The sequence below is a fragment of the Flavobacterium sp. genome, from assembly GCF_036759525.1.
GTDB lineage: Bacteria > Bacteroidota > Bacteroidia > Flavobacteriales > Flavobacteriaceae > Flavobacterium.
This window is the reverse complement of the sequence record NZ_DAIOUN010000008.1, coordinates 1-57,671: the sequence shown is the minus strand read 5'-3', so window position 1 is coordinate 57,671 and position 57,671 is coordinate 1. Positions and strand designations below refer to the sequence as shown.

Annotated in this window: 44 protein-coding genes and 4 tRNA genes (1 of these 48 running past the window's edge); 11 read left to right on the top strand and 37 right to left on the bottom strand. The window is 35.4% G+C overall.

Annotation, left to right across the window (positions count from 1 at the left end):
* The 25 genes from V7M80_RS07580 to V7M80_RS07460 form a co-directional block, all read right to left on the bottom strand.
* Positions 1–349, bottom strand: partial view of a DegT/DnrJ/EryC1/StrS family aminotransferase gene (locus V7M80_RS07580; RefSeq protein WP_333695180.1) — the beginning only. 788 nt of this gene lie to the left of the window's left edge; only the first 349 of its 1,137 coding nucleotides appear in the window; it begins with the start codon at positions 347–349; its stop codon lies off the left edge, out of view.
* Positions 350–967 carry an acetyltransferase gene (locus V7M80_RS07575; RefSeq protein ID WP_333695179.1) on the bottom strand — a complete coding sequence of 206 codons (618 nt, stop codon included), beginning with the start codon at positions 965–967 and terminating at the stop codon, positions 350–352.
* Complete coding sequence (locus V7M80_RS07570) at positions 957–1,559, bottom strand: sugar transferase (protein WP_333695178.1); 603 nt, start codon at positions 1,557–1,559, stop codon at positions 957–959. The genes V7M80_RS07575 and V7M80_RS07570 overlap by 11 nt, the downstream gene beginning before the upstream one ends.
* Before the next feature lie 116 nt (positions 1,560–1,675).
* Entirely contained in the window at positions 1,676–1,984 is a 309-nt protein-coding gene (locus tag V7M80_RS07565; RefSeq protein ID WP_333695177.1) for a DUF3467 domain-containing protein, read from the bottom strand.
* 5 nt (positions 1,985–1,989) lie between these two features.
* Entirely contained in the window at positions 1,990–6,291 is a 4,302-nt protein-coding gene (gene rpoC, locus V7M80_RS07560; RefSeq protein WP_333695176.1) for a DNA-directed RNA polymerase subunit beta', read from the bottom strand.
* Between the two features lie 86 nt (positions 6,292–6,377).
* Positions 6,378–10,190, bottom strand: coding sequence for a DNA-directed RNA polymerase subunit beta (rpoB, locus tag V7M80_RS07555; protein ID WP_333695175.1), 3,813 nt, complete (start codon positions 10,188–10,190; stop codon positions 6,378–6,380).
* A gap of 268 nt (positions 10,191–10,458) precedes the next feature.
* Positions 10,459–10,833 carry a 50S ribosomal protein L7/L12 gene (rplL, locus tag V7M80_RS07550; RefSeq protein ID WP_333695174.1) on the bottom strand — a complete coding sequence of 125 codons (375 nt, stop codon included), beginning with the start codon at positions 10,831–10,833 and terminating at the stop codon, positions 10,459–10,461.
* A 62-nt stretch (positions 10,834–10,895) separates the two neighbouring features.
* Entirely contained in the window at positions 10,896–11,411 is a 516-nt protein-coding gene (gene rplJ, locus V7M80_RS07545) for a 50S ribosomal protein L10 (protein ID WP_333695173.1), read from the bottom strand.
* A 22-nt stretch (positions 11,412–11,433) separates the two neighbouring features.
* Entirely contained in the window at positions 11,434–12,123 is a 690-nt protein-coding gene (gene rplA / locus V7M80_RS07540) for a 50S ribosomal protein L1 (protein WP_333695172.1), read from the bottom strand.
* Between the two features lie 14 nt (positions 12,124–12,137).
* A complete protein-coding gene (gene rplK / locus V7M80_RS07535; RefSeq protein ID WP_026710619.1) occupies positions 12,138–12,575 on the bottom strand; it encodes a 50S ribosomal protein L11 in 438 nt (145 codons plus the stop codon).
* A gap of 65 nt (positions 12,576–12,640) precedes the next feature.
* Positions 12,641–13,192 (bottom strand): transcription termination/antitermination protein NusG, encoded by a 552-nt coding sequence (nusG, locus tag V7M80_RS07530; RefSeq protein ID WP_333695171.1) that lies wholly within the window; start codon positions 13,190–13,192, stop codon positions 12,641–12,643.
* Between the two features lie 8 nt (positions 13,193–13,200).
* Entirely contained in the window at positions 13,201–13,398 is a 198-nt protein-coding gene (gene secE, locus V7M80_RS07525; protein WP_333695170.1) for a preprotein translocase subunit SecE, read from the bottom strand.
* A gap of 15 nt (positions 13,399–13,413) precedes the next feature.
* Positions 13,414–13,484: transfer RNA gene (locus V7M80_RS07520), tRNA-Trp, on the bottom strand.
* A gap of 58 nt (positions 13,485–13,542) precedes the next feature.
* The gene (gene tuf, locus V7M80_RS07515) at positions 13,543–14,730 is read right to left on the bottom strand and encodes an elongation factor Tu (RefSeq protein ID WP_333695169.1); all 1,188 of its coding nucleotides are present in this window, start codon (positions 14,728–14,730) and stop codon (positions 13,543–13,545) included.
* 54 nt (positions 14,731–14,784) lie between these two features.
* A tRNA-Thr gene (locus V7M80_RS07510) sits at positions 14,785–14,856 on the bottom strand.
* Between the two features lie 30 nt (positions 14,857–14,886).
* A tRNA-Tyr gene (locus V7M80_RS07505) sits at positions 14,887–14,967 on the bottom strand.
* Between the two features lie 79 nt (positions 14,968–15,046).
* Positions 15,047–15,120: transfer RNA gene (locus tag V7M80_RS07500), tRNA-Thr, on the bottom strand.
* Between the two features lie 91 nt (positions 15,121–15,211).
* On the bottom strand, positions 15,212–15,514 hold the full coding sequence (gene hpf / locus V7M80_RS07495) for a ribosome hibernation-promoting factor, HPF/YfiA family (protein WP_333695168.1): 303 nt from the start codon (positions 15,512–15,514) through the stop codon (positions 15,212–15,214).
* Positions 15,515–15,552: 38 nt separating this feature from the next.
* Complete coding sequence (locus V7M80_RS07490) at positions 15,553–16,443, bottom strand: tyrosine-type recombinase/integrase (protein ID WP_333695167.1); 891 nt, start codon at positions 16,441–16,443, stop codon at positions 15,553–15,555.
* A 69-nt stretch (positions 16,444–16,512) separates the two neighbouring features.
* Positions 16,513–16,707 carry a 30S ribosomal protein S21 gene (gene rpsU, locus V7M80_RS07485; RefSeq protein ID WP_333695166.1) on the bottom strand — a complete coding sequence of 65 codons (195 nt, stop codon included), beginning with the start codon at positions 16,705–16,707 and terminating at the stop codon, positions 16,513–16,515.
* A gap of 110 nt (positions 16,708–16,817) precedes the next feature.
* Positions 16,818–17,987, bottom strand: coding sequence for an acyl-CoA dehydrogenase family protein (locus tag V7M80_RS07480; RefSeq protein WP_333695165.1), 1,170 nt, complete (start codon positions 17,985–17,987; stop codon positions 16,818–16,820).
* Between the two features lie 30 nt (positions 17,988–18,017).
* Positions 18,018–18,905 carry a ComEA family DNA-binding protein gene (locus V7M80_RS07475; RefSeq protein WP_333695164.1) on the bottom strand — a complete coding sequence of 296 codons (888 nt, stop codon included), beginning with the start codon at positions 18,903–18,905 and terminating at the stop codon, positions 18,018–18,020.
* Between the two features lie 11 nt (positions 18,906–18,916).
* A complete protein-coding gene (locus tag V7M80_RS07470; RefSeq protein WP_333695163.1) occupies positions 18,917–20,413 on the bottom strand; it encodes an alanine/glycine:cation symporter family protein in 1,497 nt (498 codons plus the stop codon).
* A gap of 82 nt (positions 20,414–20,495) precedes the next feature.
* Positions 20,496–20,723 carry a PspC domain-containing protein gene (locus tag V7M80_RS07465; protein ID WP_333695162.1) on the bottom strand — a complete coding sequence of 76 codons (228 nt, stop codon included), beginning with the start codon at positions 20,721–20,723 and terminating at the stop codon, positions 20,496–20,498.
* A gap of 8 nt (positions 20,724–20,731) precedes the next feature.
* The gene (locus V7M80_RS07460; RefSeq protein ID WP_333695161.1) at positions 20,732–22,003 is read right to left on the bottom strand and encodes a DUF2851 family protein; all 1,272 of its coding nucleotides are present in this window, start codon (positions 22,001–22,003) and stop codon (positions 20,732–20,734) included.
* Positions 22,004–22,083: 80 nt separating this feature from the next.
* Here V7M80_RS07460 and V7M80_RS07455 point away from each other — a divergent pair, with 80 nt between their 5' ends.
* Entirely contained in the window at positions 22,084–23,757 is a 1,674-nt protein-coding gene (locus tag V7M80_RS07455) for a PNGase F N-terminal domain-containing protein (RefSeq protein ID WP_333695160.1), read from the top strand.
* A 31-nt stretch (positions 23,758–23,788) separates the two neighbouring features.
* Here V7M80_RS07455 and V7M80_RS07450 read toward each other — a convergent pair whose 3' ends face one another.
* The 6 genes from V7M80_RS07450 to V7M80_RS07425 all read right to left on the bottom strand — a co-directional run bounded on the left by V7M80_RS07450 (position 23,789) and on the right by V7M80_RS07425 (position 34,814).
* The gene (locus V7M80_RS07450) at positions 23,789–25,150 is read right to left on the bottom strand and encodes a pyridoxal-phosphate dependent enzyme (protein ID WP_333695159.1); all 1,362 of its coding nucleotides are present in this window, start codon (positions 25,148–25,150) and stop codon (positions 23,789–23,791) included.
* A 67-nt stretch (positions 25,151–25,217) separates the two neighbouring features.
* Positions 25,218–27,176, bottom strand: coding sequence for a putative porin (locus tag V7M80_RS07445; RefSeq protein ID WP_333695158.1), 1,959 nt, complete (start codon positions 27,174–27,176; stop codon positions 25,218–25,220).
* A 118-nt stretch (positions 27,177–27,294) separates the two neighbouring features.
* Entirely contained in the window at positions 27,295–28,131 is an 837-nt protein-coding gene (locus V7M80_RS07440; protein ID WP_333695157.1) for a DUF1735 domain-containing protein, read from the bottom strand.
* 18 nt (positions 28,132–28,149) lie between these two features.
* A complete protein-coding gene (locus V7M80_RS07435) occupies positions 28,150–29,637 on the bottom strand; it encodes a RagB/SusD family nutrient uptake outer membrane protein (RefSeq protein ID WP_333695156.1) in 1,488 nt (495 codons plus the stop codon).
* Positions 29,638–29,650: 13 nt separating this feature from the next.
* Entirely contained in the window at positions 29,651–32,695 is a 3,045-nt protein-coding gene (locus V7M80_RS07430; RefSeq protein ID WP_333695155.1) for a SusC/RagA family TonB-linked outer membrane protein, read from the bottom strand.
* Positions 32,696–32,900: 205 nt separating this feature from the next.
* Positions 32,901–34,814 carry a S8 family serine peptidase gene (locus V7M80_RS07425; RefSeq protein ID WP_333695154.1) on the bottom strand — a complete coding sequence of 638 codons (1,914 nt, stop codon included), beginning with the start codon at positions 34,812–34,814 and terminating at the stop codon, positions 32,901–32,903.
* A 133-nt stretch (positions 34,815–34,947) separates the two neighbouring features.
* Here V7M80_RS07425 and V7M80_RS07420 point away from each other — a divergent pair, with 133 nt between their 5' ends.
* Positions 34,948–35,574, top strand: a complete 627-nt coding sequence (locus V7M80_RS07420) for a ribonuclease HII (RefSeq protein WP_333695152.1) — start codon at positions 34,948–34,950, stop codon at positions 35,572–35,574.
* Here the strand turns inward: V7M80_RS07420 and lipB are convergent, their stop codons facing one another.
* On the bottom strand, positions 35,575–36,279 hold the full coding sequence (gene lipB, locus V7M80_RS07415; RefSeq protein ID WP_333695150.1) for a lipoyl(octanoyl) transferase LipB: 705 nt from the start codon (positions 36,277–36,279) through the stop codon (positions 35,575–35,577).
* A 152-nt stretch (positions 36,280–36,431) separates the two neighbouring features.
* Between lipB and lysS the strand changes: the two genes are divergently transcribed.
* The 4 genes from lysS (at position 36,432) to V7M80_RS07395 (ending at position 40,675) form a co-directional block, all read left to right on the top strand.
* Positions 36,432–38,126 (top strand): lysine--tRNA ligase, encoded by a 1,695-nt coding sequence (gene lysS / locus V7M80_RS07410; RefSeq protein ID WP_333695148.1) that lies wholly within the window; start codon positions 36,432–36,434, stop codon positions 38,124–38,126.
* A gap of 13 nt (positions 38,127–38,139) precedes the next feature.
* The gene (locus V7M80_RS07405) at positions 38,140–39,687 is read left to right on the top strand and encodes a hypothetical protein (RefSeq protein ID WP_333695147.1); all 1,548 of its coding nucleotides are present in this window, start codon (positions 38,140–38,142) and stop codon (positions 39,685–39,687) included.
* Positions 39,688–39,788: 101 nt separating this feature from the next.
* Positions 39,789–40,244 carry a Spy/CpxP family protein refolding chaperone gene (locus V7M80_RS07400; protein ID WP_333695145.1) on the top strand — a complete coding sequence of 152 codons (456 nt, stop codon included), beginning with the start codon at positions 39,789–39,791 and terminating at the stop codon, positions 40,242–40,244.
* Between the two features lie 77 nt (positions 40,245–40,321).
* Positions 40,322–40,675 carry a hypothetical protein gene (locus tag V7M80_RS07395; protein WP_333695143.1) on the top strand — a complete coding sequence of 118 codons (354 nt, stop codon included), beginning with the start codon at positions 40,322–40,324 and terminating at the stop codon, positions 40,673–40,675.
* Positions 40,676–40,704: 29 nt separating this feature from the next.
* Here the strand turns inward: V7M80_RS07395 and hemL are convergent, their stop codons facing one another.
* From hemL to V7M80_RS07375, 4 genes are all read right to left on the bottom strand, one after another.
* Positions 40,705–41,994 (bottom strand): glutamate-1-semialdehyde 2,1-aminomutase, encoded by a 1,290-nt coding sequence (gene hemL, locus V7M80_RS07390; RefSeq protein ID WP_333695141.1) that lies wholly within the window; start codon positions 41,992–41,994, stop codon positions 40,705–40,707.
* Between the two features lie 16 nt (positions 41,995–42,010).
* Entirely contained in the window at positions 42,011–42,874 is an 864-nt protein-coding gene (locus tag V7M80_RS07385) for a glucosaminidase domain-containing protein (protein WP_333695139.1), read from the bottom strand.
* Entirely contained in the window at positions 42,874–43,773 is a 900-nt protein-coding gene (locus V7M80_RS07380) for a 1-aminocyclopropane-1-carboxylate deaminase/D-cysteine desulfhydrase (protein WP_333695137.1), read from the bottom strand. The genes V7M80_RS07385 and V7M80_RS07380 overlap by 1 nt, the downstream gene beginning before the upstream one ends.
* A 61-nt stretch (positions 43,774–43,834) precedes the next feature.
* Complete coding sequence (locus V7M80_RS07375; protein ID WP_333695136.1) at positions 43,835–45,670, bottom strand: T9SS type A sorting domain-containing protein; 1,836 nt, start codon at positions 45,668–45,670, stop codon at positions 43,835–43,837.
* Positions 45,671–45,934: 264 nt separating this feature from the next.
* On the opposite strand from V7M80_RS07375, the gene V7M80_RS07370 reads away from it, so the two are divergent.
* Together V7M80_RS07370 and V7M80_RS07365 are read left to right on the top strand one after the other, a co-directional pair.
* On the top strand, positions 45,935–51,049 hold the full coding sequence (locus V7M80_RS07370) for a GEVED domain-containing protein (RefSeq protein ID WP_333695134.1): 5,115 nt from the start codon (positions 45,935–45,937) through the stop codon (positions 51,047–51,049).
* A gap of 138 nt (positions 51,050–51,187) precedes the next feature.
* On the top strand, positions 51,188–54,766 hold the full coding sequence (locus V7M80_RS07365) for a hypothetical protein (RefSeq protein WP_333695132.1): 3,579 nt from the start codon (positions 51,188–51,190) through the stop codon (positions 54,764–54,766).
* Here V7M80_RS07365 and V7M80_RS07360 read toward each other — a convergent pair.
* Positions 54,756–55,088, bottom strand: a complete 333-nt coding sequence (locus tag V7M80_RS07360; RefSeq protein WP_333695131.1) for a hypothetical protein — start codon at positions 55,086–55,088, stop codon at positions 54,756–54,758. The genes V7M80_RS07365 and V7M80_RS07360 overlap by 11 nt on opposite strands.
* Positions 55,089–55,116: 28 nt before the next feature.
* On the opposite strand from V7M80_RS07360, the gene V7M80_RS07355 reads away from it, so the two are divergent.
* From V7M80_RS07355 to V7M80_RS07345, 3 genes are all read left to right on the top strand, one after another.
* Positions 55,117–55,302, top strand: a complete 186-nt coding sequence (locus tag V7M80_RS07355) for a DUF5522 domain-containing protein (protein WP_333695130.1) — start codon at positions 55,117–55,119, stop codon at positions 55,300–55,302.
* Between the two features lie 14 nt (positions 55,303–55,316).
* The gene (locus V7M80_RS07350; RefSeq protein ID WP_333695129.1) at positions 55,317–57,314 is read left to right on the top strand and encodes a urocanate hydratase; all 1,998 of its coding nucleotides are present in this window, start codon (positions 55,317–55,319) and stop codon (positions 57,312–57,314) included.
* Positions 57,315–57,352: 38 nt separating this feature from the next.
* The coding region (locus V7M80_RS07345) for a DUF4136 domain-containing protein (protein ID WP_333695127.1) at positions 57,353–57,671 on the top strand (319 nt) is incomplete at its 3' end.

The following is a 57,671-nucleotide window of genomic DNA, read 5'->3' as shown; positions in this document are numbered from 1 at the left end:
AAGCATTAGGACACATATTCCATGTATCAATTTCACTATCAACAAATACCGGAGTAGCTCCCAAGTACAATATGGGATTAGCCGATGCAGAAAAAGTCATACTTTGACAAATTACTTCATCTCCGGCTTTTACACCCAAAAGAATAAGACCCAAATGAATAGCAGCAGTACCCGAGCTTAAGGCTGCTACAAATTTATCTGCACCTAAATACTGTTCTAAATCCGATTCGAAACCCGTAACATTGGGTCCCAAAGGTGCCACCCAATTGGTTTGAAATGCTTCGGCTATATAATTTTGTTCGGTTCCTCCCATATGAGGTGATGACAACCAAATTTTTGAAAACTCCATTTACTGAATTGAATTAAATTTTATTATTTTACCGGGATTACCTACAACCACAGCATAATCCGGAACATCTTTTAAAACTACAGCACCGGCACCAATGGTTGCCCATTTACCTACGGTAACATTTTGAATTATAGTACTACCAATCCCTACATGAGTGCCTTCTCCGATACTGACATTTCCGGCAAGAGAGACTCCTGGAGATACGTGTACAAAATCGGAAATCAAACAATCATGTTCAATTATAGAACCTGTATTTAAAATACAATGCTTACCTACCTTAACATTTGGATTTACCAATACCCCAGCCATAACTACAGTACCTTCATCTACAGTGGAATAGGAAGATATCACAGCAGAATGATGAATTGCTCTAGCGTATGAAACTTGAAGTCTTGATACAATATTTTTACGAACTCTATTATTACCTACGGAAATTATGAGTTGACTATGGGTATCTAAATTTAGAGCATTTCTATTGAAAACCGGAAATTGAAGTACATTTTCTAATTTAGGCGAATCGTCTATAAAAATTAATTCTATATCCTTTTGGTAATTAAGGATATCTGCAATCACTTTTCCGTGACCACTTGCTCCGTATAATACAATCTTAGTTTCCATTAAAAGGTTCTATTGTGGCTGCATCGGCAGCATTTATACCTTCCTTTTTTAAAACCTTTAAAACCGTTCTAAAAAGGATTTTCATATCTAAAGTAAAAGAAATATGATCAACATACCACACATCGTATTCAAATTTTTGATCCCACGAAATAGCATTTCTCCCATTTACTTGTGCCCATCCCGTAATACCCGGCTTTACTTCATGACGTCTGTTTTGAAAATCATTATACAAATGAAGATAATGTGTTAATAAAGGTCTAGGTCCAATTAAACTCATATCACCTACAAGAACATTGAACAATTGTGGAATCTCATCCAAAGACGTTTTTCTAACAAAAGAACCTATGGTTGTAAGACGTTCGGCATCGGGAAGTAATTTGCCATTCAAATCCTTTTTATCATTCATAGTTTTAAATTTCACTATGGTAAATATTTTTCCCTTTAAGCCGGGTCTTTTCTGAAGGAAAAAGGGGTTGCCTTTATAAGACAAGAATAATAAAAAAGTTAAGATAATAAAGATAGGAGTGAGAAAAATCAATCCCAAAAAAGAAAAAAGAAAATCAAAAATTCTTTTGATAATATTTCTATACATCTACCATGTATTAATTATATGGGGTAAAAATACTAATTTAAAATTAAGTTGAGGGTAAGAAAATTAGTCAATAAAAAAAAGACTCCTCAATTTGAGGAGTCTTGTATTTATTTAATTTAAGCTTGACCCGTTGGACCAAAATTTAGAGGAATCTGTGGCTGATCTGAGTCTTTAATTTCACCATGAGCCATTTCAAAGCGATGAATATTTTCTCCTAATGCCTTTAATAATCTTTTGGCATGCTGTGGAGTTAAAATAATTCTGGATTTAACTTTCGCTTTGGGAACGCCCGGCATTAAAGTAACATAATCCAAAACAAACTCTGAAGCCGAATGATTGATTATAGCTAAATTGGAATAAATTCCATCTGCTATAGTTTCATCTAACTCAATGTTTATTTGCCCTTGTGATTGGTTATCGCTCATAATGATTAATAATTGTATTCTTCTTTTGCAGCCATTAACTCATTGTAATCTTCTTTCGAACCCACAATGATATTGTCATATTCTCTCATACCGGTACCGGCAGGTATTCTGTGACCCACGATTACATTTTCTTTCAAACCTTCTAAAGAATCTACTTTACCAGCTACTGCTGCTTCGTTTAATACTTTAGTTGTTTCTTGGAAAGAAGCTGCAGATATGAAAGATTTCGTTTGTAACGAAGCTCTTGTTATACCTTGAAGCACTGGTGTTGCTGTTGCTGTAATTACATCTCTGGCAACTACCAATTGTTTATCTTCACGTTTTAACAATGAGTTTTCATCTCTCAACTGTCTTGGTGTAACCATCTGACCCGGTTTTAAATGTTCAGAATCACCGGCATCTTCAACTACTTTCATACCGAAAAGCTTATCGTTTTCGATGATAAAATCTTTTGTATGAACCAATTGCTCTTCAAGGAAAAGAGTATCTCCCGGATCTTCAACACGTACTTTACGCATCATTTGACGAATCACAACTTCAAAGTGTTTGTCATTAATTTTTACCCCTTGTAAACGGTAAACCTCTTGAATTTCATTTACCAAATACTGTTGAACAGCAGATGGACCTTGAATTCTAAGAATATCTTCTGGAGTAATTGCCCCATCAGAAAGTGACATTCCCGCTTTAACGAAGTCATTCTCTTGAACCAGAATTTGGTTGGAAAGTTTTACTAAATACTTTTTAACTTCACCAAACTTAGATTCGATAATAATTTCTCTGTTACCACGCTTTATTTTTCCAAAAGAAACCACACCATCAATTTCGGATACTACAGCAGGATTTGAAGGATTACGTGCTTCTAAAAGCTCTGTAATTCTTGGTAAACCTCCGGTAATATCTCCTGCTTTTGATGAACGACGTGGAATTTTAACTAAAATTTTACCTGCTTTAATTTTCTCGCCATCGTCTACCATTAAGTGAGCCCCTACCGGTAAGTTATAACTTCTAATTAACTCTCCGTCTTTACCGTAAATCAATAAAGTTGGAATTAATTTTTTGTTTCTTCCTTCCGAAATTACTTTCTCTTGGAAGCCGGTTTGCTCATCAATTTCAACTTGGAAAGATTGACCTTGTTCTAAATCTTCATAAGCAATTTTACCAGTAAATTCAGAAATAATAACCCCGTTATAAGGATCCCATTTACAGATAGTAGTTCCTTTATCTACAGATTGTCCGTCTTTAACGAAAATAGTAGACCCATAAGGGATATTGTGAGTATTTAATACAATACCTGTATTTTCGTCTACCAATTTCAATTCAGTTGAACGTGAAATAACAATATCGATTGAATTTCCTTCGGCATCTTCACCTTTAACGGTTTTCAAATCGTCTATTTCTAGTCTTCCTTTGAAACGTGTTACAATACTAGATTCTTCCGACATACCTCCTGCTACCCCTCCAACGTGGAACGTACGAAGTGTAAGCTGAGTACCGGGTTCACCAATAGATTGTGCTGCAATTACACCTACAGCTTCTCCTTTTTGAGTCATTTGACCGGTAGCTAAATTTCTACCGTAACATTTGGCACAAATACCTTTCTCAGCTTCACAAGTTAATGGAGAACGCACTTCTACTTTTTCTACCGGAGAAGCTTCTATAGCTTTCATGATAGACTCCGTGATTTCTTCACCACCGTGAACCAAAACTTCAAGGTTTAGCGGGTTGATAACATCTTGCAACGCTACACGCCCTAATATTCTTTCGCCTAGTGTTTCTACAACTTCTTCATTTTTCTTTAAAGCTGTTACTTCTATACCACGTAACGTACCACAATCAACAGAGTTAACAATAACATCTTGAGATACGTCATGTAATCTACGAGTCAAGTACCCTGCATCGGCCGTTTTAAGAGCGGTATCGGCAAGACCTTTACGAGCACCGTGAGTAGAAATAAAGTACTCAAGGATCGAAAGACCTTCCTTAAAGTTAGAAAGAATAGGGTTTTCAATAATTTCACCACCTCCGGCAGTTGATTTTTTGGGCTTAGCCATCAAACCACGCATACCGGTTAACTGACGAATCTGTTCTTTAGAACCCCTTGCTCCAGAATCAAGCATCATATATACCGAGTTGAAACCTTGTTGGTCTTCACGGATATTTTTCATTGCTAACTCTGTTAATTGCGCATTAGCTGAAGTCCAGATATCAATAACTTGGTTATAACGCTCGTTATTAGTAATAAGACCCATGCTATAGTTCATCGAAATTGCTTCTACTTGCTCACGAGCATCAGCGATTAATTTCTCTTTTTGTTCCGGAATTCTAATATCACCTAATGAGAATGATAGACCTCCACGGAATGCGAACTTATACCCCATATCTTTCATGTTATCCAAGAAAGCAGCAGTTGTAGGAACGTCAGTTACCGCTAAGATTTTACCAATAATATCACGTAATGATTTCTTAGTTAATACCTCATTGATATATCCAGCTGCTTCAGGTACTACTTCGTTAAATAATACTCTACCAGCAGTTGTTTGAATAATTTTATAAACTAATTCACCGTTTTCATTAAAGTCTTTTGCTCTAATTTTAACTCTAGCATTCAACTCTAATTTTCCTTCATTTAAAGCGATGTTTACCTCTTCAGCAGAATAGAAAGTTAATCCTTCACCTAAAATTTTGTGCTCAGGAGTTGATAAACGCTCTTTAGTCATGTAGTAAAGACCAAGAACCATGTCCTGAGAAGGAACTGTGATAGGCGCACCATTTGCAGGGTTTAAGATATTGTGAGAAGCTAACATTAATAATTGTGCTTCTAAAATAGCTTCTGGTCCTAATGGTAAGTGAACCGCCATCTGGTCACCATCGAAATCGGCATTAAACGCCGTACATGTCAATGGGTGTAACTGAATCGCTTTTCCTTCAATTAATTTAGGTTGGAATGCTTGAATACCTAAACGGTGTAACGTAGGAGCACGGTTAAGTAATACTGGGTGACCTTTGATTACATTTTCAAGGATATCCCATACTACAGGCTCTTTTTTGTCAATTATTTTCTTGGCCGACTTAACTGTTTTAACAATTCCTCTTTCGATTAACTTACGAATAACGAATGGTTTGTACAATTCGGCAGCCATATCTTTAGGTAAACCACATTCATACAACTTCAATTCCGGTCCTACAACAATTACCGAACGAGCAGAATAGTCTACACGTTTTCCTAATAAGTTTTGACGGAAACGACCTTGTTTTCCTTTTAAGGAATCCGAAAGTGATTTCAACGGACGGTTTGATTCTGTTTTTACAGCAGAAGCTTTACGCGTGTTGTCAAACAATGAATCAACAGCCTCTTGCAACATACGTTTTTCGTTTCGTAAGATTACTTCAGGAGCTTTAATCTCCATTAATCTTTTCAAACGGTTGTTTCGGATGATTACACGACGGTATAAATCATTCAAATCTGAAGTTGCAAAACGTCCACCATCAAGAGGAACCAAAGGACGTAATTCTGGTGGAATAACCGGAATTACTTTCAAAATCATCCATTCCGGACGATTTTCTCTGTTCTCATTAGCTTCACGGAACGACTCAACTACTTGAAGACGTTTTAAAGCTTCTGTTTTTCTTTGTTTAGATGTTTCGTTATTAGCTGCATGACGTAATTCGAATGATAATTCATCTAAATTTGTTCTGGCTAATAAATCCATAATACATTCAGCACCCATTTTGGCAATGAATTTATTTGGATCGTTATCATCTAAATATTGGTTTTCCATTGGAAGGGTATCTAGAATATTTAAATACTCTTCTTCAGTTAAGAAATCTAATTTTTCTAACGGTTCTCCGTCAACATTCTTGGCAATACCGGCTTGAATTACTACGTATCTTTCGTAGTAAATAATCATATCTAATTTCTTAGAAGGTAATCCTAAAATATAACCAATTTTGTTTGGCAAAGAACGGAAGTACCAAATATGAGCAATTGGAACTACCAAATTGATGTGCCCTACTCTGTCGCGACGAACTTTCTTTTCGGTTACTTCAACCCCACAACGGTCACACACAATTCCTTTGTAGCGAATTCTTTTGTATTTGCCACAAGCACATTCATAATCTTTTACGGGACCAAAAATTCGCTCACAAAATAAACCATCACGTTCGGGTTTGTGAGTTCTGTAATTAATGGTTTCGGGTTTTAAAACTTCTCCTCTTGACTCGGCCAACATAGATTCTGGTGAAGCCAATCCGATTGAAATTTTGTTAAACCTTTTTACGGTATTTTTATCTTTATTTCTATTATTCATGATAGTCAATAAATTTTGTTCATTTTGTTTCAAGTTTTAAGTTTCAGGTTTCAAAAAATTGAGACCTGAAACTTGAAACAACACTATTATTCTTCTAATCGGATATCGAGACCTAGACCTTTCAATTCGTGCATCAATACGTTGAAAGATTCCGGCAACCCTGGTTCTGGCATTGGTTCACCTTTTACGATAGCTTCGTAAGTTTTGGCTCTTCCAATTACATCATCCGATTTAACCGTCAAAATTTCTCTTAAAGTACTTGAAGCACCGTATGCCTCAAGAGCCCAAACCTCCATTTCACCAAAACGCTGACCACCAAATTGTGCTTTACCACCCAATGGTTGTTGTGTAATAAGTGAATACGGACCGATAGAACGTGCGTGCATTTTATCGTCAATCATGTGACCTAATTTCAACATGTAGATTACTCCAACAGTTGCAGGTTGGTGGAAACGTTCTCCGGTACCTCCATCATACAAGTAGGTGTGACCAAATCTTGGAATTCCAGCTTTATCAGTTAATTCATTAATTTGATCAATCGAAGCTCCGTCAAAAATTGGAGTGGCATATTTTTGACCCAAGTTCATACCTGCCCATCCTAATACGGTTTCATAAATCTGACCGATATTCATACGAGAAGGTACCCCAAGAGGATTCAATACAATATCCACAGGCGTTCCGTCTTCTAAGAAAGGCATATCCTCATCTCTTACGATACGAGCCACAATACCCTTATTTCCGTGACGTCCTGCCATCTTATCACCCACTTTCAATTTACGTTTCTTAGCGATGTAAACTTTAGCTAATTTTAAGATACCGGCTGGTAATTCATCTCCAACAGTGATTGTAAATTTCTCTCTTCGAAGAGCTCCTTGTAAATCGTTTAATTTGATTTTATAATTGTGAATCAAATCGTTAACCAATACATTAGTTTCGTCATCTGCAACCCATTGTCCTTTGGTTAAATGAGCAAAGTCTTCAACGGCATTAAGCATTTTAAGGGTATACTTTTTACCTTTTGGTAAAACTTCTTCCCCTAAGTCATTCATAACACCTTGTGACGTTTTGCCGTTTACGATGTTGAATAATTTATCAACTAATTTATCTTTCAACTCATTGAACTTCACTTCAAATTCCATTTCTAATGAAGCCAAATCATCTTTATCTTTTGTTCGTTTACGCTTATCTTTTACAGCTCTTGCAAACAATTTTTTATCTAATACTACACCATGTAATGATGGAGAAGCTTTTAAAGAAGCATCTTTTACATCACCGGCTTTGTCTCCAAAAATCGCACGTAATAATTTTTCCTCCGGAGTTGGATCGGATTCTCCTTTTGGAGTAATCTTTCCGATAAGAATATCGCCGGGTTTTACTTCGGCTCCAATTCTAATCATACCGTTTTCATCCAAATCTTTGGTAGCTTCTTCAGAAACGTTTGGAATATCATTCGTCAATTCTTCATTTCCTAACTTGGTATCACGAACTTCTAATGAATAATCATCAATATGAATTGAAGTGAAAATATCATCACGAACTACCTTTTCAGATATCACAATCGCATCCTCGAAGTTGTAACCTTTCCATGGCATGAATGCTACTTTAAGGTTTCTACCGATTGCTAATTCACCGTTTTGTGTTGCATATCCTTCACAAAGCACTTGGCCTTTTGTAACTCTATCCCCTTTTCTTACAATAGGTTTAAGGTTAATACAAGTACTTTGATTTGTTTTTTGGAATTTAATCAATTGGTAGGTTTTGTCATCAGGATCAAAACTCACCATTCTTTCTGCATCTGTACGATCATACTTGATGGTGATTTTCTCAGAATCAACATACTCTACTACTCCATTTCCTTCTGCATTAATTAATACTCTGGAATCAGAGGCAACTTGTCTTTCAAGACCGGTTCCAACAATTGGTGATTCAGGACGTAAAAGAGGTACGGCCTGACGCATCATGTTTGATCCCATCAAAGCACGGTTCGCATCATCATGCTCTAAGAATGGAATTAATGAAGCAGAAATCGAAGCAATCTGATTTGGAGCAACATCGGTATAATGAACCACATTGGGTTCTACTACCGGGAAGTCACCTTCTTCACGGGCAATTACTTTATCGGCAGTAATTTTTCCGCTATTGTCCATTTCAATGTTTGCCTGAGCAATCATTTTCCCTTCTTCTTCTTCTGCACTTAAATAGATAGGTTCTGATGTCAAATCTACAACTCCATTGGTTACTTTACGATAAGGTGTTTCAATGAATCCCATACCGTTAACCTTGGCATATACCCCTAAAGAGGAGATCAAACCAATGTTTGGACCCTCAGGAGTTTCAATCGGACATAAACGACCGTAATGTGTGTAGTGAACGTCACGTACCTCAAACCCGGCTCTTTCTCTTGAAAGACCACCTGGTCCTAGGGCAGACAATCTTCTTTTATGTGTAATCTCAGCCAAAGGATTGGTTTGATCCATAAATTGAGATAACTGGTTGGTACCAAAGAAAGAATTGATAACCGATGATAATGTTTTAGCATTAATCAAATCGATAGGTGTAAATACCTCGTTATCTCTAACGTTCATTCTTTCGCGGATGGTTCGGGCCATACGAGCCAAACCTACACCAAATTGTGCAGAAAGTTGTTCACCAACGGTTCTAACACGACGGTTTGATAAGTGATCAATATCATCAATCTCTGCTTTAGAGTTGATTAATTCGATCAAATATTTCACGATTGTGATGATATCCTCTTTGGTTAACACTTGTTTTTCCATTGGGATATCCAAACCTAATTTTTTGTTCATTCTGTAACGACCTACCTCACCTAAGTTGTAACGTTGATCTGAGAAGAACAATTTATCTATAATACCACGAGCGGTTTCCTCATCAGGCGGTTCAGCATTACGCAACTGACGATAGATGTGCTCAACGGCTTCTTTCTCTGAGTTGGTTGGATCTTTTTGTAACGTATTGTGGATAATAGCATAATCTGCTTGGTTGTTATCCTCTTTATGTAACAAAATAGATTTTACATTGGAATCTATGATTTCTTCCACGTTATCTTTATCGATAATGGTATCACGATCCAAGATGATTTCGTTTCTTTCAATAGAAACTACTTCACCTGTATCTTCATCTACGAAATCTTCATGCCATGTATTCAAAACACGAGCTGCTAATTTACGTCCGATGTATTTTTTTAGTCCTGTTTTAGAAACTTTAATTTCTTCGGCCAGGTCAAAGATTTCAAGAATGTCTTTATCTCTTTCGAAACCGATTGCACGGAATAAAGTAGTTACAGGTAATTTTTTCTTTCTATCAATGTACGCATACATTACGTTATTGATATCGGTAGCAAATTCTATCCATGAACCTTTAAAAGGAATAACACGGGCAGAATATAGTTTAGTTCCATTGGCATGGAAAGATTGGCCAAAGAAAACTCCCGGAGAACGATGCAATTGAGAAACGACCACTCGCTCTGCTCCATTGATTACAAATGTACCACTTGGAGTCATGTAGGGAATTGTTCCTAAATAAACATCTTGTACAATAGTTTCAAAATCTTCGTGTTCCGGATCGGTACAATACAATTTCAATCTCGCTTTAAGAGGCACACTGTAAGTTAAACCTCTTTCTATACATTCTTGTATAGAGTATCTTGGCGGATCTACGAAATAGTCTAAAAATTCGAGTACAAAGTTGTTTCTTGTATCGGTGATTGGAAAATTTTCCATGAAGGTGTTATATAGACCTTCGTTGCCTCTTTCGTCTGATTTCGTTTCTAGTTGGAAGAAATCTTTAAAAGACTTTACCTGAATATCCAAAAAGTCTGGATATTGGGGTATATTCTTGGTTGAGGCAAAATTCAATCTTTCAGTCTGATTTGTTATCATCAATGGACAAAATTTTGATTAAAAAAAAGTAATTTGTTGTGTGAATACACTGTTTAATGAATACTTTCTTTATTAAAATCGATACATCTCTTTAGCGGTTGGGTTATTCAAACACGGATGCTAATTTCTTCGTAACGATGATAAATTTTTTTCGTATATTAAACTAATATGATAATAAAACTGGATATAATTTTATTATACGAAAAATGGTTTAGGTCTTTGAGGGTTAACTCAAGACCTAAACCTAGTTCTTAAAACTTAAGTTAGCTTATTTAAGCTCAACTACAGCTCCAGCCTCTTCTAAAGATTTTTTAAGACCTTCAGCCTCGTCTTTAGAAACTGCTTCTTTTACATTTGCAGGAGCAGCATCAACTAAATCTTTAGCTTCTTTAAGACCTAAACCAGTTAATTCTTTAACCGCTTTAACAACTCCTAATTTAGAAGCACCAGCATCTTTTAATACTACAGTAAATTCAGTTTGCTCAGCACCAGCAGCACCAGCATCTCCTCCACCTGCAGCAACTACTACAGCTGCAGCAGCAGGCTCGATACCATACTCATCTTTTAATATTGTTGCTAATTCGTTAACTTCTTTAACTGTTAAGTTAACTAATTGTTCTGCGAATTGTTTCAAATCTGCCATTTTTTCTATCGATTTAAATAGTTTGTAAAATATAATTTATTAAGTGCGTTCTCGCGTTGTTCTTATCTTTCAGATAAGGTTTTAACAATACCTGCAATTTTTCCTCCACCAGATTTAAGTGCAGAAACCACATTTTTAGCAGGCGATTGTAAGATTCCGATGATTTCTCCAATAACTTCTTCTTTTGATTTAAGAGCTACAAGGGCATCCAATTGGTTATCACCAATAAATACTGCTTGATAAATGTAAGCTCCTTTTAAGATTGGTTTATCAGATTTTTTACGGAATTCTTTAATAATCTTTGCAGGAGCATTTCCGTTCTCTGCAATCAATATTGAAGTATTTCCTTTTAATATTGAAGGTAAATCTCCATAATCATTTTCTGAAGCTTGCATAGCTTTTTCCAACAAAGTGTTTTTAACCACATTCAATTGGATACCGGCTTTAAAACAAGCTCTTCTAAGATTAGAAGTTGTTTCAGCATTAAGGTTTGAGATATCTGCAATGTAGACAACATTACTATTAGCCAACTGTGCAGTTAAATCTTCAATAACTCTTGATTTTTCTTCTCTAGTCATAATTTTTCTATTTAACTACCAATTAAACTGCTTTAGGGTCTAAAGCGATTGCAGGACTCATAGTACTAGATAAGTGAATAGACTTAATATAAGTACCTTTTGCAGCCGTTGGTTTTAGTTTGATTAATGTTTGAATAATTTCGTGAGCGTTGTCAACGATTTTGTCCGCTTCAAAAGAGATTCTTCCAATACCAGCATGAACGATTCCTGTTTTATCAACTTTGAAATCAATTTTACCGGCTTTAACCTCTTGTACAGCTTTTGCAACATCCATAGTTACGGTACCTGTTTTGGGGTTTGGCATTAAACCTCTAGGTCCTAAAACACGACCTAATGGACCTAATTTACCCATAACAGCAGGCATAGTGATAATTACATCAACATCTGTCCAACCGTCTTTTATTTTTTGTAGATAATCATCTAAACCTACGTGGTCTGCACCAGCAGCTTTAGCTTCAGCTTCTTTATCAGGTGTTACCAATGCTAGAACTCTAACATCTTTACCTGTACCGTGAGGCAATGTTACTACACCTCTTACCATTTGATTTGCTTTACGCGGATCTACTCCTAAACGTACTGCAATGTCTACAGATTCATCAAATTTTGCAGAAGCAACATTCTTTAATAATGCAGAAGCATCTTTTAAGGAATACAACTTATGTTTTTCGATTTTAGCTGCAGCTTCTTTTTGCTTTTTTGTCAATTTTGCCATGTCTTTTCTTTAATTTAAAAAGGAGCAGCTCCTGTTACAGTTATACCCATAGAACGAGCCGTACCGGCAATCATGCTCATAGCAGACTCAATAGTAAATGCATTTAAATCTACCATTTTGTCTTCGGCAATTGTTCTAATTTGATCCCAAGTAACGCTAGCTACTTTTTTACGATTAGGTTGACCTGAACCTGACTTAAGCTTTGTTGCATCCAATAACTGGATAGCAGCGGGTGGAGTTTTTACAACAAAATCAAATGATTTGTCTTTGTACACCGTAATTTGTACGGGTAAAACTTTGCCGGGTTTATCTTGAGTTCTAGCATTAAATTGCTTACAAAACTCCATAATGTTAACCCCAGCAGCTCCCAAAGCAGGTCCAACCGGTGGCGAAGGATTCGCGGCACCTCCCTTAACTTGTAGTTTAACTACTTTACTAACTTCTTTAGCCATTGTGTTTTAAAAAATTTAGCACATCTCAATTGGAAGCAAGATGCGGTTTATAATAATGTAACAAATTATACTTTTTCGACTTGCATAAAACCTAATTCTAACGGTGTTTTTCTTCCGAAAATTTTAACCATTACTTCTAGTTTACGCTTTTCTTCATTAATTTTTTCAACAGTTCCATTGAATCCATTGAAAGGTCCATCAATAACTTTGATAGTTTCTCCTAATGTAAAAGGAATATTCTGGGTGTCTGTTGTTACAGCTAATTCATCTACTTTCCCCAACATTCTGTTCACCTCTGATAATCTTAATGGCACAGGGTCTCCACCTTTAACCTCACCTAGAAAACCAATTACACCCGTGATTGATTTAATAATATGTGGGATTTCACCTGTTAGATTTGCCTCAATCATCACATAACCCGGAAAATAGACTTTATCTTTAGCAATTTTCTTACCATCTCTTACTTGAACCACTTTCTCTGTTGGCACAAGTACCTGAGCAATGTAATCTGATAAATTCAGGCGATTGATTTCATTTTCAATGTAAGACTTCACCTTATTTTCTTGACCACTTACGGCTCTAACAACATACCATTTCTTTAAACTACTATCAGCCATAACAGAGATTAACCTTTTATCAAATTAAAAAATCCAGATATAACTTTTCTGAAAACTTCATCTGTTCCCCAAGTTGCTAAAGAAAAAACTATAGTAAATACTGCAACTATAATTGTGTAACGCTGTACTTCTGACCAAGGCAACCAAGTTACATTAGACTTTAGTTCTTCGAAAGCTTCTGTTATGTAATTAACAACTTTTGTCATTATTATTCGTTTTTGCACGGATGGAGAGATTCGAACTCCCATCAACGGTTTTGGAGACCGCTATTCTACCCTTGAACTACACCCGTTTGTTAAAAGCCAGCAGAATTCGAGTGAATTCTAGCTGGCCTTAAATATTTGCCTAAATTAGTCTAGAATTTCAGTAACCTGACCAGCACCTACAGTTCTACCTCCTTCACGGATTGCAAAACGCAAACCAATGTTAAGAGCGATAGGGCTTAACAAATCTACATTGATAGTTAAGTTATCACCTGGCATTACCATTTCAACTCCAGCTGGTAAAGAAATTGTACCAGTTACGTCAGTTGTTCTTACATAGAACTGTGGACGGTAGTTGTTGTGGAATGGAGTGTGACGACCACCTTCTTCTTTTTTCAAGATATAAACCTCAGCTTTAAATTTAGCGTGTGGTTTTACTGAACCTGGCTTACAAATTACCATACCTCTACGGATATCAGCTTTGTCAATACCTCTCAACAAAAGACCTACGTTATCTCCAGCCTCACCTCTATCAAGGATTTTACGGAACATCTCAACTCCTGTAATAGTAGAAGTCAATTTGTCTGCACCCATACCGATGATTTCAACTGGGTCTCCTGTATTAGCAACACCAGTTTCGATACGACCTGTAGCAACAGTTCCACGACCTGTAATTGTAAATACGTCTTCAACAGGCATCAAGAATGGTTTTGCATTGTCACGCACTGGCTCTTCAATCCAAGCATCAACAGCATCCATTAACTCCATGATTTTCTCTACCCATTTAGCATCTCCATTCAATCCTCCTAAAGCAGAACCTTGAATAACAGGACCGTTATCTCCATCATATTCATAGAATGATAACAAATCTCTGATTTCCATTTCAACCAACTCTAAAAGCTCAGCATCATCAACCATATCCACTTTGTTCATGAATACAACGATTCTTGGAATACCTACTTGACGACCTAAAAGGATGTGCTCACGAGTTTGTGGCATTGGACCATCTGTAGCAGCAACTACTAAGATAGCACCGTCCATTTGAGCAGCACCAGTAACCATGTTTTTAACGTAATCCGCGTGACCAGGACAGTCAACGTGAGCGTAGTGACGGTTAGCTGTTTCATACTCTACGTGAGAAGTATTAATAGTAATACCTCTTTCTTTCTCCTCAGGAGCGTTGTCAATTTGATCAAACGATTTTGCTTGACAGAAACCTTTTTCAGACAATACTTTAGTAATTGCCGCAGTTAAAGTAGTTTTACCGTGATCTACGTGTCCAATTGTACCTATATTTAAGTGTGGTTTGGAACGATTAAAATTTTCTTTTGCCATTTTACTTAATTTTTAATCTTAGTTATATAATAGTGTTAAAATCATTCAATTTTGAGCCAATGACGGGATTTGAACCCGTGACCTCTTCCTTACCAAGGAAGCACTCTACCCCTGAGCTACACCGGCAGGAAATTTCATTAATTGCAGTTTAAATTGTGGGGAGAGCAGGATTCGAACCTGCGAAGGTTTCCCAACGGATTTACAGTCCGTCCTCGTTGGCCGCTTGAGTATCTCCCCTCAAATTTTCAAACTTTTAATGAACTCAAATGTTGTGAAGTAAAAACTTACAAAACATTTTTGTGTTTTTTTTAAATTGAGCCGATGGAGGGACTCGAACCCACGACCTGCTGATTACAAATCAGCTGCTCTAGCCAGCTGAGCTACACCGGCATTACTCAATAAAAAAAGTCCGCTATTTCTAACGGACTGCAAATGTATAGATTTTATTTGTTAATCAAAACATTTTTTTAAAAAAATTGTTTTAAATATGAGTTCTTATTTTTTCCTTTCTTTTGAGCAACAATCGTTCCATTGCTTCACCAGATAAATCAACAGCCTCTTCAAAGGATTTACATTGTTTTTTTACAATAAAATCATCGCCTGGAACATGTATTTTAGCCTCTACTATTTTATTTTCTTTTTCACTGGTAGACTCTACTTTTAAATAGACATCTGCAACCACTACCTTATCATAATACTTTTCAAGTTTATCAAATCGCTCTTGAATGAAATCGACTAATTTTCTGTCTACATTGAAATTAACGGCATGAACATTGACCTTCATAATAAAAATTTTAAAGTTGAACATTTAAAGAGTATAGGTTACCGGTTTCTTGGATGTGCCTCTTGGTATACTTTTTTGATTTCAGCTAAACTGCTGTGCGTATATACTTGTGTAGATGCCAAACTAGAATGTCCTAACAGCTCTTTTACAGAATTTAAATCTGCCCCATTATTTAATAAGTGCGTTGCAAACGTGTGTCGCAAAATATGGGGACTTTTTTTTACCTTTTCAGATACACCACTAAAGTACAAATTTATTATCCGATATACAAACGTGTCATTTAATTTAACACCTTTTTGGGTTAAGAACAAATACTCACTTTTATAGGTATCAATCTTTTCACGTTCTTTGAGATATTCTTGTATGTTTTGGCAAACACTTTGTAACAAGGGTACTATTCGTTCTTTGTTTCTCTTACCTAAAATTTTTACAGTACAGTCATTGGTATTAACAGAACTGACTTTTAAACCAATTAACTCTGCCCTTCGCATACCCGTTGTGTAAAACAATTCTATGATGAGCTTGTCTCTTACTCCTTCAAAGCCTTCGGGATAGGTTATATAATTGAGTACTTGATCTAATTCTTTTTCGGAAAAAGGAATTTGAAGTTTTTTTGGAGTTTTTAATGACTTATGCTTAACGAGTGGATTTTCTGAAATTTGCTTTATTCGTAAAAGAAATTTAAAATAACTTTTGAGGGAAGCTATTTTACGATTAACACTTGTGGGGGAATTTCCGGATTCAATCAAGGCTACAACCCAAGATCGTATTTGACTGTAATTTACATCATCCAGAGTAGATTGATCATAATTTACAGAAATAAAACTTGAAAAATCTGCCAGATCTTTGGTGTAAGCCCTAACCGTATGGGAAGAATATTTTTTCTGCCCGGATAAATACTGTTCAAAAGCCTGTTGATTGGATTGCATAAAAAAACCGTTAGCTTCAAAGTTATTAAACTTTTAGAACTAACGGCTATATTGATTAAAAAAACTTTTCTACATTTCAACGCTGTCTTTCAAGGTTTGAATGTATTGAGCTTTCTGAATTTGAGCTCTACGAACTACAGAAGGTTTTATAAAAGCTTGACGTGCTCTTAGTTGACGAACCGTTCCGGTTTTATCAAATTTTCGCTTGTAACGTTTTAACGCTCTATCTATATTTTCTCCGTCTTTAATGGGTATAATTAACATAATCTAGACACCTCCTCTCATTTAGTGGGTGCAAAGCTAATACTATTTTTTATTTTAGAATATAAATTTTGAATAAATTTTAAAGAAAATCTTTTTGTTTTGGCTATGAATTATTCTACTGCTGGTTTATAATTTTGCTTATCTATAATCATTTTTGAAAGAATCTCTTTGAGTATCTCCGATGTTCCGCCTCCTATTGGGCCCAATCTACTGTCTCTAAACATTCGTGCTAAAGGGTACTCTTCCATATAACCATACCCCCCTAGCATTTGCAAACAACTGTAAATAGTTTCATCTGCAACTTTGGTTGATTTTAATTTAGACATAGTAGCTTCTTTCACGACATATTCCCCCCTATTTAATCTATCAATAGTAATATAATTAAAGACCTTACAATGTTCAACATCTGTAGCATGTTCAACCAGCTTATGTCTTAGGGCTTGAAATTTATCAATCGTTCTCCCAAAAGCTTCTCGTTGCGACATATATTCTATGGTATAATCAATCGCATATTCGGCTCTGGCATGTGCGTTGATACCCATTATTAATCTCTCGAGAGCAAAATGTTGCATGATATAAGGAAAGCCTTTGTTTTCCTCTCCCATTAAATTTTGAGCCGGTACAACCACATTGTCAAATGCAATTTCAGCTGTATCTGATGCCCGCCAACCCAGCTTATCTAATTTAGTTGCCTGTATTCCGGGCGTTGAAGTGTCTACTAAAAAAATACTGATTCCTTTGTTGCCCTTATCGGGAGAAGTTTTAGCAGCTACAACATAATAATCAGCGTAAACTCCATTGGTAATAAATGTTTTGGAACCATTCAGCACATAATTTTGACCTTTCTTTTCAGCAGTTGTTCGCATACCAGCAACATCACTCCCACCAAAAGGCTCTGTAATACACAAAGCTCCAATTTTATCCCCCGAAATACTGGGTGCTAAATAGTCTTGCTTTATTTTTTCATCCCCTTCTGCATTGAGATGTGTCATAGCCAAATAAGCATGTGCCCACATGGCAGCAGCAAAACCGGCAGATTTAATCTTTTGAAGTTCTTCAAGAAATACTACGGTATAAAACAAATCCAAATTTAAACCCCCATACTTCTCTGGATATGTCAGGCCAAAAAACCCCATCTCACCAAATTTTTTCCATATAAATCGATCAATAGTTCCCGATTTTTCCCATTTTTCAATGTGAGGTACAACTTCTTTCTGTAAAAAATCACGAAATGTTGCTCTGAAAAGCTGATGCTCTTCTGTGAAGTATGTTGAATTCATAAATATTTAAGATTCTAGAATTGAATTTTTTTAGAATTCCAAATATAAGGCAATAATATTTATTTTTTCAACAGAAATTCCTTTAATTTTTGTTAAATCCTCAATACTTTTAAGGTCACCATTCATACTTCTGTAGGTCACTATTTCTTTGGCTATGGCATAATTAAAATAAGGAAACTTCATTAATTCCTTTAGAGACAAGTCGTTAATTCTGTATTTTGGCACATTTGGCATTCTTACTATTTGGAAATTTGATTTTAGTTTGACTAAAACATCAGTATTTAATCCCCAAACATCATTCAATTGATCTACATGCACAAACCCTCCTAAACTCTCTTTATATTTTAGAATTCGTTCAGACAATGCCGGACCGATTCCGTAAATCTTGATAAAATCTTCTTGTGTAGCCTGATTTAAATCTATAATTTGAACGGGTTTTGTAGATGTATTTGAGTTCCCATTTTTGAAAACTGTATTTTCAAACCTCTTTTTATTTTTATCATTTACCCAATCCGGAAATTTAAAATAAGGCTGAATGGCTTGAAGCAAACTATCTGATACACCTGTAACTTCTTGAAATTCTTTGGCAGAATTCACATACCTATTTTGTTTTCGAAAGGCAAACAATTTATCTAACTCAATCTTAGACATTCCTAGTTGGTACCCTTTATAGTCTGAAATGAAATTGGGATTAAAAGGAAAGATTTTTTTGGATTTTGATTGCTCCAATTTTAAACTATCTACAACAGATTGCATTTGCATCCATTCCTTATCTTCTTTGTTTTTTGTAGAGGCAAACTGAGGATTCGTAATAACAAAGAAAAAAAGCACTTGAATGCCTATCAAAATTAAAAACAACGCAAAAATTCCTTTTCGCTGTTCTTTAGTAAACTCGAAAAGGAATTTTGGACTATACATTGGAGAAAATTTTAATTGTATTTCTTTATTTCGCCTGACTTTAATCTTTTAAAATAATCTTTTAAATCAGCTTTTACTTCACTAGATAAAAAGTAGAGTCCTAATATATTTGGGAAAGCCATTCCTAAAATCATCATATCTGAGAAATCAATCACTGCACCTAAACTTGCCGAAGAACCCAAAACAACGAATATCAAAAATAAAACTTTGTACAAATTCTCCATTTTTTTGGTGTTCCCAAAAAGGAAAGTCCACGATTTCATTCCGTAGTAAGACCACGAAATCATAGTTGAGAATGCAAAAAGAATGATTGCCACCAAAAGAACATACTTAAACCAAGGCAACACACTACTAAATGCAGCCGAAGTAAGTGCAGACCCTGTCATCCCTTGAGTATCGGCAGCGTATCCTGAAAAAATAAGTACCAAAGCGGTCATGGTACAAACAATGATGGTATCTACAAAAGGTTCCAAAAGAGCTACAATACCTTCACTAACCGGTTCATCTGTTTTTACAGCTGAATGTGCAATAGCGGCCGAACCTACTCCTGCTTCATTTGAAAAAGCGGCACGTTGGAATCCAACAACTAAAACGCCTATTACACCTCCGGTAATTCCATCTGCCGTGAATGCACCTGAAAATATTTGACTAAAGGCATCACCAATATGTTGGAAATTAACAAAAATGATAATTAAAGAAGTGAGTACATAAATACCAACCATGAAAGGAACAATCTTATCAGTAACACTAGCAATCTTTTTTATCCCCCCAATAATTACAATTCCAACAAAAAACGCTACTACCAAACCATACCAAAAACCTTTTCCCTCAAAGAAAGGGAAAACATTGGCTAACTGAGCAAATGATTGATTGGCTTGGAACATATTTCCACCTCCAAAAGAACCTCCAATGGCTAATATAGCAAATACGACTGCCAACACTTTACCCAAACCGGCAAAACCTTTTCGTCTTAATCCTTCGGAGAGGTAATACATAGGTCCGCCTGATACTTCTCCCAAATCATTTAACTTTCTGTATTTTACACCCAATGTACACTCAACAAACTTAGAGGACATTCCCAAAAAACCGGCCAATATCATCCAAAAAGTCGCACCCGCTCCTCCTAGTGATATAGCCACCGCAACTCCGGCAATGTTACCCAAACCTACTGTTCCGGAAAGTGCCGTTACTAAAGCTTGAAAATGGGAAACTTCACCTTGATCTTCGGGTTTATCATAATCACCACGAATCAATTGATAGGCATGTTTGATCCCTTTCAAATTGATAAAACCCATATAAAGAGTAAAAAAAGTGGCTCCTAAAACCAACCATAAAACTACCAATGGCATATCAAAACCAAGGTGTTCTAGAGGTTTATAAAAGAAAACACTCGCCATTAAATCTACGGCTGGCTTAATTATATCATTAATTTTTTCATCCAATCCTTTTTCCTGTGCAATTAGTAAAGTGGGTATAAATAAAGTTGAAAGAGTGAGTAACTTCCTCATAAAGTTAAATTTGTTTTATATTTTGTTCAGCAAGATGCAAAAAAAAAGTTTTAAAAAAAAACAATGCCTTATTTATATTGTCTTAAAGGTCAAAAACAGAAGATCTTTTGGTGTGAATCATGTCTTTTAATTTCAACCAAAAAGCTAGTGTCAGATAGACACCAAACCATAAACCCACCGTTACAAAAGAGATGTAAATAAAAAAAAGTCTCACATTTGAAGCTCTCATACCCAATCTATCGGCTAAACGAGACGATACATGAAACCCGTATTTTTCAAAAAAACTCCTTAATTTGTGAATTCCTTTCATAAAAAAAATTAAGTTGTAAAGTTAATTAACTTTTGTCCAATAACACAATTCAAACACTTATTTAAGGCACAATATTCCTTTTTCAATTGCAAAAGAGCCTGGGATTCCAAACTATTTTGAGCTTCAATTCCCAAATCCTTGAAACGACTTACAATGGTATTGGCTTCGGGTTTTAATGCAAAAGCCAATTGTGTGATTTGATCAATATCTGAATTTCCTTGATGCATTTGAAAAGCAAACTTTACGGGCAACACAACATTTAACAATAGCAAATCAATAAAGGAATTTGAAATCAATTTGTTTTTATTTTTTGAAACTTTATCAAATAAATAATGGGTTTTCCAATAATCGGACACAGACGTTTTGAAAGTGGAATAGAAAAACGGCAACGAATGATGAGTCATACAATAATCAAACAAAAATTGATGTTCATAGACCAATGAAGCCAACTGAACCAATCTAATAGTTGGAAAATTATCCGGCCTATGTTTAAAAAATTCAGGTTTTACGATAGCATTTGATAAATTGTATTTTTGTTTCAAATAAATCCATATTGATTTCAATTCATTCCCATATCTATCTTGGATTTCATTTTCAAGTAACCCATTAGCCCCCAAAAATAATGCTTCCAGAGATTGTAAATTGCTTTTTTCTTTTCGAATAACAGAATAAGGAATTTGAAGTAAATTTTCATAAAACAATTCTCCGTTGCTATTTAAACCGAAACCTTTTGCTAAAAAAAAGAAAAAGGTAGCTTCCCAATCGTATACACACGTTTCAAGTAATTTCTGTATCTCAAGTGATTTCTTTTCCAATCGTTCAATATACAGCCGCTCAAACCAAAAGAGTAATCGTTCATTTGACACGTTTTGCAATTGATTTTCACAGTTAATCCACGTTTTGGGTTGTAATAGATTTTCGTAGTTAAATAGCAAGTTAGTCGGTGTATATTGTTTTATTTCTAAAACAGGAATGGTATGATTCCCTTTTGTAAAAACCTCCGAATCATGATTCCAAACTACGTGAAGAATAACATTATTGTATTTGTCATCTTTTTCATGATGGTGTAAGAACCAATCGGACGAGTTGCAATGCATTTCAACATTACCAGCCCATTTTTGATTGTCTATTATCAACTTTGCATTAAAAAAATCGGGGCCGGATTTCTGAGTAAATTGACCTGTATCAATAATTACAATTGATTTTCCGCAAGTAGTTTGAAGATGAGTAAAATCAAATTTTTTATTTTGCCAAATGAAATGCAAAAAAGATTCTTTCATAATAAATTTGTATGGAGTGTATGGAACTAAATTACTAAATTTAATTTAATACTGTACTTTTGTTTCAAATAAAATGAATTATGAAAAGCAACTTCTTACTAATATTATTTTTTATAAGCATTTGGGGTAATGCCCAAAAGAAGGAATCTGCATTAAAAATTTCTTATGAAACCTTTTCCAACGGAAAACCTACAAATTCTGAACCTATTCTGGTTTTTACAGATGCCAATCAAACCATTCTCACCAATGCGTCTATTATTTCAAAAAAGGCTTCATATCCTTTTGAACTTTCCATCATTAACAGACCCCATTGGGACACCAAATCATGGTCTCAACTAAATGAAAAACAAGCCATTGAAACGGTGGATAGTATTCAAATTGAGAATCAAAAATTCACTTTTAGCGATGAACAAAAAATAATTTTGGGCTATACTTGCCATAAAGCGGTTAGTATTATTAATTCGAATACTTTAGAAGTTTGGTATACTAAAAGCTCCGGATATTGGGGTTCTCCAACGCTTTTAGGACAAGAATTAGGTTTGGTCTTAGAAATTACGCGTAACGGAAACTTTACTATAAAAGTAAAATCTATAGAAAAAATAAAACAAATGCCCCAGGAAGCATTACCTCCAAAAGTTTCTACTAAAGCTGTAAACACATTAACTTACAAAGATTTAATTTGGAAAGCTCGTTTTAAAACAATTTCAGTATTCAAAAATGAGCAAATATGCTTTTCTGAAACTTCAAAATCAAATGATAGTATTCTCAAATTTGCCAACGGAACCGTAATTATTCGAAAAATAAAATTCCCCGAAATAAAAAAAGGTTCACAACTATTTGCTGAACTTATTACACAATCCAATGGTGATGCCTATGATAGAACAGGTAGCGTATTTGTGATTCCTGAAGATAAAAAAATTTCATTTCTTGACGGTATGAAATTTGGTGTAAATGAACTTCCCAAATATGAGAATAATAATTCTAAAAAATATCAAGGTGTGGTTGCCAATTCTGATTTTACCCCATTAGTTGAAATCATGCGTTTTTTCACTCCTTTTGGTATTAATCATTACAATTACATTCAGTTAAAAGATAAGACTTGGCATGACAAAGTAAGTTACAGACAGGACTTGAGTGATTTAAATGACTATCTAAGCAATAAAGAGTTATGGGTTGGTGTATTTATAGGTAATTATGATAAAGGCGGTCACAAGGTTACGTTAGATTTTACTATTCATAATGGAGAAGAAAATGAAATCAAAACCAATCAATACATTCCTTTGTTTAATACTACGAATGTGTTAGAGATGGCCGGGCAAGAATATGGAACCCTATTTGATTCAGAAGAAGGTTTGAAAGTAGCATTTACAATTGAAAAGCCATTGAAAAACGTACGACTTAGATATATTACAACCGGACACGGGGGATGGTCTAACGGAGATGAATTTGTTCCTAAAAAAAATACGGTGCTTTTGAATAATGAGATTGTTTTTAGTTTTACCCCATGGAGAACCGATTGCGGTTCTTACAGGCTATACAATCCGGCTTCAGGGAATTTCTCGAACGGTTTGTCCTCTTCAGACTACAGCAGATCTAACTGGTGTCCGGGAACTGTTACCTATCCCATAGATATCGATTTGGGTGATTTACCTATAGGTAATCACACGATACAAATAAAAATTCCGCAAGGTAAACCGGAAGGTGGCAGTTTTAGTTCGTGGAATATTTCCGGAATTTTAATTGGTACAGAATAAAAAGAGCCACTCCTTTGGAGTGGCTCTTTTTTTAATTTATTGAACTTATAATATCGTGTTTGGTAATAATATGATATTTCCCATTTTCAAGTTCAACCAAAACAGCTTGATTTTCTTTGTTAATGAGTTTTGTGACTTCTTCTATTGGTGCATTTTGAGAAACTATAGGATAGGGCCTACCCATAACTTCACGAATAGGTTTGTTGGCAATATCCTTTGATTCAAAATAACTTTTAAACAAATCGGATTCATCTAAAGAACCTACAAATCCGGTAGTATCGATTACGGGAATTTGTGAAATATTAAACTTTTTCAAACGTTCAATGGCATGGGAAACCAATTCTTCTGTTCTAACCGTAACCAAAGGTTTAGAACTGTGCGATGCAATTAAATCCAAGGCAATTGTTTTCTCTTCATCGAGAAAACCACGCTCCCGCATCCAATCATCATTGAACATCTTCCCTACATATCTACTTCCCGAATCGTGAAACAAAACGACAACAACATCATCCGGTTTGAACTCGTTTTTAAGTTGAAGCACTCCTTTGATAGCAGCACCGGCAGAATTACCTACAAATATTCCCTCCTCAAGAGCCAATTTTCGGGTAAAAACAGCGGCATCTTTATCTGTTACCTTAGTAAAACCGTCAATCAAAGAGAAATCAACATTCTTGGGAAGGATATCTTCACCTATTCCTTCTGTGATATAGGAATAAATTTCATTCTCGTCAAATATACCGGTTTCATGGTATTTTTTAAATACGGAACCATAGGTGTCAATTCCCCACACTTTTACATTTGGGTTTTGTTCCTTTAAATATTTTGCCACACCGGATATTGTACCTCCGGTACCAACACCCACGACAAAATGCGTAATTTTACCTTCGGTTTGCTCCCAAATTTCAGGACCTGTTTGTTCATAGTGGGCAATAGCATTTGAAGGATTATCATATTGATTCACATACCAAGAATTAGGAATCTCGGTACCCAATCTTTTGGAAACAGAATAATACGATCTTGGGTCATCGGGTTCTACATCGGTTGGACAAACAATTACTTTTGCACCAACAGCTCGTAAAATATCCATTTTTTCTTTTGACTGTTTATCTGTGATAACACATATCAACTTATATCCCTTGACAATAGCTCCTAAAGCAAGACCCATTCCTGTATTTCCTGAAGTACCTTCAATTATAGTTCCTCCAGGTTTTAATCTTCCATCGGCTTCTGCATCTTCAATCATTTTTAGGGCCATTCTGTCTTTTACAGAATTACCGGGATTAAAAGTTTCAACCTTAGCCAAAACCAAACAATCCAAATCTTTTGTAATTTTATTTATTTTAACCAAAGGTGTATTTCCAATGGTTCCTAAAATATTTTCAGCATATTTCATAGAGGTATCTTAAAGTTTGTAAAGGTATTGATTAATGTAAAAGATAGCAAAATCTACTACGAGATTCTTATTGAAAGAAATTCCACTCTAAACCAAATCGAACAATAAAATCACGGTAAGGATAATCGGGAGCACTGTAATAATTAAATCCAGTAAGTGAAGAATTGAAATGCTCTGCTTTTAGATAAATACGTGTTTGTTTGATTTTAGCATTGATAAAAAAATCAATCATGGGAAAATTTCCAATTTTAGTTTGGTTTTGTGTATAAAAGGAAGCAATGAGCGGATTGTAATTGTCAGCATGATAAGCTGAAAAATAATTTACAATAAATCCGGTTTGTAAAAACAATGCTTTTTTAAAATAAAAATCAGAAAAATACAGAGAGGAGCGAAGTGTTACTTCGGGCAAATTTAAAACTGGGTCTGGTTGAGAAACCGATTGATACAAAACGGTATTATCTAATCCTAATTTCCACCAAGTAAATTCTTTTCTAAACTGAAGACTAAGATAATTAATTGTATTTTGATATTGTTTAGGGGTTACAGACAATACATTTCCGTCTGTTGAATCGTCACTAAAATATAAAAAATCGGCTATTGATTTATATTGTAGCGATACATCTACCCAAGGCGATTTTATTTGACCTTCTATTGAATTTATTTTTTCATTATTAAATTGATTAAACCAATTGTAAGTAGCATAATCACTTTGAAATAATGTAAACAAATTGTCTGGAAGTTTTGAAATATGTTGTAGAGATAGTGACAAATCTAATTTATTAAACTTATAATTCAAATCTGCCGAAAATTCTGAAACCTCTTGTTGGGATAAGGATGAAAAGAATTTAACACGAGTTGCAAATGAATTCTTTTGTAAAGCATAACTCCCACCTAAAACGGTAATATTTTCATTTATTGCGTTGGGAATGAATTCTGATTCAGATACTATAACTCTATTGTAAAAATAATTGTAATTAAAATTTTGAATATAAGTATTAAAAACGCCCATTTTAGAATCGTAACCAATTCCTAAATTGGTATCGAATTTTGAATATCGTGTTTTTGTTTTATTATTTTGAGTCACAAAAGATTCACCAAAACGATTAAAGTTTACATTACCTTGAGGCGTAGTTATTGAAGTAGAAACAGTGGGTTGACTAAATTCAAAGAATTTGTGTTCAAAATTAATTTGATTGATTAAGTAGAATTTATTTTCTGACGTAGGATTTCCAAGCCAATAAGATTGATTTAGAAAATAGCGATTTCCTTTAAGTAGTGTTGTAGCATTTTCTAAGTACACTTGCAATCTTGCACGCGATTCAAACTCGGGGTCACCACTTTCAAAGTCTTCTTTAAAAATAATTCCACCATTTTCACCGTTTAAAATATCTTGTGCTACAAAATGAGCCTTCAAAAAATACCTTTTGGAGGGTGAACTGTAATTAGTAGTAAACCTAAAATTTCCGGTACTTGAAAGTTGATTAATGAACTTTCCCACCGATCTGAGTCCTTTATAAGCTAGAGAGAAGTTAAAATTCTCAGAAGTATTAAGGGTTATAAAGGCATCTAAAGATTGTCCTTGTTCCATAACCGTTTTAAAATAAAGTTCGGTTAAAGGTGTAGGAACATGATAATAAAGAATATCCTGAGCAGAGGAATAATTAAAATGTTTACCTACAAAACCCATTTGGGGAAAAGCACTTGACTTTTTAAGACCATAAAATAAAGTAGTATAAGTTTGACCTTCATTAGCAAAAGGCAACAAACCAAAAATATCTTTTCTTAGATAATTGTATCTGTACTCTTTTTGAATGGTTAAACTGGTATCAACAATAACAGTATCTCTTTCAATAGAAAATATTTTGTACTGATTGATATTAGCTTTTAACGCTTTGTCTTGCGTGACATCTTTAAAAGCTGTAGAATCGGACATAGGAACATTTGAACCTCCGAGTACTCTCTCTTGTCTTATTTGAGCAAATAAGAAAGAAGATACCAATAAAAAAAGAAGTGTTATTTTACTCATCCCTATAAAATGTAGGCAAATATAACTGATTCATTAAAATTAAAAGTAAAAGAAAACTAAAAATAAAAAAAGAGTCCTGAATTCAGGACTCTTTCTATAAACAAAATGAATTGTTAAATTATAGTGGAGTGTATACTGAAACACCTTCTTCACCATAAGTTGGAGCGAACCAAGATATAGTTATTACTCCAGTCGCAGGATTGTAGGTATTTACACCACCAGATAACATTTCAAGAGGACCATAAGGTTCAATTTGATTTGTCCAAGAAACTTGACCACAATTTACAGTAAAATTAAGTCTGTTTTGAGTTAAATTACAAGTTCCATAAGCTGTACAGTATGGACCTACTGAGTATAAACCTCCTGAGAAATCATTTACATAATAATTATTAACTCCAGTTCCAGCAAAAATCTGTACACTATTAATAGTGTGAGGATTAAAACTTGGTAAGAAATCATGATAAGCATAAGTAGTAGTCACAGAGTATAGACCTGCTAAACTAGTAGGACAAGATCTAAAAATGTTAACAACTAACTTCTTTTTACCAGCCATAGCATATCCATCAGTAGGTGTCAAATCTAATGTAAGAACATAAGTAACTCCATCAGGAATATTAGCAAAAACACCAGAAATTGAGAAAGTGTCTGTATATTCACCAGCTGAAATTACGAGTGATGAACTATTAATAGTATAAGTATTAGCTGGAGCAGTAGTTTCTTCTGCATTTACAGTAACAGCATATGTTCTATCTACATTAGAACGTGTAGTTACACCAACTTTAACTTCTGCACTACCACCTTCAGTTGAAACCGGTACACTTGCTGTAGAATTGAAAAAGAAATATACAGTATCCCCTCCATCTACATCATAAGTAGTAGTTTCTTCTCCACAACTTACTAAAGTAGCAGCAGCAAAAAGGAAAACTAAACTTAAATTTTTAAATATATTTTTCATAATTACGAATTAATATTATTAATAATTTGGATTTTGTTGAGCTCTGATAACTGAGTTAACTCTAGTCTCAATAATTGGAATTGGAAGAGTAAATCTATAATCAGTTACTGGAAGAGTACAAGCACCGTTGAAGTCACAATCTCTAAAATATCTATCGATAGATTGGTTAGCTAATGCACCTAAACGTTTGATATCAATATAACGGTGACCTTCAAAACATAACTCTATTCTTCTTTCCTTTAAAATATCTGCCCAAGCTTCAGTTGCGTTAGCATATACAGGAAGCGTAGTTGCAGGTTGACCAGTTACAATTCTAGCATCACGAACTTGTTTTAAAACAGAAGCTACAGAATTTGAAGCACCATTTAAATTTCCTGCGTTTGCTAAAGCTTCAGCTTTAATAAAATACATTTCAGAAACACGGAATACTTTAACATCATTTAAAAGTGGTGCACCCGCTTTACCAGGATATTTACCAATAATTAATACATCATCAAAACGGTAATCAGGTGTAGTTGCAGGATCAGCAGCAATAACAGATGTAGATCCAACAAAAGCAGTTCTTCTGATATCACCAGGAGTCGCATTAATTAAATTGAATAGGTTTCTACCCATATCTAAGAAAGGACCACCTTGGTAGTTAGGCTGATTGAAGAACCAAATTGAGTTGATTGTTCTCTTACCTACAGGTCTGTCTAACGTGAAGATGTTCTCGCCTTGTGCTAAATCCCTAAACATAGTCAAATATGGACTACTAGCTGTTGTACCTGCAGCTGTTAAAGGAACTGCATCTATCAAAGCTTGTGCGTTTGTTAATGCTGTAGTATAGTCACCTCTGTAAGCAGCCATACGGGCACGGAAAGCTTTAATGAAATTTTGAGTTACAAACTTGTAATTTGTAGGATTTCCTAAGTTAGCTTCAGCAAAAGCCAAATCTTCCTCAATAAATTGGTATAATTCCCCATTAGTAGCACGTGGTAAAAGATCTGTTGTAGTTGGTACAAAATCCATTTTAATTACACCAAGTGCACTATTATCTTTCAAATTTGTTGAAAAATGAGTCATCAAGAAAAAGTGTGAGAAAGCTCTTAAAGCTCTTGTCTCAGCCAAAATTTGATTGAATTCAGCTTCTTGACCAGGTTGTACTGTTACACCTTGAGCACCTCTAATTAAGCGGTTTGCATAGTTGATTAATCTGTACTGAGTTACCCACATATTGTTTGGAGCTGCAGAGTTATCCTGTAAAATGTGACGGTAATCATCAAGATTTTGACCCCCATTAGCATATCCAATACCAACTTCATCTGTGAATACAGTTGAGAATGCTATAGACTCTTCATAGTCCATTTGATTGTAAACTGCTCTTAAAGCTAAAGTCATATCCGCCACAGTACGGTAGGCAGCAGCATCATTGAACTCTCCATCTTGGATGATTTCAATGGCATCATTACAAGAAAACGAAATTCCTGCGATAATGGCTAAAACATAAATTTTTAAATTTTTCATATTTCAATTTTTTTTAAAATTCTAAATCAAATCCAAAAGAAACAATTTTAGGAGTTGGATAACCACCAAAAGTGCTTCCAGCATTACTCTCTGGATCAAAACCTCTCCATTTTGACCAAGTTAACATATTCTCAGCTTGACCATAAATACGTAAACTAGTTAAGAAAGTTTTATCTAAGAATTTTGAAGGCACATTATAACCTATAGAAGCAAAACGCAAACGCACATATGAAGCATCACGCAACCAACGATCTGATAATCCGTCAAGAGCTAAATTTGTAGCAGTTAAAGATGGAACATCAGTAACTGGATTATCTGGAGTCCAATAATTAGCCATGTCAATAGATTGAGGGAAGTTTGCAATTCCGTTAGCATCAATCAAACCAGCCAAGTCAAAGTCATATCTCCACACATCCTTAACAAATGAAAACTGAGTTGTCATGAAGAAACCTTTGTAAGTCAAATCAAATCCAAAACCACCTTGATAAACTGGAATTGGAGATTTTCCAGTTGAAACACGGTCAGCTGATGTTGGGTTTTCAGTTACCAAACCATTTCTATCTAAGAACAATAAGTTACCATTAGCAGGGTTAACACCTACATAACGAATGTTGAAATATTGGTTAACAGGACCTCCAATCTCATTGATTTGTAAGTCACCTACATTTACGAAACCATCTTCATTTGGTATTTCAGTAAATTTGTTTTTGTTGTATGAACCATTGAAATTCAATGTAAAGGTCAAGTCATTAGTTTTGAATAAATCATAAGCCAACAATACCTCAACCCCTCTATTTTGTAATTCTCCAATATTACCTGCTAATGAAGTTATACCATTAACAGCAGACACTGGTATAGATTGATACAAATCAGAAGTTACTTTTTCATAGATATCTAAAGATCCTCTAAAACGTTTTTTAATTACAAAATCAACCCCTACGTTTGCTTGAGCTACAGTTTCCCAACGAGCATCTGTATTAGCAACAGAAGAAGGGAACAAACTCAAAAGGTTACCATAACCGCTTCCAGTACCATATAAGTTGCGAATAATTGAAGCACCTGAATAAATACTTCCACCTAAAATATTTTGGTTACCTGCTGTTCCATAAGAAGCTCTTAATTTTAACTCATCAAAAATAGAACCACTCATGAAAGCTTCTTTATTTAAATTCCAACGTCCTGATACAGACCAAAATGTTCCCCATTTGTAATCGTCTGTAAATCTGTATGTAGCATCACGTCTTACAGAGGCTCCAAAACCGTATTTTGAATCGTAATCGTAATCAACTGTTCCAAAATAAGAAAACAAACCTGCTTTTTGTTTTAAAGCTCCAACAGTTGGTCTATATAAAGTAGGAGTTGCAGGGTTAAAAGGAATGTAACCTGTACCGGCACCTGGAGCAGATGTTCTAGGATCTAAACCAGTTTGAGTATAAGTCATTACTTTTCTATGAGCTTTGAAATACTCTGTCATTAACGAAGCATCAAAAGTATGCTTATCTTTAAATACTTTATTGTAGTTTAAACGTGTATTGGCATTAAAAGAGAAATCTCTATCATTAGTTTCTGTAACCAAACCTCCAAACTGTGCTCCAGGAGGAGTTGCAGCGATTGCCAAATACGATTGAGGATTACGAGCAAATAAACGCGTATTCTCAGTCATATCCATACCTGCTTGAGTTGAAAAAGTTAAATCTTTAGTTATCTTATAGGCACCACTTGCTTGTGCTAATAACTTCAACTCATTAAATTCACTTGTAATATTACCTGGTCTTAAATAGTCCATCAACATGTAAGGAACAATAGCAAAACTTGGCCCACCAAATTGATTGAATAATTGTTGACCGTTAACATAAACTGCAGGATCTAAATATGGCACAGACGAAAGCATACCTTGTAATGGATTTTGCAATACGTTACCATCAATATCAGTTCTTGTCTCTTGATCTAGCTGATTTCGTTTAGAAAAGTTAGCGTTAATATTCGCCGAATAATTGAATTTATCATTATCTGACTTTCCAGAGAAATTATTTCTGAAAGTAAAACGCTTAATCTGAGTACCAGGCACAATACCTTCTTGCTCAAAATAACCTAAAGACACATAAGAGTTTAAGTTTTTACTACCACTTGTTAAGCTTAAGTTGTGATCTTGAGAAACTCCAGTTTGAAAGAAAATCTTTTCCCAATCTGTATCAATTTCCCAAGCAGCAATTTCTGCATCAGACAAAGTTGAACCTAAACCAGACCCAAAATCTTTTTGTAATTGTAATGTCTGTTTAGAATTCATGATTCTATAATCATGATCTTGTAACGATGTAAAACCAGTTACTACAGAATATCTCACATTCAACTTAGAATCAAAAGTACCTCTTTTTGTTTTTACCACGATAACCCCGTTCGCACCACGGTTACCATAGATAGAAGTTGCAGCTGCATCTTTAAGTACAGAAACCGATTCAATATCGTTCGGGTTGATACTTCTAAAGTTAACTTGGTTAGCCGGAACACCATCGATTACAAACAAAGGCTGAATATTCCCGTTAACCGAACCCACACCACGAAGAATGATGGTTGTATTAGCAGAACCTGGTGAACCAGAACCTGTAGCAATGTTCAAACCAGGAACCTGAGCCTGTAAAGTTTGAACGAAAGAAGCATTTGGTCTTCCCTCAATAGTCTTAGCCGAAACTGTAGTAGAAGCAATATTAGATTTTGCTTTTGCAGTAGTTCTATACGCTTCAACAACTACTTCACCTAACGTAGTAACGTCCTGCTCCATAGTAATGTTAACGGTATTAGAAGATCCTACTGTTACAGTTTGAGTCTTTAACCCAATGTAAGAGAACTCTAAAACATCTCCTTGTTTTGCTGAGATAGAATATTTTCCATCAAAGTCAGATTGCGTTCCTGTTGTTGTTCCTTTAACAATAACAGTCACACCGGGTAAAGGCTGACCTCCCTCCGAAATGGTTCCCGAAACAGTCTTTTGCTGAGCAAAAGAAAGCTGTACAAACAACGCCAAGAGCAGCGTGAAAATCCATCTAAAATTTGTTTTCATATTAAAAATTTGAGTTAGTTATTGGGCAAATATATTAATTTTTTATTAAAAAAAAACATTCAACAGATTAAATTAACCCGTTAAATAGTTAAAAAACGTATGAATTAGGCGATTTTTTTCTCTTAAAATTATATCAATAAAAAAACGGAAAGAAAAAAATCCTTTCCGTCATTTTATGACCGTTAAATAAAAAAGAGCTTTGAAACTACTTTTTTACAATTTTTTTAGTGACAAAACTATCTCCAGATTTAATACGAACTAAATAAACCCCTGAAACTAATGACGTAGAATCAATTGAATATTCACCAGAAAATAGACTGGAACTGTCAATTAAAACCTGTTTTACAATTCTTCCTTGAATATCAAAAATCGAAATTTCGTCTACCGATAATGAAGTATTTGTATTAATAGAGAACGAATCACCAACCGGATTTGGACTAATTGCAAAATCACTAGCATCTAACGAAGTTAGACTTAAATTTTCATCAATTCCGGTTACTATTATTGTATAGTCTTGCGAACCTCCCGTTAAATTACCTTTATGAGAAACCGTAATGGTATACTGTCCTGTTGGATTCTGAATTTCAATTTTCTCAATATTATCAACATTGTTATCCCCTTGTACTGCTGCTTCAGTTGGAGTTGCACCTAAACGCCATGGAAAAAAGGTTTCACTGTTTTTTGTAATTCGTATATCTAAATTATTTACCAAAACCGGAGTAGTCAAATCAACAACACTACCATTTGCAGCACCAGCTCGGTCCGTCCAACAAATGGTAGCCACCAAAGGCTGATTACCCAAGGCAGTCACTACTTTAGTGTAAGTTTGACCTTGTGTTAAAGTTCTCTCATTTATAATTGAAAGACCTGAACCCCTATTTGTAATAGTTTGAGCTGCACGTTCTGCATTGAAAAGCCCCCATCCAAACATGGGATCCGGACCATCCCATGGTCCTGCTTCGTCGGCAGTATGTAACACCAACCCTCTTAATGTGGCCGACCTCATAAAGGCCCCACTATTAAGATTACTATAATGCTGTTGCAACAACAAAATGCCACCTGTAACAACCGGTGCTGCCATAGAAGTACCACTTGAAATACCATGTGCAGAGGTGTTTGCATTTGAAGTAGAAGTTACATTTACACCTTTTGCCGAAATGTCGGGTTTAACTCTATTATCATCTGTTGGCCCATAACTCGAAAATGAAGCAATATTAACACTTGAAGGACCGGTGTAATTAGTTACTTGATTAACTGCAGCAACAACCAAAGTGTTTTTAGAAGTTTTATTTCCATTGATAAGATCGTAACCTCCTTTGGTTGGATTGATAGTTTGATTCAAATCATTTCTGTCATTACCCGCCGCGTGAACTGACAAATAGAAAGGAGCTGCAAAAGCAATTTCATCAAGTTGTCTAGAACGTGTTGTGTAGGCTCCAAATTGAAATAAGGGCAATTGAGCTGCAATTTGACCGTAGGAGTGATTTGACGCAAGAAGACCAAAACCAGCTTCAAAAGCCATTTCAGCGTAATCATTTGTCCAATCTAAAACATATCCGGCCGCTTGTGAAGCCATTCCTTTTGAAGAGGCATTAGTCAAACCCGAACCCAAAACTGTTCCCGTTACGTGAGTAGAATGAAACGAAGCATCTACCGAGGAACCATCTAATGTAATCAATCTTCCTCCAAAATCTTGATGAGCATTTAAAGGCACATTTTGATCCCAAACTCCTACTATCATATTTTGACCGTCAAGGTTTAGATTTAATGATCCCCCAGTGTTGAGTCTGTTTATTTTTGATGTCGCTGCTGCACCTACATTATAGGTAACATAATACAATGGTTGACCATTTTCCAAAACTCCTTGCAGTTCAGCATAAGAACCTTGCTCTGTTACATATGTAACAGGCCAACCTTTCTCAACTGCTAATTGTAAAGCTTTTTCTCTTGACTCATTGCTTTGAAGCAAAAATTGTTGGTGTAAATTTTTTAAAGTCTCAACATCTGTTTCTTGAATAATTTTTTCTCTTTGCTGTGCCGTTTGAGAACAAACGGTAAAAGCAGAAAAAAGGAACATCAATCCGACAATTGATTGCAAAGTAATTTTTCTTTTCATCATTTTTTTTATTGCTAAAATACGTATTTTGGAAAATTTTAAAATCAGGATTAACATTGTATTAACCCAAATTTGGGAAACAAATATAAAAAATCTTTGCGACTTTAATAATTAAAAGTACATTTGGGATAAATAAATGAAATTGAAAGCCAAAACCAAACTCTTCCCTTACTACAAATATAAAGAACTTGAATGCGGTACAGATGAAGCCGGAAGAGGTTGTCTTGCCGGACCGGTTACGGCTGCAGCCGTTATTTTACCCCAAGATTTCTATATTGAAGAACTCAACGACTCTAAGCAGTTATCCGAGAAAACCAGAATGCAATTAAAACCTCTAATTGAAGAAAAATCGGTCGCCTTTAGTTTTTGCCACATCGAACCCGCTGAAATTGATCAAATTAACATTTTAAACGCATCCATAAAAGCCATGCATATAAGCATTGCCTCACTCTCTATTTCTCCAAAATTTATAATTGTTGACGGAAATCGATTTAAACCTTATGAAAATATTTCACACGAAACTATAGTGAAAGGCGATTCCAAATACTTGAGTATAGCAGCAGCATCTGTATTAGCCAAAACATACAGAGATAAATACATGGAAACCATTCACGAAGAGTATCCCATGTATAATTGGAAACAAAACAAAGGCTACCCCACCAAAGAACATAGGGAAGCAATTGCCAAATACGGCCTCACCAAATACCACAGATTGAGTTTCAAACAACTCCCAGAACAACTTAAAATAGATTTTGGATTGTGATTATAAGGGCATAAAAGCCGATTCAAATAAATCTGAAAAATGTTGATTAATTTTCAACTTCACTTCATCCATATTTACGATATCTACACCCAATTCGACATTCAAAGATGTCACAGCTTTACCTTTTATGCCACAAGGTATAATGTGATCAAAATAACCCAAGTTGGCATTTACATTCAATGCAAATCCATGCATGGTTACCCAACGTGAAGCCCTAACTCCCATAGCACAAATTTTTCGGGCAAAAGGGGTTCCAACATCCAACCATACTCCGGTTTCTCCATCACTTCGTTCTCCTTTTAATCCATAATCTTTAAGAGTGAGAATTACAGATTCTTCAAGAAGTCGAAGATATTTATGTATATCTGTAAAAAAATTTTCTAAATCCAATATAGGATAACCCACAATTTGTCCGGGACCATGATAGGTTATATCCCCACCTCTATTGATTTTGTAAAATGAAATTTCTTTTTCTCTTAATTGCTGTTCTGATAGCAGCAAATTTGTAAAATCACCACTTTTGCCTAAAGTGTAAACGTGGGGATGTTCTACATAGAGAAAATAATTTGGAGTTTTTTTATCCTCTCCGTTTTTTCTGTTGCCTATTTTGACATCCAATATAGATTGAAACAATTGCTCTTGATAATCCCAAGTTTCTTTGTAATCTTTAATTCCCAAATCCTTAAAAAATATATCCCGATTCATAAGTAGATATTGAATTGCAAAATTAAGCATTTTAAATTATACCTATTTGAAAATAAACTCATTTAACTAGTGGTTCTCAAACCCAGTTTATAGCCAAAAGGAGATTGACACTTACTAAAAAAGTTTTATCTTTGCCCCTTTAATAAAAAAATATGCAACTCTCCGAACAAGAAATTATCAGACGTGAAAAACTAACGGTTTTAAGAAATCTTGGAATCAATCCGTATCCAGCTAATCAATACCCACTTACAGATACAGCTGAAACCGTAAAAAACCAATTTACAGAAGGGAAAAAGGTTTGTGTTGCCGGAAGGATAATGAGTACGCGAATTCAAGGTAAAGCTTCATTCGCCTCCTTACAAGATAGTACCGGAAGAATTCAATTGTATTTTAATCGTGACGAAATTTGTCCTGGAGATGACAAAACTTTATACAACGAGGTTTTCAAAAAACTGGTTGACCTTGGTGACTTTATTGGGGTTGAAGGAGAACTGTTTACAACACAAGTTGGCGAAAAAACCATTAAAGTTACCCATTTTACCTTCCTGAGTAAAACTTTAAGACCTTTGCCTTTACCTAAAACAGATGCCGAAGGGAATACTTTCGATGCTTTTACCGACCCTGAACTCAGATACAGAATGCGTTATGTAGACTTAGTTGTAAATCCTCAGGTAAAAGAAGTTTTTGTTAAAAGAACAAAATTATTCAATGCAATGAGAACCTTTTTCAATGAAAAAGGATATTTTGAAGTAGAAACTCCAATATTACAATCTATACCGGGCGGAGCCGCAGCAAGACCCTTTATTACTCATCACAATAGTTTAGATATTCCATTATATATGAGAATAGCAAACGAACTGTACTTAAAACGACTTATTGTAGGTGGATTTGATGGTGTTTATGAGTTTTCAAAAAACTTCAGAAATGAAGGTATGGATAGAACTCATAATCCGGAATTTACCGCCATGGAAATCTATGTAGCCTATAAGGATTACAATTGGATGATGGAATTTACCGAAAATCTGTTAGAATATTGTGCTATATCTGTGAATGGAACTACAGATGCAACTTTTGGTGAACACCAAGTAAGTTTTAAAGCTCCCTATCCAAGAGTAACCATGACAGATGCCATAAAAAACTTCACCGGTTTTGACATTTCAGACAAAACCGAAGAAGAAATAAGAATTGCCGCAACAAACATGGGAATCCCGGTAGATGATTCTATGGGTAAAGGAAAATTAATTGATGAAATTTTTGGGGCCAAATGTGAAGGTAATTTTATTCAACCTACTTTCATTACAGACTATCCCAAAGAAATGAGCCCGCTGTGTAAGGTTCACAGAGATAATCCGGAACTTACCGAACGGTTTGAACTTATGGTTTGTGGAAAAGAAATCGCCAACGCATACTCCGAACTTAATGACCCTATTGACCAAAGAGAACGATTTGAAGCACAATTAAAATTAGCCGATAGAGGAGACGACGAAGCTATGTTTATAGATAACGACTTCCTTAGAGCTCTAGAATACGGAATGCCTCCTACATCTGGTTTAGGTATTGGAATGGATAGATTAATAATGTTTTTAACCAACAATCAATCCATACAAGAAGTACTTTTCTTCCCACAGATGAGACCGGAAAAAAAAGCTATTGAATTAACGGAAGATGAAAAAATCATAGCCGACTTGGCTAAAGGAAACAACTTGTGCGAGCTTGCCCAACTTAAGGAACAATCCGGTTTAAGTGGTAAGAAATGGGATGCTGCGATGAAAGGATTAGCCAAACACAACTTGATTAAAATTCAAGTTGATGGAGATTCTAAAAAAGTTGAATACTTAGGAAAATAAAAAAACAGAAAATATGAAATTTCAAAAACAATACAGTAGTAGAATTGCATTATTTTGTCTGTTTTTACTATCATTTACAAGTTTTAGCCAAACTAAACCCACTTTTCAATGGAAAGAAACATCTACTAAAATTGAAAATGAAACTGAACATGATGTTCAGCATTATTTTGATGGATCAAAACTGTTTAAACTCAGGTCAATTTACAATAGCAAAATTTTCAATACGGATATTTTTGTTGACATTTACGACTCAAAAGATGATTTCGAACTTGACGACACCAAAAATGTATCGGTAAGCCAACCTGTTATGGGACTCAATATGCTTACCATTGTGAATACATTTTATTTGTCGGGTAGAGAGCAAGTTCAATTTTTAAGCGAATTCAATAGAGAATCCAGAGAAAATGAATTGTTTTTCCGAAAAGTAAATTTTGATACGGGAACCCCTACAAAACCTCAACTCGTTACATCCTTTACAGCAAAAAACGGAGTTAACAGCGGAGATTTTTTTATTGCTCGTTCAGAAAACAAACAATTTTATGTGGTGCTAAAGCAACCATCTTACGATAAAAAAGTAAATCAAAAAATAGCTTTAACATTATTAGATTCAAAATTTAAAGTTATTAAAGAAGTCGAATACGAATTTCCCTTCTCGTCTAAACAATCCGGTGATCACACGTTATATGTTTCCAATTCCGGTAATGTAGTACTAGTAAAAAACATTGACTTACCCAAAATGAAGCCATATATGTCTTTGTTTTTTTGGAACTCAAATGATACTAAAGTAATAGAACACCCACTAAACTTAGAATTTGATTACCTTCAAATCAATCAGTACAAAATTACTTTTGACGACACCAATTTTTATTTGAATGGATTTTTCTCGGATAGTGCCCGTTTTTTTAGTGTAAAATATGGCGAATCTTCTCCTTCGAACGGACTTGTTGTAGGTAAGTTTAATGCTCAAACCGGTGCTAAAGATTATTTTAAAACTATAAACACCGAAAAATACAAAAGTTTCTTTTTAAAAGAAGTGCTACTTGACCAAGGAAAGGCATGGGTTATTTATGACCAAATAAAGAAAAACACCAAACGTTTACCTTCTGCAGACCCTTCTAAACCTCTAGAATACCGTTATGAATACCAATTTAGTAGTAACGGAATGACTGTAGTTATGATTAACTTGGCTGATGGTAATTTAGATTGGCTAAAAAACATCAACAATCCGGAACCGGATACCATAAATGATAATGGAGATTTTGTTAGTGGTTTGTACTTTTTAAGAAACCAAAAATTGTCTATCATTTTTAACAGAACAATAGATTTAAATACTGGGGTAATTCGTGTACCCTACAAATCCAGAATCCCAGTATTGCATACTTATGATGCAACTGGAAACCTTATTGAAAATTTTGACATCCCCAATGCAGGAGTTGGCGGAACCAAAGCACATTGCTTTGAATTGGATACTTCATTTGCCATACCGCTATCAGACGGCTCCTATTTGGTTAGGTCAAGATGTGGCACATCATCTGCACGATACGGCTATTTAAAAATATAAAATCTACCAAAAGAACCTTTTCAGGTTCTTTTTTTTATAATAGAAATTAAACCATTAGATATTCTTTGGGTCTTATAGCTATAACCTAAAAATTATCAATCATGAAAAAAATCGTATGCATTCTGGTTTTTATCACCGGATTTACAACAATCGGACAGGAACTTGAATCCAGCACTAAAAAAGGGAATTCACAAAGAGAAAAATTAACCGTTGAACAACGCGTTGAATTGCAAACCAAAAGATTAACTTTAGATCTTGATCTAACTACGAAGCAACAAACAGAATTAAAAAAAGTTTTGGTATCTCAAGCCCAAAAAAGAGAAAAAAAGCAAAATGAATTAAAGGAAAAAAGAGCTGAAAACAAATCCCTTTCGGCAGATGAAAAATTTGAGTTACAAAATGAAATGTTAGATAATCAAATCGCATTCAAAGCCGAAATGAAAAAAATTCTGACTCCTGAACAATTTACAAAATGGGAATCAAAAATGGCTCAGAATAAGGAAAAAATGAAATCCAGACCCAAAAATCAAAAAAGAGAAAATCAGTTTAGAAAATAAAATTATGAAATTATATTTTGTTGTTTTCTTAAAATAATATACATTCGCTTAATCTAAATTTTAAAGGGTATATTATTATGAAAAAAATACTATTTGCTTTTTTGCTATGCACAGCTTTTACAATTCAAAGTAATGCACAATCAAATACAGGTTCTGCAACTCAAACTAAAGAACAAAGTTTAAGAGAGTCTGCATTGAAAGACTTGAGTGATATTATGAAAGTAATAGACATTACTCCGGAATTTAAGAATGACTTGATGACATTGTTGGTTATGCGTAACGAAGCTGTAGCAAATGCACCTGAAGCTAATAGAGCCGAATTATATGCGCAATATGGCAAAAAATTAATGGGTGGATTAACCGATGCTCAGAGAGATACGCTCAAGCAAAAAACAGATTTATTTATTCGATTAACAGAATATAAACCATAAAAAAAGTCCCGTTTAAACGGGACTTTTTTTTATACAAGCGTTTTTGATACTTTGTCAATTGCTGCAATGGTTTTATCTAAATCTGAATATGATAATGCCTCTGTAATAAACCAAGTCTCATAGGCTGACGGAGCAATGTAGATTCCTTCATTTAATAAGCCATGAAAAAAATCTTTAAATATTTGATTGTCTCCTTTTTGAGCTGAAGTAAAATCAACTACTGGTTCCGAAGAAAAATGAACCGAAATCATTGAGCCTACTCTATTAATCGTGTAAGTCAATCCGTTTTTTTGTAGAACCTTGTGTATTCCGTTTTCAAGATAAGCCGTTTTTTCATTGAGACTTTGAAATATTTGTCGGTTGGTATTGAGCTCTGTTAACATAGAAAACCCGGCTGCCATAGCTAATGGATTACCCGATAATGTACCGGCTTGATAAACGGGCCCAATAGGAGCTAAATAATCCATTATTTTACTTTTACCGGCAAAGGCTCCAACTGGCAAACCACCACCAATAACTTTTCCAAAACATACTAAATCCGCTTGAATACCAAAAAGCTCTTGAACACCACCGGGAGCCAATCTAAATCCAGTCATTACCTCGTCAAAAATCAATACCGTTCCGTTTGCATCACAAAGAGAACGTAAACCTTCTAAAAATCCGGGAAGTGGTGGCACACAACCCATGTTTCCTGCTACAGGCTCTACAATTAATGCGGCAATTTGCTCTGGATTATTGGCAAAAAGAGATTTTACTTGCTCCAAATCATTAAAACGTCCCAACAATGTATCTTTTGCAGTTCCTTGGGTAACACCGGGACTATTTGGCACTCCAAATGTACTGGCACCACTACCGGCTTGAATCAAAAAGGAATCGGAATGACCGTGATAACAACCGGCAAACTTTATGATTTTATCGCGTTGGGTATAACCTCTTGCCAATCTGATAGCACTCATACAAGCTTCGGTTCCTGAATTTACAAATCGGATTTTTTCAATATTTGGCACCATAGAAATGGCCAGCTCAGCTATTTGAGTCTCCATCTCAGTAGGCATACCAAACGAAGTTCCGTTCTTGGCTGCTTCGGTGATAGCCTGAACTACAGCCTCATGAGCATGTCCTAAAATCATAGGACCCCATGAATTGATATAATCGATTAATACATTCCCATCTTCGTCATAAAGATAGGCCCCTTTGGCCTTTTTTACAAATATGGGTGTACCTCCTACTCCTTTAAAAGCACGAACCGGAGAATTGACTCCGCCGGGAATTACTTTTTCAGCATGGGCAAACAAAGAACTACTTCTCTGGTATAACATAATATTACAAACGGATTTAACGAACTCTCAATTTTTGTCCAACGGATAATGAATCTGAGCTCAAATTATTTTTCTTTTTTAAATCGGATACTGATATATTGAATTTTTTGGAAAGTGAATAAAGCGTATCTCCCTTTACCACAACATATTCTGCAGTTGAATTTTTATCGGAAGCCACAGAATTTGAAGTTCTTTTAACCGAATCGGAAGCTATATCGTATTGATACAATTTATACCGTTCAATCAAACTAATTAACTTATCGGGATATTTAACATCTGTGGCATATCCGGCTGCTTTTAGTCCTTTAGCCCATGCCACATAATCGGTGCTGGGTAACGAAAACAAGGAACTATATCTACTTCTACTGGTTAAGAAAAGGGAATGATCTCTGTAGGATTCACTCGGATGGTCATATTTTCGAAAACACTCTTGTTCTGAATCATCGTCATGTCTAACACTAGGCCCATTCCACTCCTTGTGACATTTAATTCCAAAATGATTATTAGCTCTCATACTCAAAGAACCTAAACCTGCACCCGATTCTAAAATACCTTGAGCCAAAGTGATACTCGCCGGAATACCGTGCTGTCTCATATTATCAATGGCAATATCCTTAAAATCTTCTATATATTTAAGCACTACCTCAGTGGTAACTTTCAACGAAGTGGTAGCTTCCAAAACTTGTGTTTCTCGAGTTTCACTCGTTGTAGAATTTGTAGATTTTGTTGTAGATTTAGTATTAGTTGTCCTATTGGAAGCACTTGTAGAAGTGGTACGTGTTGTAGAAGTAGGTTTTTTGGTTGTTCTAACAACTGGTTTTTGACTGGAACATGAAGTCAAGAAAACCATGGAAACAAGTAATATTATTCTGTAATTCATTAGATTAATTTGGGTAATTTTTGTTTTTCTAATTTCAAGTTCATCCCTTCAATTCCTTGTAATCCGCCGGTATGTATAGCTAATATTTTAGAACCATCAGGAAAGTGATTTTTTTCTATTTTATCAAACAAACCATACATCATTTTACCTGTATAAACCGGATCTAAGGGAATATTAAAATCGGATTTAAACGTATTTATAAAACGCACTAAATCGGAATTAATTTTTGCATATCCTCCAAAATGGTAATCTGAAATCAAATCCCATTGATTGTTTTTGGCAAATTTACGAATATCTTCTTTTATAAATGCACCTTTTAAAGCCGGAAATCCCAAAACTTTTTGATGCTCCTTCAAAGAATTAATGAGTCCGGAAATCGTTCCACCGGTACCAACTGAACAAGCTATGTAATCAAATAACGTATCTGTAGGTTCTAAAATTTCTTCACAACCTTTTACTCCAAAATGATTTGTACCTCCTTCAGGAACTAAATAAAATGAACCATATTTTGCTTTTAATTCGTCTACATATTCCGATTCATGTTTGTTTTTGTAGTGCGATCTCGACACAAAAACCAACTCCATACCAAATAACTTAGCATTTTTTAGGGTAGGATTTAACTCTACATCCTTTTCTATTTCATCACCTCTAATGATACCAATAGTCTTTAAACCCGCTTTTTTTCCTGCATAAGCCACTGCAACAATATGATTGGAATAGGCCCCACCAAAAGTAATTATAGTGGTACAATCAAGAGATTTTGCTTCTAAAATATTGTATTTTAATTTTCTAAATTTATTTCCCGAAACTACAGGATGCAACAAGTCTTCTCTTTTGATGTAAAGAGAGACCCCATTTGAATTTTGAAAAATAAATTGATTTTCAGAATAAATTGGCATAAAACAAAGGTAGTTATTCTACCAACAACTACAATTTGAATCTTCCCAAAAAGAAATGTTCTTATTTTTTAGAACGCAATACTTGTATTTTATGAACATGATTCTTTTGTTCAGAAGTAATCATATGAACAATATAAACTCCATCGCTTAAGGATTGCGTTGCTATCTGAGAATGAACCAAATTTCCTATTTCTTTTGGATTTAAGATTAATTTCCCGGATAAATCATAAACGGCTACGTTTTGAATTTCAAGTCTATTAGGATTGTAAATTTGTATTTGAGCTAATTCATTATTTTGGATAACTTGAAGGGATTTAGGTTCATTTTCATCTAGACTTAATTGGGTTGATAAAAAAGTAATTTCATAACGATCATTATGAACCCCCGGCTCTATTCCAAATTCGTAGGCCTGATTTTTAATATCATGATACAAACCTGTAACTTTATCATGCAAATACACCTCATCTGCTTGTGAGAAATTAACCATTTCTGCAACTTGAATTTTAAAAACAGCTGACGAAGTATTTTTAAAACCTAACGGGAATCGTTTTGTAATATCAAAACTTGTAGTTGAATGAACGTATTCATCATTAGCCAAATAAAAATAAGTATCAAAAGGCAAATTTCCACCTGAATCAGGAGATTTAGAATCACCTCCATCCAAACCATCAACTGCAGCATCCATGAAGCAAAGCAAAACTTGTCTTACAGCTTGGTTGTTGAGTAATGTATTGATTTTTAAATGAGGTGTTGGTAATTTACTAATTTGGGTATAATCTATATTAGCAACATTAGGTATTGCATCGTAAAATTCATCGGTAGAAGAAACTTGCTGTATATTTGAATTTCTTTCAAACTGTGACTGATTCAATACATTTTCTTTTACATAAACACGATAGGTATTTCGCATTTGTAAAGTTCCGGTTGCTATACCTCTCAACATAAATCCTTGTCCTATTGGCGAAAATCTTCTCTCATAATAATTCATGGGAGAACTTGCAACTGTAGTTTGGTTTCCGGCACCGTCATAATTATAGAAAGTGGCGGGAGTGTACAAATTGGTTGTTCCATTATAAACACCATACCCCCCTCTGTAAGCAGCAAGAATATGAGAATTAACTGATTTATCATGCTCCCAAAACAAAGCTGTTCCGTCTATAAGTCCTGCACCACCGTTATATCCGTCTACTAAAAATTGACGTAAATCAATAGCCGAAGGATACGGATTACCGGTTAAAGTAGATTTTCCGTTAACTATTGAAATGGAGATATTACCATCGTTGGGTCTGCCTCTAAAATCATATCTTTGACGACTTCCGGGATTATTAACAACACCCAATACCGATGTATTATCTGTACCGGAAGTACCCTTCATAGTAAATCCTTCTCCGGCACCAATACCTCCAACACCAACATACAACCAATCCGAATAGGTTTCAGAACTTAAAAATTTATATACCCATCTCCGAGCTATAGATAAAGGATTGGCTAATCCATCCAAAGCAGAATTTGACATCATTACTGCGGGACTACTAGTTAATAGTGTTGCGGGCTGATGGAGTTGTGTTATTCGGAAAGGAAGATTTCCCGACCCCACACCAACACTCCCAACGGGGGAAGACCAATAATTGTATTGAAAATTATTTACAGTTCCTTCTTGAAAAACAGACAGAACCCCTAAACCGGAATTAGCAGAGGTTGATGTTGTCTTTTGTAAAACCTGGCTGTCGTTTCGCAAGTAAATATGACCTGTGGAATTTAAATTTATATTCTGAACCACTGTAAAATACTGATCCGCAACATATAAATAACTATTTGCACCAACAAAAAGTTGCCCAAAGGATTGATACGTAATAAAAACGAAGACCAAACCCAAAAAGAAGTCTAATTTTCTCATAATCTTCATAGTATGATGATTCAAATATAACCAAAATATCTTTCACAGACAAAAATCACAAAAATCCAAAATTTAAATTTTTTCAATTTTTAAGATTTATTACTCGTAAAACAACCCAAAAAAGTTAATTTGATGCATTTAATCGATTTTTTTTACATTTTACCGTTAAAAAATAGTTAAAATAAATTAGTCCAATAATTTTACTTTATGTTTTTGAAATCTACAGTCAAAAACAACCCAAATTACAAGCCAAACAATACCAATATGAGAAAAAACTACTTGTTAACCGTCGTTTCTAATATCTTTAAAAGTCTAATCCTTTTATTGCTTTTTTCCGTTTTGCCTGATAAACTAATAGGCCAAACTACAGTAACTTATTCTGCAACCGGTAACTGGATAGCACCGGAAGGTGTTACTTCCGTTACAGTAGAAGTATGGGGTGGCGGTGGAAAAGGTGGAACCCGAACTTCAAACGGAACTTCTGGTGGCGGTGGCGGTGGTGCCTATTCCAGAAAAGTCATTTCCGTTATCCCCAATACGAGTTATACTGTTACGGTTGGCTTGGGCTCAAATAGCACAAGTCCCGGTGGTGACTCTTGGTTTGGAAATGCTACAACCATTTTAGCTAAAGGAGGTGGTAGCGTTTTAAACAACACACAAACTGGCGGAATTGGTGGTGATAAGAATATGGGTATTGGAGATGTCGTTTATTCTGGTGGAACGGGTGCAGACGGAACAGCTACGTACAGTGGTGGTGGAGGTTCTTCTGCAGGAACGGGTGCTGACGGTTCCAATTCAACATCAAACATAGCTCCTACTCCACCAACCGGTGGGGGCATTGGAGGTAATGGCCGTACAAACCAAGGAGCGGGAAATATAGGACAAGTACCCGGCGGTGGTGGCGGTGGTGGCTTGAGAACTAATAATGGAGATCGCTTTGGGGGAATTGGTGGAAATGGACAAGTTAGAATAACATTCAATTGTCCCAGTCAAACTGCAAATGCTGGAAGCAATCAATCTTTACCAATTTGTACAACTTCAACCACATTAAATGCAAATACACCTTCTTTTGGTGTTGGAACATGGACGCGTATTTCCGGAATAGGAACCATTGTAAGCCCAAATAGTCCAACCACATCCATTACTGATTTAGCAACAAATGGAGTTGCCGTCTTTAGGTGGACAATAACCAATGGGGATTGTGGCAGTGTTTCTTCAGATGTAACTGTTACTACGACAGTTGGTCCAAACTGTGTAACACATTGTGCTCCGGTAGGAAATTTAAACTGTACGGCAAACGACTATATCAATCGAGTAGTTATTAATACTTTAGACAATACTTCATTATGTTCAACTGGAGGATTTACAATATATCCGGCAACCGGAACTCAAACTACAACTTTAATTAAAGGAGTAGCCTATAATTTACAACTTCGTGTTGGACCCGGAACCGGAAATCATGGTGCCGGAGTTTGGTTTGATTTTAATCAAAATGGCGTATTTACAGACCCTGGAGAATTCTTCTTGATTAGTAATGCAATGGCACCAAATTCAACTACTAATATATCAATACCAATCCCTTTAACTGCCGCTAATGGCTTGGTTAAAATGAGAGTAAGATATGCTTACAATCTTACTGTTACTTCATCGATGAGTTGTACGATGTCAGGAACATTTGGTGAAACTGAAGATTATACAGTGAATTTAATAACTCCACCTCCTTGTTCAACACCAGCTACCCAACCTACACTTCTACAAATTGTAGCTTCGGGTACGTCTGTAACCGGTACATTTCAAGCCGCCGCAGCCAATTCCTATTTAGTTGTTTATAACACAACGGGCACTATCCCTAATCCGGTTAATGGCACAACCTATACCATAGGTCAAACTATCGGAACCGGGAATATCGTTGCGGATATTGACAGCAATACATCATTTACCATAAACGGGTTGAACACCAACACATTGTACCATGTGTTTGTTTTTTCATACAACAATCTATGTACAGGTGGACCCTTATACTTAACTAATTCACCTTTAACATCAACGGTTACCACATTGAATGCCAATTATTGTAGTGCAACAATTGGAAGTGGTTATGATGCGAGTTTACTTTACATTAACCGAGTGAGTTTTGAAGGAAGTTTAAATGATGTAACCAATACTTCAACTTTTTCAACAAATCCAAACGGATATCAAGATTTCACCGGACTTCCGAATATTACCCAACAAGCTCAAGGCGAAGGTTTAAATATGTATATTCAAACGAATGCTAGAGTGGGGATTAAAGCATGGGTAGATTGGAACAAAAACGGAGTATTTTCAGATGCAGGAGAAGAAGTATTCAATACTGGGTCTAGCTTAACCGCATCTTCTACTTTTGGATTTATAATCCCAACAAATGTTGCTCCAGGAAACTATAGAATTAGGGTACGTGCTGTTTACAATACAAATACGTTTTCTGCATGTGGTCTTATATCCAATTATGGAGAAACCGAAGACTATATCATAAATGTAATTGCTCGTTGTAACTCATTTATTACCTCTATAACAAATGGATTTACTTGTGGTGATGGAACAGCAACACTTAACGTGACGGGTTCAAGTGGTACCACAGAGTACAGATGGTACAATGCCGAAACAGGTGGTACCCTTTTGGCAACTACAACATCCGGTTCTTGGACTACTCCTGTTTTATCTTCATCAACAGCTTTCTACGTAAGCACTTTTAACGGAACATGTGAATCTACCAGTCGAAAAGAAGTTTTCGCTTTGGTTAAATCGCTCCCAACACTTACCATATCACCCCAAAATCCAGTGGTATGTGGTGAGGAAACCATTATCTCTTTAGCAGCAACAGGAGATGGAGAAGAAGTGTTTTTAATTAATGAAGATTTTGAAAACGGACTTAATACTTTTAGTAATGTAAATTTATTAAGCTATACAGCTACTATTAATAACAAAACTGCTTGGCAACCCAGAACCAGTACATTTATCCCCGCAGAACAAGTTTGGTTCCCTGCCATTTCATCTGGGTTTGGACCCAATAGATTTGTTATGGCCACCTCTGATGTGGGTATGCAAAATGCAACTACCCAATACCGCATTCATAACGCATTGGTATCTCCTGTAATTAATACCAGTGATTTTACAAGTCTATTTCTTTCATTTAGATGCTATTATTCTAGATATTTTACAAATAATACAAATAACACAGCCGACTTCTTAACCGTTGAAATTTCAACTAATGGAGGAACAAATTATACCATACTAAACACATACTACGAAGATATCGGTTTTGGAACTCGATTTGAAACCTTGAACTTTAACTTAAACGGTTATTTGAATCAGGCAAACCTTAGAATTAGAATCAGATACTACGGGGAATGGTGTGATGGTGTAGCAGTGGACGATTTTAAAGTGTATGGCTACAAACCCTTATTACCTATTTTTACTTGGACAAGCGATACTCCGGTAAATGCATTTACTGATGCAGCTTGCAGTATTCCTTATGTATCTGGAACACAAGCCAATCAAGTTTATGTAAAGCCTACATTGGCTCAAATGGAAAATCCAACATATACTTTCACAGCCAATGTCCCATTAGCTAATGGGTGTACTGTTTCTCAAAATGTTAATGTTACAAACAATAGTAAAGTATTCCAAAATATCAATCCAAATTGGGACGATGACAATAACTGGAAACCTCTGGGTAAACCTACTGCCGACAATTGTGTAGTTATCCCAACACAATCAATTATTAGCGGAACAAACTATCAAGCTTTGGCAAAAAACTTAAGAGTAAAAGAAACCGGAAACTTAAACATTCAATCCGGTAATTCTTTGACCGTTACAGATATTGTTCACGTTGAAAACAATGGGATTTTCCAACTTGAAAACAACTCTAGCTTAGTCCAAATTAACGATATTCAAAATATTGGAAACATTATTTACAAGAGAAATGCATCAGTTAGACGATTAGATTATGTATATTGGTCTTCCCCGGTTAAGAACTTTGTTGTCAATTCGATGTCTTTAAACCCAGCTCCGGGGCCTATTTACAAATGGAATCCAACTTTGGCAAATTCAAATAATGGGTATGGTAATTGGGTCTCTGCATCTGGTCAGATTATGAATGTTGCTGAAGGTTATATTGTGAGAGCTCCAAGCAGTTATAGTCTAACTAATCCAACACTTTTTACGGCCACATTTACCGGCACTCCTCACAACGGTTCTATTTCTAAAACCATTTATAGAGGTCCTTATACAGGTTCCCCCTATTTAGGCACAAATGGGGTTGAAATAAACAACTTAAGTGACAACTGGAATTTAATTGGAAATCCATACCCCTCTTCTATAAGAGCGAGTCAATTTATAGTTGATAACAATTCCGTTATTGAAACGAATTTACAATTTTGGACTCATGGGTTATCGCCTTCAAACTTAGTAAGCAGTCCTTTCTACGGTAGTTTTGGTTACAATTATTCTCCAAACGACTACACGGTTTTCAATTATACCGGTATGACTTGCTGCCCCGCAATTGGTTCTGATTTTTTCATTGGATCCGGACAATCCTTTTTTGTTCAAATGAAAGATGGTCCTGCAGGTTCCGGAGAAGTTCAGTTTTCGAATAGTTTAAGAAACAAATCGTACACCAACAGTACATTCTTCCGAAATACCACTAATTCTGAAAGTGAATTTAATATCGAATCCATAGAAAAGCATCGAATTTGGCTTGATATTTACAATCTATCCGGTCAAAGTGACCGCATATTGATAGGTTATGTAGATGGAGCAAGTAACGAAAAAGACCCGTTTTTTGATGCTGTAAAAACGCAAAGTAATACATTACAAATTTTCTCAACGGATTCAAACTACAAATATTCCATTCAAGCCAAAGGTCTTCCTTTTAGTTCTACCGACAGGATTCCATTGGCAATAAATGTAATACAAGCGGGAACTCACACTATTGGAATCTTAGATGTAGATGGTTTATTTGTAAACCAATCGGTATGGCTCAAAGATGAATTTTTAAATGTTACCCATGATTTAAAAACAGCTCCCTATCAGTTTCAGTCTGAGTCCGGTTTTCATCCCAACCGATTTAAATTGATTTTCCAAAATGAAACTTTAAGTTTGTCGGAAAATACTACCACTCAAATTACGGCATACAAAGACGACTTAAGAACTATTCAAGTCAAAGCAAATACTACTTTAGAGGAAATAAAAATATACGATATTCAAGGACGTTTATTAAAAGAATTGAAGAACATAAATAATGACGCCATATCCATTCAACTGAATGAAATTTCCGATCAAGTTTTAATGCTACAAATTCTTACATCAGAGAAAATTATTGTAACAAAGAAAATTTATTAACCTAAACTTGTTTGGTTAATTATTAAAATTTACACCCTTTGCTCGTTTTTTTTAAATCATCACTATTTTTTTAACATTTTATAAAAATAAATAGTGGTGATTTACTTTTTTTAATACATTAGTAAAAATTTAATTCACATGAAAAAAGAAATTTGGGGTATCTTTTTTTCATATCCGCTTGTTATTGTTTTTTGGGTATTCTTTCTAACCACTTTAAAATCCAACGCTCAATGTGCTGCTTTTACAACAACCACACATTGTACTACGGCGGCTCCAATTGTTATAGGGAACAGTATTAGCTGCACGCCACCGTCAAACGATGGGGGGAGAAGAAATTTTATGGTTACCAACATGAGTTCATCAATGGTATACAGAATATCCAATTGCGGCTCAACTTTTGACACGCAAATTACTGTTTTTAATGAAAACGGCACTGTAGTCTTAGGATATAATGATGACAATGGTCCGGCATGTACTGGTACAGCTGCTTCTTTAGATTTCATCCCTCCAACAAATGGAAACTATAGAATCCAATTAAACCGATACAATTGCAGCACAACAAATCAAACCAGTGGGAGTCTCACAGTAACACTACAAGGCATAGCTCCTTCTGCTCCTGAAAATAATTTTTGCATAAATGCAATCGAATTATCCTGTGACACCATAAATTTAAACGGAACCACTTCGTATGCAAATCAAGTTATTCACAATACAGGATGCAGTATGAGTAATTATGGAGTATGGTATACTTTTACAGGAGACGGTTCTATTACAACCCTTACTTTATTACCCAGTTCGGGGTACGATCCTGAAATGGCATTATCCTATGGCAATTGTGGTACTTTACAAAATCTATTTTGTGTAGATCAAAGCGGATCGGGTTCGAGTGAAACTTTAACCTTTACGAGTCAAATCGGAATTCAATATTATCTCTACATCTCTCACTACAGTTCCTCCTCTTCAACAACGGGCTCTTTTACACTATCGAGAACTTGTACAACACCTTGCACACCCGGAAGTGGAGAAGGTACTACAACTAATGCTTGCCCTAGTGTAATTTCAGGAGGGCTAGGTTTAAACGGTCAAAACCCTCCACCAAAAAATTGCAACGACAATTCAAGCTGTGTAGAACTTGAAGCTACCTACCTTCAACTAGGACAAACTTCAAATTACACAGTCGAATCCATAGATTACAATCCTCCTTACCAATTTTCATGTTTACAAAATCCTGTTAGCGTAAATGCTGATGATGTTTGGTCTCCGATAATCAATCTACCATTCCAGTTTTGCTTTTATGGAAATTCATATCAATCGTGCACAATTGGTTCTAACGGCATAATTTCTTTTAACACTTCACTGGCCGGTAATGCTTCCGGATTCGAATTTAATGCAAATCTACCCAGTCTTGCTTCGGGTCTATTCGGTAATTCTATTTACGGAGTTTATCACGATATTGATCCAAGCGAGGGAGGTGAAGTGGGCTGGGAATTAATCACTTTAAATACCGGATGTCGGGCTCTTGTAGCCAGTTGGAATGACGTGCCAATGTTTAACAACAACTCCATTTTATATACCGGTATGATTGTTCTTTACGAAAATACCAATGTAATTGAAGTTTATGTTAGAGAAAAAAACCTAGATTCATATTCCAGTTTGTATAGTGATGTTTGGAATTGGGGAAATGCAATTATTGGTATTCAAAATTCCAATGGAACATTAGCAACTGTAGCTCCTAACAGAAACGGATTAAGCACAAATTGGACAGCAACGCAAGAAGCCTGGAGATTTATTCCATCAGGAAACTCAATAACAACAATAACATGGTATGAAGGAAGTGGTACAAACGGTAATGTGGTAGGCAATACAGACATCATAGAAGTTTGCCCTTATGAAACCACTATTTATACTGCAGAAGTTACCTACACTCTTTGCAATGGTACAACATTAATAGAAACTGCAGAAACTACTGTAACCGTTACAGGTGAAAAAATTTGGAATGGATCAGTAGATAATGATTGGGACAAAGACTTAAATTGGACTCCAACAGGAAAACCTACACTTACCGATTGTGTAGTAATTCCTGCAACTGCAAACAACCCCTCCATAACAGGATCTGAATACCAAGCCTATGGCGGAACCCTAAGAGTTTTAAATAATGCGAGTTTAACTGTAGAATCAAACAATGTTATAACATTGGACAGATGGTGTAATGTTGCCAACTCAGGCCTTTTTTACTTTCAAAACAATGCTAGCTTAATTCAACTTACAGATGCTCAAAACACAGGAAATATAAACTACAATAGAAATGCATTGGTGCGGAGACTTGATTATGTATATTGGTCATCCCCGGTAGCCAACTGTATTATAAATTCATTACCTGCCCCTTTGACTCCAGGCCCTATGTATTATTGGGACACTACTTACAACAACCCAAATGGAGGGCAAGGCTATTGGATTGGGGCTTCTGGTCACAATATGATAGCAGGAAAAGGATATATCATGAGATCTCCAAATAGCTTTTCATCCGCTTTACAAACTTTATCCAGTCATTTTATTGGAACGCCTAATAATGGCCCAATTTCAATATCAATTTCAAGAGGAAATGATACCAATACAGCTTTTCATACCGGTTTGAACGGTGTAGAAATTACTCACTTGAGTGACAATTACAATCTCTTAGGAAATCCATACCCTTCATCAATTAGGGGTAGTCAATTTCTTTTAGACAACCCATTATTGGATGGGAATATTAAAATTTGGACTCACGGAACTTTACCCTCTATCATAAATAGCCCCTTTTATGATTCTTATTTATACAATTACTCCCCTGGAGATTATTTAACCTACACATTCACCGGAACCAATTGCTGTCCAACAGCTGATGCCGAACTATTTATAGGTGCTGGCCAAGGTTTCTTTGCCGTAATGGAAGATGGTCCCACTGCCAATGGAACCGTTACTTTTTACAATCACTTAAGAAATGCAAGTTATACCAACGACATTTTTTACAGACCCAACAATAACTCGCAATCCAATTCCATTTCAGAATTGGAACGTCATCGTTTTTGGATTGATATTATTAATGAAAATCAAGCTTCAGAGCGAATATTAATCGGTTATATTGAAAATGCAACAATTGGACACGACAAATATTTTGACAGTAAAACCAGCTTGTCTAACAATCTGATGCTTTATTCCCTTTTAGAGGGTTCAAAATACAATATTCAGGGTCGTCCTCTCCCATTTGACAGCACAGATCGTGTTCCTTTAGGTTACTTCTCACCTGAAGAAGGAAACAATACCATTGCAATTGCGGCCACCGATGGTTTATTTGAAGAACAAGACATCTTCTTAATTGACAATTATTTGAACATTATTCATGACTTAAAATCCAGTCCATATTCCTTTTACAGTACTTCCGGAACTCACAATGAAAGATTTATTGTGGTCTATCAAAACGAATTATTAAGTCAAAACGATATGGTATTTGAAAACAATGTAAAGGTTCTCACAAACCAACATATTTCAATTTATTCCAGTTTAGAAAACCTTGAAAATGTTTCGGTTTATAACATATTGGGACAAAATCTGGCAAATTTTGAAAAAATCCAATCAAAAGATTTAACTATTACTTCGCTCTCAAAAAACAACAACACGCTGTTACTGGTTATTCAATTGGAAAATCAAGAAATAGTTATCAAAAAAATTAGGTATTAAAGTAGTTAAGAAATTCACCAAATTTTCGCCCTTTCAAATACATTAAATCTTTTTCATTTTGGTAAGCTTCTTTTTCGAATGATAAAGCATGGTATGCTTTATTTATATTTTGGTGTTGTATAAATCGGAAAACAAATTCCAAAAAATACCACAACAAAAAAAACACCAACAACAACTCTTTTTGTTGTCTTAGATGTATTTTTTCGTGATTTAACAATACGGCATCATTAATATCCGAAGGGTATTTTAAAAACACAAAAGGATAAAAAGTAAAACCCCTATACCCTTTTGGAATTAAATATTTAAAAACTATCACTATCATTTGTTGCAAAGTTGCTAATTTTGTAATTATGAACACATCAAATTCTGAAAATAAATTAATTGAAGGGGAAGATTTTTATTTCACCCCCGAGGGATACAAATGTTTTACCGAAAAATTTCACCTCAAGCGTGGATACTGCTGTAAAAGTGGGTGTAAACATTGCCCTTATGGATTTGATAAAAAAACCGGACTCACCAAAGCAGAAAAAAAATAAAATTTTACTCAAAAATGGAAACAATATCAAAATATTCATTCAAAGAACTAATTCAAATGGGTATCCCGGACGAGCTCCCCTCACCAAAACCCTACGAAACCCATATAAATCATGCTCCTAAAAGAAAAGATATACTTTCTGAAGATGAAAAAAAACTAGCACTCAAAAATGCACTTCGCTATTTTGAGGCAAAACATCACGCGGTTTTATTACCCGAATTTAGAGAGGAATTAGAAAAATACGGTAGAATTTACATGTACCGATTTCGTCCTGACTATAAAATGTATGCAAGGCCTATTTCAGAATATCCCGGTAAAAGCGATCAGGCCAAAGCCATTATGTTAATGATTCAAAACAATTTGGACTATGCCGTTGCACAACATCCTCACGAATTAATAACCTATGGCGGTAACGGTGCTGTTTTTCAAAATTGGGCCCAGTACCTACTTACCATGAAATACTTGTCTGAAATGACAAACGAACAAACTTTGGTAATGTATTCGGGACATCCTATGGGATTATTCCCCTCAAATCCGGATGCTCCTAGAGTTGTTGTTACAAATGGTATGGTTATCCCAAATTATTCCAAACCGGATGATTGGGAAAAAATGAATGCTTTGGGAGTTTCTCAATACGGGCAAATGACTGCCGGAAGTTATATGTATATTGGCCCACAAGGAATCGTGCACGGAACCACAATCACCGTTTTAAATGGTTTTAGGAAAATTAAAAAAGACCCAAAAGGTTCTTTATTTGTAACTTCCGGACTTGGGGGAATGAGTGGAGCACAGCCAAAAGCCGGAACAATTGCCGGTTGTGTAACTGTGTGTGCGGAAGTCAATCCCAAAATAACCAAAATCAGACACGAGCAAGGGTGGATTAATGAAGTGGTTGAAAACATTGACATCTTAGTTTCCAGAGTTCAAAGAGCTCAAGCAAACAAAGAAACGGTATCAATAGCCTATTTGGGTAATATTGTAGACGTTTGGGAACGTTTTGAACAAGAAAATATTCACATCGATTTAGGATCCGATCAAACCTCGCTGCACAATCCATGGGCTGGGGGCTATTATCCGGTAGGGCTCACTTTTGAAGAATCAAATGAACTGATGGCCAAAAATCCGGAACTCTTTAAAACGAAAGTAAAAGAAACCTTAATAAGACACGCTGCTGCCGTGAACAAACATACCCAAAAAGGAACTTACTTTTTTGATTATGGTAATGCATTCCTTTTGGAAGCCTCAAGAGCAGGAGCCGATGTAATGGCTACTGATGGCATACATTTTAAGTATCCTAGTTATGTGCAAGATATCATGGGGCCAATGTGTTTTGATTACGGATTTGGTCCTTTCCGATGGGTTTGTGCATCAGGATCACATGACGATTTAGCTAAAACAGACAAAATAGCTTGCCAAGTATTGGAGAAAATGGCTCTTACAGCACCCGAAGAAATCCAACAACAAATGCAAGACAACATCAAATGGATTAAAGAAGCTCAAAAAAACAAACTTGTTGTAGGTTCACAAGCCCGAATTTTGTATGCCGATGCCGAAGGCCGAATGCAAATTGCTAAAGCGTTCAACGATGCTATTGCCAATAATGAAATTGGCCCCATAATTTTAGGCAGAGACCATCACGATGTTTCAGGTACCGATTCACCGTATCGCGAAACGTCAAACATCTATGACGGTTCCAGCTTTACAGCAGATATGGCCATACAAAATGTTATCGGAGACAGCTTTAGAGGAGCCACATGGGTATCTATTCACAATGGTGGCGGTGTAGGTTGGGGAGAAGTTATAAACGGGGGATTTGGTATGGTTCTTGATGGCACTAAAGACAGTGAACGTCGATTAACATCTATGTTATTTTGGGATGTCAATAACGGAATCGCCCGAAGAAATTGGGCTCGAAATGAAGGAGCCATATTTGCTATTAAAAGAGCCATGGAAACGCAACCTTTATTAAAAGTTACCATCCCTAATAGTGTAGATGATTCATTATTTAGCTAAATAAAACGTTTACAGATTAACCAACTAAAAATTAAGTTATGAAAACGTTACAATTAATTCCGCTATTCGCTTTTTTGATTTTGGCCTCCTGTAGCTCTGTAAGGGTTTATTCGGATTATGACAAAGGCGTAGAATTCAGTCAATTTAAAACTTATGCTTTTCACAAAAACAGCATTGATAAAGTTGAAATTTCAGACCTGGACAAAAAAAGAATTCTCAGAGCAATTGATCAAAACTTACAATCAAGAGGATTTACAAAAAGTGACAATCCCGATTTTTGGGTAAGCATTCAAACCAAAGAAAGAGAACAAGTAGATGTAAACCAAGCCAATCTCGGATGGGGTTGGGGTTGGGGAT

Bases quoted from the DNA above. Each gene is read 5' to 3' on its own strand.
- V7M80_RS07370 (WP_333695134.1), top strand. From the start codon at position 45,935: ATGAGAAAAAACTACTTGTTAACCGTCGTTTCTAATATCTTTAAAAGT.
- V7M80_RS07445 (WP_333695158.1), bottom strand. From the start codon at position 27,176: ATGAGTAAAATAACACTTCTTTTTTTATTGGTATCTTCTTTCTTATTT.
- V7M80_RS07440 (WP_333695157.1), bottom strand. From the start codon at position 28,131: ATGAAAAATATATTTAAAAATTTAAGTTTAGTTTTCCTTTTTGCTGCT.
- hemL (WP_333695141.1), bottom strand. From the start codon at position 41,994: ATGTTATACCAGAGAAGTAGTTCTTTGTTTGCCCATGCTGAAAAAGTA.
- rplJ (WP_333695173.1), bottom strand. From the start codon at position 11,411: ATGACTAGAGAAGAAAAATCAAGAGTTATTGAAGATTTAACTGCACAG.
- V7M80_RS07355 (WP_333695130.1), top strand. From the start codon at position 55,117: ATGAACACATCAAATTCTGAAAATAAATTAATTGAAGGGGAAGATTTT.
- V7M80_RS07375 (WP_333695136.1), bottom strand. From the start codon at position 45,670: ATGAGAAAATTAGACTTCTTTTTGGGTTTGGTCTTCGTTTTTATTACG.
- rplK (WP_026710619.1), bottom strand. From the start codon at position 12,575: ATGGCTAAAGAAGTTAGTAAAGTAGTTAAACTACAAGTTAAGGGAGGT.
- V7M80_RS07570 (WP_333695178.1), bottom strand. From the start codon at position 1,559: ATGTATAGAAATATTATCAAAAGAATTTTTGATTTTCTTTTTTCTTTT.
- V7M80_RS07395 (WP_333695143.1), top strand. From the start codon at position 40,322: ATGAAAAAAATACTATTTGCTTTTTTGCTATGCACAGCTTTTACAATT.
- V7M80_RS07400 (WP_333695145.1), top strand. From the start codon at position 39,789: ATGAAAAAAATCGTATGCATTCTGGTTTTTATCACCGGATTTACAACA.
- nusG (WP_333695171.1), bottom strand. From the start codon at position 13,192: ATGGCTGATAGTAGTTTAAAGAAATGGTATGTTGTTAGAGCCGTAAGT.
- V7M80_RS07575 (WP_333695179.1), bottom strand. From the start codon at position 967: ATGGAAACTAAGATTGTATTATACGGAGCAAGTGGTCACGGAAAAGTG.
- lipB (WP_333695150.1), bottom strand. From the start codon at position 36,279: ATGAATCGGGATATATTTTTTAAGGATTTGGGAATTAAAGATTACAAA.
- rpsU (WP_333695166.1), bottom strand. From the start codon at position 16,707: ATGTTAATTATACCCATTAAAGACGGAGAAAATATAGATAGAGCGTTA.
- V7M80_RS07350 (WP_333695129.1), top strand. From the start codon at position 55,317: ATGGAAACAATATCAAAATATTCATTCAAAGAACTAATTCAAATGGGT.
- V7M80_RS07470 (WP_333695163.1), bottom strand. From the start codon at position 20,413: ATGAGGAAGTTACTCACTCTTTCAACTTTATTTATACCCACTTTACTA.
- V7M80_RS07435 (WP_333695156.1), bottom strand. From the start codon at position 29,637: ATGAAAAATTTAAAAATTTATGTTTTAGCCATTATCGCAGGAATTTCG.
- rplL (WP_333695174.1), bottom strand. From the start codon at position 10,833: ATGGCAGATTTGAAACAATTCGCAGAACAATTAGTTAACTTAACAGTT.
- V7M80_RS07460 (WP_333695161.1), bottom strand. From the start codon at position 22,003: ATGAAAGAATCTTTTTTGCATTTCATTTGGCAAAATAAAAAATTTGAT.
- lysS (WP_333695148.1), top strand. From the start codon at position 36,432: ATGCAACTCTCCGAACAAGAAATTATCAGACGTGAAAAACTAACGGTT.
- V7M80_RS07465 (WP_333695162.1), bottom strand. From the start codon at position 20,723: ATGAAAGGAATTCACAAATTAAGGAGTTTTTTTGAAAAATACGGGTTT.
- V7M80_RS07425 (WP_333695154.1), bottom strand. From the start codon at position 34,814: ATGATGAAAAGAAAAATTACTTTGCAATCAATTGTCGGATTGATGTTC.
- V7M80_RS07455 (WP_333695160.1), top strand. From the start codon at position 22,084: ATGAAAAGCAACTTCTTACTAATATTATTTTTTATAAGCATTTGGGGT.
- rplA (WP_333695172.1), bottom strand. From the start codon at position 12,123: ATGGCAAAATTGACAAAAAAGCAAAAAGAAGCTGCAGCTAAAATCGAA.
- V7M80_RS07405 (WP_333695147.1), top strand. From the start codon at position 38,140: ATGAAATTTCAAAAACAATACAGTAGTAGAATTGCATTATTTTGTCTG.
- rpoC (WP_333695176.1), bottom strand. From the start codon at position 6,291: ATGAATAATAGAAATAAAGATAAAAATACCGTAAAAAGGTTTAACAAA.
- tuf (WP_333695169.1), bottom strand. From the start codon at position 14,730: ATGGCAAAAGAAAATTTTAATCGTTCCAAACCACACTTAAATATAGGT.
- V7M80_RS07565 (WP_333695177.1), bottom strand. From the start codon at position 1,984: ATGAGCGATAACCAATCACAAGGGCAAATAAACATTGAGTTAGATGAA.
- V7M80_RS07475 (WP_333695164.1), bottom strand. From the start codon at position 18,905: ATGTATAGTCCAAAATTCCTTTTCGAGTTTACTAAAGAACAGCGAAAA.
- V7M80_RS07450 (WP_333695159.1), bottom strand. From the start codon at position 25,150: ATGAAATATGCTGAAAATATTTTAGGAACCATTGGAAATACACCTTTG.
- rpoB (WP_333695175.1), bottom strand. From the start codon at position 10,190: ATGATAACAAATCAGACTGAAAGATTGAATTTTGCCTCAACCAAGAAT.
- V7M80_RS07420 (WP_333695152.1), top strand. From the start codon at position 34,948: ATGAAATTGAAAGCCAAAACCAAACTCTTCCCTTACTACAAATATAAA.
- V7M80_RS07380 (WP_333695137.1), bottom strand. From the start codon at position 43,773: ATGCCAATTTATTCTGAAAATCAATTTATTTTTCAAAATTCAAATGGG.
- V7M80_RS07365 (WP_333695132.1), top strand. From the start codon at position 51,188: ATGAAAAAAGAAATTTGGGGTATCTTTTTTTCATATCCGCTTGTTATT.
- hpf (WP_333695168.1), bottom strand. From the start codon at position 15,514: ATGAAGGTCAATGTTCATGCCGTTAATTTCAATGTAGACAGAAAATTA.
- secE (WP_333695170.1), bottom strand. From the start codon at position 13,398: ATGACAAAAGTTGTTAATTACATAACAGAAGCTTTCGAAGAACTAAAG.
- V7M80_RS07480 (WP_333695165.1), bottom strand. From the start codon at position 17,987: ATGAATTCAACATACTTCACAGAAGAGCATCAGCTTTTCAGAGCAACA.
- V7M80_RS07430 (WP_333695155.1), bottom strand. From the start codon at position 32,695: ATGAAAACAAATTTTAGATGGATTTTCACGCTGCTCTTGGCGTTGTTT.
- V7M80_RS07385 (WP_333695139.1), bottom strand. From the start codon at position 42,874: ATGAATTACAGAATAATATTACTTGTTTCCATGGTTTTCTTGACTTCA.
- V7M80_RS07490 (WP_333695167.1), bottom strand. From the start codon at position 16,443: ATGCAATCCAATCAACAGGCTTTTGAACAGTATTTATCCGGGCAGAAA.
- V7M80_RS07360 (WP_333695131.1), bottom strand. From the start codon at position 55,088: ATGATAGTGATAGTTTTTAAATATTTAATTCCAAAAGGGTATAGGGGT.